The organism is Peribacillus asahii (genome assembly GCF_003570725.1).
Classification (GTDB): domain Bacteria; phylum Bacillota; class Bacilli; order Bacillales; family DSM-1321; genus Peribacillus; species Peribacillus asahii.
The window spans coordinates 1-50,886 of sequence record NZ_QWVS01000041.1 but is presented as its reverse complement, the minus strand read 5'-3'; the positions used below and the strand labels follow the sequence as shown (position 1 = coordinate 50,886).

48 protein-coding genes and 1 pseudogene are annotated in these 50,886 nt (G+C 36.6%); 12 read left to right on the top strand and 37 right to left on the bottom strand.

Annotation, left to right across the window (positions count from 1 at the left end):
- Positions 1 to 102 precede the first annotated feature (102 nt).
- The 3 genes from D1953_RS17295 (at position 103) to D1953_RS17285 (ending at position 1,461) form a co-directional block, all read left to right on the top strand.
- A complete protein-coding gene (locus tag D1953_RS17295; RefSeq protein WP_119118416.1) occupies positions 103 to 261 on the top strand; it encodes an Arm DNA-binding domain-containing protein in 159 nt (52 codons plus the stop codon).
- A 41-nt stretch (positions 262 to 302) separates the two neighbouring features.
- Positions 303 to 1,073: a uracil-DNA glycosylase family protein gene (locus D1953_RS17290; protein WP_119118415.1), complete on the top strand. Its 771-nt coding sequence runs from the start codon at positions 303 to 305 to the stop codon at positions 1,071 to 1,073.
- Between the two features lie 70 nt (positions 1,074 to 1,143).
- Positions 1,144 to 1,461, top strand: a complete 318-nt coding sequence (locus tag D1953_RS17285; RefSeq protein WP_119118414.1) for a hypothetical protein — start codon at positions 1,144 to 1,146, stop codon at positions 1,459 to 1,461.
- A gap of 425 nt (positions 1,462 to 1,886) precedes the next feature.
- On the opposite strand, the gene D1953_RS17280 is transcribed toward D1953_RS17285, so the two are convergent.
- The 3 genes from D1953_RS17280 to D1953_RS17265 form a co-directional block, all read right to left on the bottom strand.
- Positions 1,887 to 2,963 (bottom strand): copper amine oxidase, encoded by a 1,077-nt coding sequence (locus D1953_RS17280; RefSeq protein WP_119118413.1) that lies wholly within the window; start codon positions 2,961 to 2,963, stop codon positions 1,887 to 1,889.
- A 188-nt stretch (positions 2,964 to 3,151) separates the two neighbouring features.
- The gene (locus D1953_RS17275; protein ID WP_119118412.1) at positions 3,152 to 4,048 is read right to left on the bottom strand and encodes a metallophosphoesterase; all 897 of its coding nucleotides are present in this window, start codon (positions 4,046 to 4,048) and stop codon (positions 3,152 to 3,154) included.
- 216 nt (positions 4,049 to 4,264) lie between these two features.
- The gene (locus tag D1953_RS17265) at positions 4,265 to 4,549 is read right to left on the bottom strand and encodes a hypothetical protein (RefSeq protein WP_119118410.1); all 285 of its coding nucleotides are present in this window, start codon (positions 4,547 to 4,549) and stop codon (positions 4,265 to 4,267) included.
- A gap of 242 nt (positions 4,550 to 4,791) precedes the next feature.
- Here D1953_RS17265 and D1953_RS17260 point away from each other — a divergent pair, with 242 nt between their 5' ends.
- On the top strand, positions 4,792 to 5,295 hold the full coding sequence (locus tag D1953_RS17260) for a DinB family protein (RefSeq protein WP_119118409.1): 504 nt from the start codon (positions 4,792 to 4,794) through the stop codon (positions 5,293 to 5,295).
- A 95-nt stretch (positions 5,296 to 5,390) separates the two neighbouring features.
- On the opposite strand, the gene abc-f is transcribed toward D1953_RS17260, so the two are convergent.
- From abc-f to D1953_RS17245, 3 genes are all read right to left on the bottom strand, one after another.
- Entirely contained in the window at positions 5,391 to 7,022 is a 1,632-nt protein-coding gene (gene abc-f, locus D1953_RS17255) for a ribosomal protection-like ABC-F family protein (RefSeq protein WP_119118408.1), read from the bottom strand.
- 342 nt (positions 7,023 to 7,364) lie between these two features.
- Positions 7,365 to 7,883, bottom strand: a complete 519-nt coding sequence (locus D1953_RS17250) for a hypothetical protein (protein WP_119118407.1) — start codon at positions 7,881 to 7,883, stop codon at positions 7,365 to 7,367.
- Positions 7,884 to 8,195: 312 nt separating this feature from the next.
- Complete coding sequence (locus D1953_RS17245) at positions 8,196 to 11,189, bottom strand: PAS domain S-box protein (protein WP_119118406.1); 2,994 nt, start codon at positions 11,187 to 11,189, stop codon at positions 8,196 to 8,198.
- A 678-nt stretch (positions 11,190 to 11,867) separates the two neighbouring features.
- On the opposite strand from D1953_RS17245, the gene D1953_RS17240 reads away from it, so the two are divergent.
- Positions 11,868 to 12,581, top strand: a complete 714-nt coding sequence (locus tag D1953_RS17240) for a DUF3298 and DUF4163 domain-containing protein (protein WP_119118405.1) — start codon at positions 11,868 to 11,870, stop codon at positions 12,579 to 12,581.
- A gap of 64 nt (positions 12,582 to 12,645) precedes the next feature.
- Here the strand turns inward: D1953_RS17240 and D1953_RS17235 are convergent, their stop codons facing one another.
- From D1953_RS17235 to D1953_RS22105, 16 genes and pseudogenes are all read right to left on the bottom strand, one after another.
- Positions 12,646 to 13,380: an alpha/beta hydrolase gene (locus tag D1953_RS17235; RefSeq protein WP_119118404.1), complete on the bottom strand. Its 735-nt coding sequence runs from the start codon at positions 13,378 to 13,380 to the stop codon at positions 12,646 to 12,648.
- 512 nt (positions 13,381 to 13,892) lie between these two features.
- Positions 13,893 to 14,066, bottom strand: coding sequence for a hypothetical protein (locus D1953_RS21430; RefSeq protein WP_182480663.1), 174 nt, complete (start codon positions 14,064 to 14,066; stop codon positions 13,893 to 13,895).
- 144 nt (positions 14,067 to 14,210) lie between these two features.
- Entirely contained in the window at positions 14,211 to 14,897 is a 687-nt protein-coding gene (locus tag D1953_RS17230; RefSeq protein ID WP_119118403.1) for a class I SAM-dependent methyltransferase, read from the bottom strand.
- Positions 14,894 to 15,085: pseudogene (locus D1953_RS21785) on the bottom strand (IS1595 family transposase); the annotation flags it as partial. The gene D1953_RS17230 and the pseudogene D1953_RS21785, both read right to left, overlap by 4 nt.
- Before the next feature lie 213 nt (positions 15,086 to 15,298).
- Entirely contained in the window at positions 15,299 to 16,129 is an 831-nt protein-coding gene (gene nadE / locus D1953_RS17225; protein ID WP_119118402.1) for an ammonia-dependent NAD(+) synthetase, read from the bottom strand.
- Positions 16,130 to 16,149: 20 nt separating this feature from the next.
- A complete protein-coding gene (locus tag D1953_RS17220) occupies positions 16,150 to 17,607 on the bottom strand; it encodes a nicotinate phosphoribosyltransferase (RefSeq protein ID WP_119118401.1) in 1,458 nt (485 codons plus the stop codon).
- A gap of 945 nt (positions 17,608 to 18,552) precedes the next feature.
- Complete coding sequence (locus D1953_RS17215) at positions 18,553 to 20,088, bottom strand: acyl-CoA carboxylase subunit beta (protein WP_119118400.1); 1,536 nt, start codon at positions 20,086 to 20,088, stop codon at positions 18,553 to 18,555.
- A gap of 156 nt (positions 20,089 to 20,244) precedes the next feature.
- Positions 20,245 to 21,024: an enoyl-CoA hydratase gene (locus D1953_RS17210; RefSeq protein WP_119118399.1), complete on the bottom strand. Its 780-nt coding sequence runs from the start codon at positions 21,022 to 21,024 to the stop codon at positions 20,245 to 20,247.
- 11 nt (positions 21,025 to 21,035) lie between these two features.
- Positions 21,036 to 21,938 carry a hydroxymethylglutaryl-CoA lyase gene (locus D1953_RS17205; RefSeq protein WP_119118398.1) on the bottom strand — a complete coding sequence of 301 codons (903 nt, stop codon included), beginning with the start codon at positions 21,936 to 21,938 and terminating at the stop codon, positions 21,036 to 21,038.
- Positions 21,939 to 22,071: 133 nt separating this feature from the next.
- Positions 22,072 to 22,284, bottom strand: a complete 213-nt coding sequence (locus tag D1953_RS17200) for an acetyl-CoA carboxylase biotin carboxyl carrier protein subunit (RefSeq protein ID WP_119118397.1) — start codon at positions 22,282 to 22,284, stop codon at positions 22,072 to 22,074.
- A 14-nt stretch (positions 22,285 to 22,298) separates the two neighbouring features.
- Positions 22,299 to 23,648, bottom strand: a complete 1,350-nt coding sequence (locus D1953_RS17195; RefSeq protein WP_119118396.1) for an acetyl-CoA carboxylase biotin carboxylase subunit — start codon at positions 23,646 to 23,648, stop codon at positions 22,299 to 22,301.
- A gap of 12 nt (positions 23,649 to 23,660) precedes the next feature.
- The gene (locus D1953_RS17190) at positions 23,661 to 25,298 is read right to left on the bottom strand and encodes an AMP-binding protein (protein WP_119118417.1); all 1,638 of its coding nucleotides are present in this window, start codon (positions 25,296 to 25,298) and stop codon (positions 23,661 to 23,663) included.
- 56 nt (positions 25,299 to 25,354) lie between these two features.
- On the bottom strand, positions 25,355 to 26,494 hold the full coding sequence (locus D1953_RS17185; RefSeq protein WP_119118395.1) for an acyl-CoA dehydrogenase: 1,140 nt from the start codon (positions 26,492 to 26,494) through the stop codon (positions 25,355 to 25,357).
- Between the two features lie 68 nt (positions 26,495 to 26,562).
- Positions 26,563 to 27,234, bottom strand: coding sequence for a TetR/AcrR family transcriptional regulator (locus D1953_RS17180; protein WP_119118394.1), 672 nt, complete (start codon positions 27,232 to 27,234; stop codon positions 26,563 to 26,565).
- A gap of 206 nt (positions 27,235 to 27,440) precedes the next feature.
- Complete coding sequence (locus tag D1953_RS17175; protein WP_119118393.1) at positions 27,441 to 28,205, bottom strand: hypothetical protein; 765 nt, start codon at positions 28,203 to 28,205, stop codon at positions 27,441 to 27,443.
- Positions 28,206 to 28,218: 13 nt separating this feature from the next.
- A complete protein-coding gene (locus D1953_RS22105; RefSeq protein WP_119118392.1) occupies positions 28,219 to 28,479 on the bottom strand; it encodes a hypothetical protein in 261 nt (86 codons plus the stop codon).
- Between the two features lie 589 nt (positions 28,480 to 29,068).
- On the opposite strand from D1953_RS22105, the gene D1953_RS21425 reads away from it, so the two are divergent.
- The gene (locus tag D1953_RS21425; RefSeq protein ID WP_164853105.1) at positions 29,069 to 29,212 is read left to right on the top strand and encodes a YuzK family famiily protein; all 144 of its coding nucleotides are present in this window, start codon (positions 29,069 to 29,071) and stop codon (positions 29,210 to 29,212) included.
- 136 nt (positions 29,213 to 29,348) lie between these two features.
- Here the strand turns inward: D1953_RS21425 and parC are convergent, their stop codons facing one another.
- From parC to D1953_RS17155, 3 genes are all read right to left on the bottom strand, one after another.
- A complete protein-coding gene (gene parC / locus D1953_RS17165) occupies positions 29,349 to 31,793 on the bottom strand; it encodes a DNA topoisomerase IV subunit A (protein WP_119118391.1) in 2,445 nt (814 codons plus the stop codon).
- Between the two features lie 2 nt (positions 31,794 to 31,795).
- A complete protein-coding gene (gene parE / locus D1953_RS17160) occupies positions 31,796 to 33,769 on the bottom strand; it encodes a DNA topoisomerase IV subunit B (protein ID WP_119118390.1) in 1,974 nt (657 codons plus the stop codon).
- Positions 33,770 to 34,078: 309 nt separating this feature from the next.
- Positions 34,079 to 34,492 carry a CoA-binding protein gene (locus tag D1953_RS17155; RefSeq protein ID WP_119118389.1) on the bottom strand — a complete coding sequence of 138 codons (414 nt, stop codon included), beginning with the start codon at positions 34,490 to 34,492 and terminating at the stop codon, positions 34,079 to 34,081.
- Positions 34,493 to 34,994: 502 nt separating this feature from the next.
- On the opposite strand from D1953_RS17155, the gene plsY reads away from it, so the two are divergent.
- Positions 34,995 to 35,585, top strand: a complete 591-nt coding sequence (gene plsY / locus D1953_RS17150; RefSeq protein ID WP_119118388.1) for a glycerol-3-phosphate 1-O-acyltransferase PlsY — start codon at positions 34,995 to 34,997, stop codon at positions 35,583 to 35,585.
- A gap of 132 nt (positions 35,586 to 35,717) precedes the next feature.
- On the opposite strand, the gene D1953_RS17145 is transcribed toward plsY, so the two are convergent.
- On the bottom strand, positions 35,718 to 37,016 hold the full coding sequence (locus D1953_RS17145) for a globin-coupled sensor protein (RefSeq protein WP_119118387.1): 1,299 nt from the start codon (positions 37,014 to 37,016) through the stop codon (positions 35,718 to 35,720).
- 589 nt (positions 37,017 to 37,605) lie between these two features.
- On the opposite strand from D1953_RS17145, the gene D1953_RS17140 reads away from it, so the two are divergent.
- Both D1953_RS17140 and D1953_RS17135 read left to right on the top strand, forming a co-directional pair.
- The gene (locus D1953_RS17140) at positions 37,606 to 37,749 is read left to right on the top strand and encodes a YycC family protein (protein WP_119118386.1); all 144 of its coding nucleotides are present in this window, start codon (positions 37,606 to 37,608) and stop codon (positions 37,747 to 37,749) included.
- 193 nt (positions 37,750 to 37,942) lie between these two features.
- The gene (locus D1953_RS17135) at positions 37,943 to 38,233 is read left to right on the top strand and encodes a HesB/YadR/YfhF family protein (RefSeq protein WP_119118385.1); all 291 of its coding nucleotides are present in this window, start codon (positions 37,943 to 37,945) and stop codon (positions 38,231 to 38,233) included.
- Between the two features lie 25 nt (positions 38,234 to 38,258).
- Here the strand turns inward: D1953_RS17135 and D1953_RS17130 are convergent, their stop codons facing one another.
- The 7 genes from D1953_RS17130 to acnA all read right to left on the bottom strand — a co-directional run bounded on the left by D1953_RS17130 (position 38,259) and on the right by acnA (position 43,444).
- Positions 38,259 to 38,552, bottom strand: a complete 294-nt coding sequence (locus tag D1953_RS17130) for a hypothetical protein (protein WP_119118384.1) — start codon at positions 38,550 to 38,552, stop codon at positions 38,259 to 38,261.
- 35 nt (positions 38,553 to 38,587) lie between these two features.
- Complete coding sequence (locus D1953_RS17125) at positions 38,588 to 39,010, bottom strand: acyl-CoA thioesterase (protein ID WP_119118383.1); 423 nt, start codon at positions 39,008 to 39,010, stop codon at positions 38,588 to 38,590.
- A 168-nt stretch (positions 39,011 to 39,178) separates the two neighbouring features.
- Positions 39,179 to 39,424, bottom strand: coding sequence for a small acid-soluble spore protein Tlp (gene tlp / locus D1953_RS17120; protein WP_119118382.1), 246 nt, complete (start codon positions 39,422 to 39,424; stop codon positions 39,179 to 39,181).
- 76 nt (positions 39,425 to 39,500) lie between these two features.
- Positions 39,501 to 39,644, bottom strand: coding sequence for an acid-soluble spore protein N (locus D1953_RS17115; protein ID WP_119118381.1), 144 nt, complete (start codon positions 39,642 to 39,644; stop codon positions 39,501 to 39,503).
- Positions 39,645 to 39,702: 58 nt separating this feature from the next.
- The gene (locus tag D1953_RS17110; RefSeq protein ID WP_119118380.1) at positions 39,703 to 39,831 is read right to left on the bottom strand and encodes an FbpB family small basic protein; all 129 of its coding nucleotides are present in this window, start codon (positions 39,829 to 39,831) and stop codon (positions 39,703 to 39,705) included.
- Between the two features lie 190 nt (positions 39,832 to 40,021).
- Positions 40,022 to 40,558: a peroxiredoxin family protein gene (locus D1953_RS17105; protein WP_119118379.1), complete on the bottom strand. Its 537-nt coding sequence runs from the start codon at positions 40,556 to 40,558 to the stop codon at positions 40,022 to 40,024.
- 174 nt (positions 40,559 to 40,732) lie between these two features.
- Positions 40,733 to 43,444 carry an aconitate hydratase AcnA gene (gene acnA, locus D1953_RS17100; protein WP_119118378.1) on the bottom strand — a complete coding sequence of 904 codons (2,712 nt, stop codon included), beginning with the start codon at positions 43,442 to 43,444 and terminating at the stop codon, positions 40,733 to 40,735.
- A 400-nt stretch (positions 43,445 to 43,844) separates the two neighbouring features.
- Between acnA and sspO the strand changes: the two genes are divergently transcribed.
- Complete coding sequence (sspO, locus tag D1953_RS17095) at positions 43,845 to 43,988, top strand: small acid-soluble spore protein O (RefSeq protein ID WP_119118377.1); 144 nt, start codon at positions 43,845 to 43,847, stop codon at positions 43,986 to 43,988.
- 54 nt (positions 43,989 to 44,042) lie between these two features.
- On the opposite strand, the gene D1953_RS17090 is transcribed toward sspO, so the two are convergent.
- Positions 44,043 to 44,303 (bottom strand): hypothetical protein, encoded by a 261-nt coding sequence (locus tag D1953_RS17090; RefSeq protein WP_119118376.1) that lies wholly within the window; start codon positions 44,301 to 44,303, stop codon positions 44,043 to 44,045.
- A 195-nt stretch (positions 44,304 to 44,498) separates the two neighbouring features.
- Here D1953_RS17090 and D1953_RS17085 point away from each other — a divergent pair, with 195 nt between their 5' ends.
- Entirely contained in the window at positions 44,499 to 44,645 is a 147-nt protein-coding gene (locus D1953_RS17085; protein WP_119118375.1) for a small acid-soluble spore protein P, read from the top strand.
- A gap of 207 nt (positions 44,646 to 44,852) precedes the next feature.
- On the top strand, positions 44,853 to 45,254 hold the full coding sequence (locus D1953_RS17080; protein ID WP_182480662.1) for an Hsp20/alpha crystallin family protein: 402 nt from the start codon (positions 44,853 to 44,855) through the stop codon (positions 45,252 to 45,254).
- Between the two features lie 3 nt (positions 45,255 to 45,257).
- Here D1953_RS17080 and D1953_RS17075 read toward each other — a convergent pair whose 3' ends face one another.
- The 3 genes from D1953_RS17075 to D1953_RS17065 form a co-directional block, all read right to left on the bottom strand.
- The gene (locus tag D1953_RS17075; protein ID WP_119118373.1) at positions 45,258 to 48,392 is read right to left on the bottom strand and encodes an AAA family ATPase; all 3,135 of its coding nucleotides are present in this window, start codon (positions 48,390 to 48,392) and stop codon (positions 45,258 to 45,260) included.
- Positions 48,389 to 49,534 carry an exonuclease SbcCD subunit D gene (locus tag D1953_RS17070; protein ID WP_119118372.1) on the bottom strand — a complete coding sequence of 382 codons (1,146 nt, stop codon included), beginning with the start codon at positions 49,532 to 49,534 and terminating at the stop codon, positions 48,389 to 48,391. Before D1953_RS17070 ends, D1953_RS17075 begins: the two co-directional genes overlap by 4 nt.
- A 126-nt stretch (positions 49,535 to 49,660) precedes the next feature.
- Positions 49,661 to 50,092, bottom strand: coding sequence for a DUF2621 domain-containing protein (locus D1953_RS17065; RefSeq protein WP_119118371.1), 432 nt, complete (start codon positions 50,090 to 50,092; stop codon positions 49,661 to 49,663).
- Between the last annotated feature and the right edge of the window lie 794 nt (positions 50,093 to 50,886).

Sequence of the window (50,886 nt, the reverse complement as noted above, 5' to 3'; positions counted from 1 at the left end):
GAATCCCACTGCTTCAGCTGTGGGAGCAGTCAAATCAATTACACCAGAAACGATGATAATGCCCACTAACATAAAAACCGTAATGAAGAGATCCAATAACAAATAAAAGAAAAGAAAACAAAAACAAAAAGTGGCTTCAAAACAAAGAAAGAAGCTACGGCTGCAATGAATGAGATTATTTATGAGTTGAATAAAGGAACATATGTAAAACCACAAAACATTATCTTTATTACAATCACAAACGAATTAAGACGAAATTAAAGGTATGAGTTCACCTTCGTAAAAGAATGGGAGGAAAATGAATGGGAATTGTTACTGAAGCAAAATTTCATTTATTTAAAGAAAAAATACTTTCTCTAGCACTGCCATTATCCGATAATGACCTTTTAAACTCAACTTTCCTATTGCAAAAGAATGAGAAGAAAAAACTAGAGGTTTATTACACCCCTTTTGATTACATAAACGAGAATGCCAAAGTGGTTATAGTCGGCATTACACCTGGACTTCACCAGATGAAAAAAGCTTATACAGCAGTTATTGAGAATAGACATTTGAGCGATGAGGAACTCCTTCATCAGGTAAAAAAAAGTGCTAGCTTTGAGGGAACGATGAGAAAAAATCTCACAGCCATGTTAGATGAACTTGAATTACCGAGACATCTCGGCATTTCATCTTCAAGCGAACTTTTTGGTACAGCCAGTCACCTTGTTTACAATACTTCCATCCTCCCACATGCTGTATTTTTCAATCATCAAAATTTTAACGGTTCACGGCCCAATATTTTAAAAACCGAAATGCTATTAGATTATGTAAAAAATTATTTTATTAAGGACATCTCGATAATGGAAAATCCATTTATCATTCCTTTGGGAGTAAATGTAAGCAAAGTTCTCGACTATTTTTACAAAAATAAACCTATTTTAAAGGGATTCCCTCATCCTTCAGGGAGTAATGGTCATCGGCACAGACAATTTCGGGAAAATAAAGAGGATATGAAAAGACAAATGGAAAATTATTTTACACATAAATCATTAGGAAATGCGGATGGGTCCTCAAATAGGTATAAAGACTAAAGGAAAGGAAAATAGAAGGATTTACTTTCCTCTTTTATCTCTTAAAATACATAGAGGGAGGTAGAGTAACATGTACAAAAAAGCAATCATCCTCGTGATGCTCTCATCGATATTATTAGTATTAGTATTGGTTAGAGTCCATACAACTGCTCCTGTTAACAATACAAATACTAAAAGCAATGATTTTTCCGAATATACTACGGTAGAATACAAGATTACCAATATTAATGGTAATCAATACTATGGAAAAGGTAGTGACGGGACCGAAATTCGTTTTTCTGATAAAAATATCCTTTCAGGTGATAACATACAAGTTCATGATAAGGTAATATGCTATTTTGAAAAGAATAATCTAGGTAAAGGATTAGTAAAAGTGGAGAAGAAATAATATCAAGGATATCCCTTATACCCACTTAAAACGAAGGTCATTTAGCCATTTATACTTTTCTCTATAGCGTTCTGGTGTTGTTAGAAACATAGAATCCCAATATCCTTTTCATCTATGAATAATGATGCTATCCTAAATAATTTATGTATGAATTCAATCTAGCTTTGGACAGACTTCACCTCTTGTTGAAGTTGTCCTTTTTTCAGCATATTATCCACTTACATACCCTAAATAACCTGCATTCCAAGCTTCTCTATCCTTGTCAATTAGAATGATCATCATTGCTTTATTAAGTTTAGAATCAAGTCATTCATAATACTTAATGATGGAATAAAAAGAAAAGCACATGCTCCTTTTATTCCATCGTTGAACTCCCCTACTAGGATTTTGGTATATTGAATCACTCAAGATTGATTATCTAAGAATCAATGGCAATTGGATCCATTTTTTGAATTGCATGCTGTTTTTGGCTTTGGACGAGGTAAATCGAGCGCTGGATTACGGTCGAAGAATCCAACCGGTTTTAATTGAAAATTAATGTACGCTGTCGGCATAACCGGCCAATCTTCTGGTCTTGTGATATGATGATGTCCCATTGTATACCACACAACTACGTCTTCATTTTCAATATTCCGATTGGCTGCTGTGTACTTTGGTAAGCCCTCGCCGCCTTTATGCTGGTTCGGATAGTTCCCTGTTGCATACATCTCATTTGGATCATATGGCGTAACGTGTAATTGATTCTTCAGAAAACCAGCACGTTTCATTACACTCGAATTATCACCTGCAAATGGAAGACAGTTTTCACCTGGCATAATTTTATAGCCAACCGGTGTGCCAACCGCATTCAAGGAATTCGGATTAATGATTTTCCATGTACGTTGAGTAGCCATATCTAGATTACGCTTGGCCTCTTCTTCTGTTTTAAATGTTTTTGAATCAATATAAAACGCATTACTATACGGATTATTCGGTCCCTCTTCTTCTGGAAGCGTGTTAATTTCCACTACAGAATTCTTCGAACCATCCAGCATCGTATCCAAGCGGAAATTAAAGAAATGTGGTGATAAACCGCATTCAACTTCATTTTCTTTTATACCAAAATAGCCAGCTGACCAAGGATCGACCATGACTAAATTGGAATCTGTAATGCCGCGTTTCAATAAAGCTTCCTGAAATTCAGGGCTATTTTTGACAACTTGCTCGCACTCCTCGAATTCATCTAACATAACCCCTGATTGAACATTTAGGATATACTCCCAAGATGTTACTTTTCCTTTTGTAATAGAAACAGTCGCCTCATAAGTTTTTTCTGTTTTATTATCTAAAAGAATCATAAATGCTTCACGCGTAATGTTATCTCCAGCTTCATAATTAAGTACAATATCCTTTACTGGCTCTTTTAGTGTGACTGTGACAAATCGTACGTATTGACTTAGTTTTTTCTCCGTCCGTATGATTTCAACAGCCTTTTTGATTTCTTGACCTGTTAGTGCTTCCATCTCCTTTGGTCTAAGACCCCAGTAAAGATGGTTATATAAGAGTTATCCCTTATTAAAAAAGATTTAATTTTAACACGTTTCTCGACTGAATCAACCGCCACCACTCGAATGGGGTCCTACCTTTTTATTTTTGGATTTTTAATACACGATCCTGTTCACGGCCAAAGCCATCGATTTCTAAGCGATCTTTATAAACTTCTACAATTGAGATAAACTTCTACAATTGAGTATGAAGTAGTATCCGCTGTCTCCACCATACCTTTAAGGTTCACATAATGAATTCCGTTCTTCACTCCATAGTTTCCAGCATGATTATGTCCATTAAAATAGGCGACTACATTTCCAGCTGCTTCGAGTTCTTTTATGACTGCATCATCATTCCAAACATTGTGATTATTTTCAGGATAGACAGGCATATGCGCGATGACCACCACTTTTTCGTTTGTTTGTGCCGCTTTATCAAGTACACCGCGCAGCCATGTTAATTGCTCATTGCTAACGCCACCATTCCAAGTTTGGGCGTTAACTGCACCGCTCTCTTTTAACGAATTGTACATTTCTTCGGCTTGTTTATATTTCTCTGAGCCTTCAGGATTTGCATAAAGACTGAGGTCATTTGTATCCAGCACAACAAAACGCCAGCTCTTATATTTGAAATCATAATACTGGTTTGGCATATTCAGTATGTCGACTACTTTTTCCGTTGTTACAGGAAAATCGTGATTACCAAGCACATGATACTTAGGTCCTTCAATCATGTTGTAGATAGGAAGAATAGAAGAGAAGCTAAAGATGTTTTTGTCGATAAGATCACCAGTTTGAACAGTGAAACCAAGATTATACTGATTCAAGGTTTGAGAGGCAGCCTTGAGCTTGTCCACTGAATTAAGGTAGAAGCGTGTGCCAGATGCGTCACAGTCGCAATATTGTATATCAGGGACAAGTCCGAATTCGAATTTTGGCTTTTCCTCACTTTTCGCAAAAACTGATGTAGCTGGACTCGTGGCAACAAGTGTGATTCCAAGTATAACAGCAACACTTATACCTTTTAGTTTGTTTGTCAGTCCTTTTTGATTAGAAAACATGAATAATTCCCCTTTCTCTTGTCAAGGACAAGAATAACATGATAAGTTCCTTTTCATCATAGCTCATGAGGATGTATGAATTATCCATATTTACGTTATTTTTATAATGTTTTAATATATTAATAATTTTGATAACTAAAATTAAAAATGAAGTTTTTATTTCAGTTACGTACATAAAAAATAACATCCTATTTGGATGCTAAGTTTAATCCTGTTCTATTTAATTCTAACTCTATAATTACTCTTTTTGACTTTAAATACAAATTTATATGAAATAATCCCTGCGTCTTCTTTAGTATTATCCACTACATATCCTAAATAACCTGCATTCCAAGCTTCTTTATCCTTGTCAACTAGAACAATCATCATTTCTTTATTAAGTTTAGAATCAAGTCGTTCATAATGCTTAATGAATGTGTCAATCTTTGTTTGATCTTTAAATTCAGTTTCTCTTAATACTTGACCTGAGTATGCGTTTATATTTTGCATGATATATTTCATCTAACAACCTCCTATATACCATATTTTAACATAAATTATAAGATGTGGTGGATAGGGGGCTAATTGTCACTAAAATTACATATAGGGGACATAATTTTAATCAAAAGAATTTGATTTGAGTAAACACACCAAAATGGATGAAAACAAGCTGTTATAAGGTAATTTGAAAACAGCGAACGAACGTTTTATAATATACCTTATAAAATAACAGATCAATTGAATTAATTATGGAGGAAATTAATATGTATGTAACAATTTCAGATTTTATTAAAGAATGGAATAGAGAGGCAATGCTAACTCAAAAGGTTTTGGATGGTTTGACAGATGACTCTTTAAAACAACAGGTTTATCCAGAAGGACGAACTTTAGGGCGAATTGCTTGGCATTTCACAACAAACATTCCAGATTATTTAACTCATTTCGGATTGGAAATGAAAAAAGTTGATAATGCACAGAACGTTCCATCCTCAGCAAAAGAAATTGCGGAAACCTTTAAAAAGGTAAGTGCTGAAGCATCTCAGACTATTAAACAACAGTGGACAGATAACTCCTTGAGCCAAATACAAAAGGCGTTTGGCAGAGAAGAAACAAATGCTCAAATTTTAATGGGACTAATCAAACACATCGTTCATCATCGAGGGCAATTAACTATTCTTATCCGTCAAGCTGGGTTAAAACCTTCCGGGGTTTATGGACCTCCAAAGGAAGATTGGGTAAATTTAGGCGTAGAAAATCCTCCACTTTAATAAAAAGTTACAAGAAATCTAAAAAAACGCTTGTTCCCAAGCGTTTTTTGTGCAAAATATAATGTTGTTTGAGATGAGCTTTAAGATATAGATCATTACAAAAGTTTATTTATTTGTTTCGTAAGCTCTTTAAATTTCTTATCGAGGTCTGCGTACGCTTTATCCTTTGGAGTCATAAAGCTAAGCTTTCCTAAAACTTCTTGTCTTTCTGTTTCAAGCTTTAAACGCAATTCATCGAGGTTGTCTCTTTTTGGAGACACTTCATTCAATTGCTTTTGTATGCTGTTATTCCAAATAACGAGTTTGCTGCTTGTCGTTTTTTCAAGAAAATATCGATCATGCGAAACGACAATTAGTGTTCCGTTATACTGCGCTAACGTATCTTCAAGTTGTTCACGTGAAGGTAAGTCAAGATGATTCGTCGGCTCATCTAAAATAAGCACATCTTTTTCTTCTAATATATACATCATCAACTTACACTTTACACGCTCACCCATACTCATATTCCTAATCGGCTCTGTCCAATGAGATGTCATAAATCCTAAATGCTTCATTAAAGTTTGGACTTTCCCTCTTGCCTCGAATGTTTCTTGAAAAAAAAGCTGCTCAGGTGTTTGTTCAAGCGGTAAGTCAAACACTTCTTGCGTTAAATAGCCAATTTTTGCAGATGGTGAAATCCATACATCGCCCGCAAAAGCTTCCTGTCCAGTAATTACTTTCAATAATGTCGTCTTTCCGCTCCCATTTGGACCTATTACTGCAACCTTCTCACCATGTTGAATCGTAAAATTGACATTTTTAAATAATGTTCGTTCGTCAAAAGACTTTGTTAACTTCTTAACTTCTAAAAATCGTTTCCCTACCTTATTGTTTGCTTTCATTGAAAAACGTACTGTATATTCTGACTCAACAGGTTCAGCTTTTACTTTTTCAAGCTCTTTTTCAAGACGCCTTTGTTTGGATTTGACTTGTGCATCCATACGCTTTGCTTTTACGCGATAGTATTCTTTAACGCCTTCCCTTTTCGTCGATTGTGCATGAGCTTTTTTCGACCAAGAAGTCAGTTCATTCATTTGTCCTTCAATCCGTTCAACCATCTTTTGCTGTTTTTCATATTCACGCTGCTGGGTAAGTCTTTTCTGTTTACGAACCTCCATATAACTAGAATAATTCCCCTTATGTTCAATCAGCTTTTTCCCTTCAATCGACCATATTTTTGTTGCAACGGCATCTAAAAAATAACGATCGTGTGAAACAAAAATAATCGTACCTTTATAATTCTTCATTTGTCTATTAAGCAATTCTACTCCTTGCTCATCGAGGTGGTTCGTCGGTTCATCTAATAGTAAAACAGCTGCATCTTTTGAAAAACCTCTTGCAAGTCGCGCTTTTAGTTTTTCTCCACCACTTAATTGTGAAAAAGCATGGGTGGGTACATGCCACTTCTCTAGTAATCTAACTTCAAAAGGAGTCTTGTCTTCAGAAGGATACGACTCGGTTTCTTGTTCAACCATAACCATTTTTAAGTCTTGTTGCAGCCATTGTATATGACCTTGTTCTGGCACTAAGTCATCGTTAATTAATTGCAATAATGTAGATTTACCTGCACCATTCTTGCCGATAACACCGATAATATCTCCTTGCTGAACACTAGCATTTAGATTTTCAAAAACGTTAAGGCCCATAACCGTATAGCTAATATTGGATAATTTCAATAGTTCTTTCATATAACCTATCCCTCTCTTTAAAGGGAAAATAAAAAATCCTCCCCATTCATTTGGAAGGATTAGCCGTACCTCTGCATAATCAAATAAGCTATTTCATTAATAGCTCTACAATTTATAGAAAATGGGCAGACTAATCCTATTTGTTATGATTTGAAATATATGATTTCAAATTTTAAAAATAAGATTAGTTAATCATCGTCCACCCATCATCCCTTCGACTATTATTAAAATTAGTATAGCACAAACTCATCTTTAAAAACAAAAGTAAGTCCAATTGTATAGAATCTTTAAATCCTAACAAATCAATATGAAATCTATAATTTTTCTCTAGACTGACATTAATTATTTCTTCTCTTTTACTTCGTATTTCGCCTCTGTATATCCTGTAACAGAACCATTATTGGGATCATCGTTATCAAATTGAATGACTGATACTGTGTGTATTCCCGGCTTTAACATACTTTCCTGCAAATTCACTGATGTTTGTGTTAGTTCTCCAAACTGTTCTGTATTAGAAAACATCTTATCCACATACACAAACGATTGTTTGCTTCCATCAAAGTTTTCAGCATCCATGCCAATTTGAATAAGGATATCCTCTTCAGAAACAAATAAAACTGGAGTATTTCCATTTTCAGATGTACCAGCAGCAGTACTTAATATAATTTTTCCATTCCCTTTAGCGGTTGTGTCATTTGGAAATGGATATTTACTCTTAGTAGTTTCTTCATCCTTCTTTGTTTCCTCTGTCGTTTGATTTTCAGTAGTGTTATTATTTTCTTCATTATTACTACAACTAAAGACAGCCATAAGAAAAAATGATAAAGAAATAGTCATTAAAACTTTAGAAAAATACTTCAATCATTTCCCTCCTCTAAACTTCCCTTTTTATACACGTTAGCGATTTAAAACTAGAGTTCCCGAGTAATGGATGAAATATGTTGTCAAGTTGAGACATTAGGAAAGACATAAAAAACAAGACTTTAAGAAATACCTGCATCGAAAATGGATGAAAAAAGAATCAGCCATTGACTGATTCTTTCAATCACCACTATTTGTTTTTTACATTTACTGAGTTGGAACGTTATCTCCTCACTGAACCTTATTACAGTGCTGCGACATTACTTTATCATCTATCTAAATCGACACACAGCATTGTGAATAGGAATCTATTCAAGTAACCAAAGAAGGCTTCATCGGCAAAATAACATCTACCGTAGTTCCTTGATTAACGATACTGTCTATACCCATTGTCCCTCCATGTTCTTGGACAATTTTTTGGCTAACCATTAGCCCCAGTCCTGTCCCTTTTTCTTTTGTACTGAAAAAAGGTTCGCCAATATTTTTAATCCGTTCTTTAGATATCCCCTGGCCCTGATCAATAAATCTAAACAAAATAGAGTTAGCACTGTGCCAAAGCACCTGAATTTTAATGACTCCTCCATTTGGCATAGCTTCTACTGCATTTTGAAGAACGTTCATATACACCTGTTTCATTTGGTTTCCGTCACAATAGATAAGCGGTAAATTTCCACTATACTCTTGTACAATTTGAACATTTTTCAATAAAGCTTGTGTCTCAAATAAAAGTATCACTTGTTGTAAAAGAAGCCTTCCATCTATTTCTTTCATTTGCGGTGCTTGAGGCTTGGCAAGTGATAAAAAGCCCTGAACGATATCTTCTAATCTATCAATCTCAGACAAGATAACATCCGTATACAAGGGATTATTTGTTTCCTTTTGTAATAACTGAATAAATCCCTTTATCGAAGTCAATGGATTCCTTATTTCATGTGCTACTCCTGCAGCCAGTTGTCCTGCAACGGAAAGTTTTTCTGATTTACGTATTAATTGATCCGCCTTTTTTCGTTCAGAAATATCACGAGCTACTATGACAAGATGTTCAACTTCATTATTTTCATCCAGGACAGGAGTTCCCCAAGCCTCTACATATACCCACTCTCCACTAACATGTTTACATCGGAATTCAATGTAACAAGGTGTCTTCGATGAAATTGAGTTTTCATACTGAGTTTGCATATAAGGAATATCATCAGGGTGAGCTAAATCAAAAACTTCATTCCCTTCATATACATCAGGTGAGAATCCCAATACAGTCTCATGAGAGGGTGATGCGTAGCGAACAATACACTTTGTATCCAGCACGCCAATTAAATCTTGCATATTTTCTGCAATGAGACGATATTTTTCTTCGCTTTGACGGAGAGCTTCCTCCACTTCTTTTCTTGTTGTAATGTCCCGGAACATTCCTTGAATAGCCGGCTCTCCATCATAGATAATTCCAGTTGCTGTACCTTCTACGTGAAAGATTGTTCTATCAGGGCGAATCATTCTATATTCTAAAAGTTCGACATCACTCTCGTTTCTTTCTGCTAAACATTGTATTCGTTCAAAACCCATCTTTCGATCATCTGGATGAAAAAAATCTAAAATAGGTTTTCCAAGTAATTCTTCAGGATGGGTAAAACCTAAAACTTTCACTCCTGCTTTGTTCATATATTTAATAATCCCCTGACTGTGTACAACAATCGGTTCTGGAGATAAATTTACTAACCTTCTATACCGTTCTTTACTTTCCTCAAGGGCTTGTACCGCCTTTTTTCTATCCGTGATGTCACTATACATAGTTAGAATGGCAGAACTTCCACCATAAGGGATAGACACACTGCCAATTTCGACGTCAATTACTTCTCCATCCCGAGCTATCAGCTTCATTTCTGTTATCGGTAGTTCTTCTCCCACTTCAGTTTGAGCTAGCCTCTTTTTAGAAAGTTCATAAGAATCTGGATGAAGACAGCTGGAGATTTCTTTCCCTACTACATCCTCTTCCTTTATCATTTTCAAAGCACATGGATTCGCATAAAGAAATTTCCCATCCCGATGAATGACAATCCCTTTAGGAGAATATTCAACTACTTTTCGATATCGTTCTTCACTTTCTTTTCTTTCGGTAATATCAATACAGGAACCAATAACTTCAACTACTTGTCCACCTCTCCGGACAGGACGTAAAGAGGCCAAATACCAAACGCCATTGACTTCCCCTTCATAGGTAACATTCTCCTCGCCTTCCCAGGCCCTTTGATAACAATGAACTTTTCTTTCTGCTATATCATAAGGCAGAAAATCTCGTAGTTCTTTTCCTAAGATTTGTTCAGGTGTCAAATTTATTCGATACAGCAATTCTCCATCACATAAGGTGTGGATAAATTTTCTATTTTGTTCAATAAATTTAAAAATCATCCCCTGTTGCTGTCTTACGGTATCCCGTAATTCTTGACGAGCTTGTTCTAACTCTTCTTCCAACCATTTTTGTCTACTGAATTCTTGTGAAAGCCCTTCTCGATGGACAATCTGCTCTATTTGATAAAACTGCTGTATTAATTGATCAGGAGCTAAAGGTTCACTAAATAGATAGCCTTGCCCCATATTACAAAGATTTTGTTGAAGAAAAATTAAATGTTCTTTCATTTCAATCTCTTCAGCAATCACTTCCAGCTTTAATTGGTGAGCCATTGCGATAATAGCTTTTACAATTGTGGCATCCTTCTGATTTACTCCACAATTACAAATAAAAGATTGGTCTATTTTGATACTATCAATAGGAAATTCTTTTAAATAATGTAGAGGACTATAGCCTGTTCCAAAATCATCCAAACTAAGCCGGATACCGAGACGCTTTAATTCCTTTACAACAGGAAGAACATCATGAACATTCATCATTATGCTTTCCGTAATTTCAAGTTCCAAATATTCCGGAGCAAGTCCCGTTTCTTCTAAAATAAACCGTACTCTCTCAACTAAATTCGGTTGATAAAGCTGACGAACGGACAAGTTAACAGCCATCACCATAGGGGGTATACCCGCTTTCTGCCACTCTTTGTTTTGCTCACAAGCTGTGCGTAATACCCATTCACCTATTGGTATAATCAATCCTGTTTCTTCAGCAAGAGGAATAAAGTCTAACGGTAAAATTCCCCCTTTTTCTGGATGCTCCCAGCGAATCAAGGCTTCTACTCCATTAATTTTCCCTGAATCCAAATGGATTCTTGGTTGATAACAGAGGATAAATTCTTTCTTTTTAAGTGCAGTCCTAAGATCAGTTTCTAACATACATGTTTGATTGGTATTTTTTGATTTCAACATTGTAACACCTCAAATTACCGAACTCCTATCCTTATAATGATTTAACTTAGACGTACGGCATCGCTTCTCTGTTTTTTATTAAATTACCTTTTCCGATAAATTGTTTTCGCTTACATTGTCATTTATGAATGAAACTATAACATTTCTTCCAATACGAAATATTTAAATAATTACCAGTCAATATAATTATATAATTTTTTCAGTGCTGTATCATAGTCTTCACATAAAAATAAAGCAATTTTCTTTTGCTTGATTTGTCAACCTTACATAAAATCCCGTTTTGTATAATTTTCTCGAGAAGACAAATATGATAACATTATAATCTAAATCACACGAGGAGTGAGCACAAATAAAACAGGTACAATTAATTAGAGACTTACCAGGAACAAACTTTACAAAAGGAACAACATTTTTTATAATCGCAGAATCAGAATTTTTAGGTATCAAAAATTTTGTTCTCCAAGCTGAAGGATTACAAGGAAAAATGACCATTACCGAAGAAGAACTGAAAAATAAATTCGTTTCTTACAAACCATTTATCTAGCTTCTAAAAGAACATAATCCTTTTAGAAGCATATTTTATTTACAGACAAACTATTAATAACTTATCATGCATTGTGACACAGGTATATTTTCCTTTATAATACAAATTAGTAAATAATTTAACTGGAGGTTCTTATGAAAAACATCAAATGGAGTAAGCTTATTATTTGTTGGCTGATGATGTTTGCGTTGTTCGTTTCTTTTTCCTTGCCATCTAATGACGCGTATGCTGCGTCCTCTACAAAAGTTAAGGTGATAACGAAAACATATAAGAGTAAAAAGTTTTTAAAATACCCTCAAGTCTCTGGATTAAAGAGCACCTCCGCTCAAAAGAAAATTAACAGTGTTCTTTTGAAACACATTCAAGGGTCCTATAAAAGCTATAATCAACTAAAGAAAGATATGGAAGAATTTCAAGGAGACCCGCTATGCAAAGAGTACCCGTATGCTTGTCAATATGATTACACAACAAGCTATAAAGTGAAATATAATAAAAATGGAAAAGTCAGTATTCTTATCTTTGATTGGATGTACGCAGGTGGCGCACATGGTGGCGGTATAGTCACAATCTATAATTTCAATTTAAAAACAGGAAAGCACTATACATTGAGTGATACTCTTACATCCAAGACAAAGTATACAAAAGTTACAAAACATGTAAAAAGTTACATGTCAAAACACCCTGACATCTTTTTTGAGAGCTATCTATTAGGTGATTTTAAAGTCGATAAAAACACTCAATTTTATTATACAGATAAAGGGATTGCTTTAGTTTTCCAAGAATATGAAGTAGCCCCTTACGCAGTAGGCAATCCAGTTATTCACGTACCAAGTACAGTTTATAAATAAGGCATATAAAAAAGGTGCAAATCCGAGGTTTGCACCTTTTTTACATCTATACAATTAGGACATGTCACAGCAACTCAAGAAATTCATAAATATCCTCATATAGTTGTTCACGTTCTGGGCCTAGCGTTATAATATGGCCAGATTTTTCGTACCACTTCAGCTCTTTTTCATATGAATTAACCCCGTTATATATATTGTTTACACTCTCTAAATTAATAGTATGATCCAGACGTCCTTGAGCTACAAATAAAGGAGCAAACACTTGATCTAAGTTTTCCTGCACATCCAAAATAAAATCTCTAATTGTCAAAATATTATTCATAGGAACCTTTTGAAACTCCGCCATTTCAGCCTCAATAGTTTCATCACTTTTCCCTTCAAACTTTTTATAATTATAAGCGTAATCAATCACACGTTTTTGCATCGCTTCATCTTTTTTCTGATACATAGGAGAGCACATCGTAACAACTCCACTTACTGAGAAATTATAGGCTAACTTTAATGAAAACACACCACCTAAAGATAAACCAACTGCAGCTATTTGCTCATATCCTTGACTTTTTAAAAACTGATACCCTTCTACTACACTTTGCCACCAATCTTCAACATTTGTCTCAATGAGCTCTTCGGGAGTAAGACCGTGTCCTTTATAAAGTGGAGCATAGCATGTATACCCGCGATCATTTAAATATTTTCCTAGCCTCTTCACATCCACCGTGTTTCCGGTAAAACCATGCAGTAAAAGAACAGCCTTTTCTCCGCCCTTATACATGAATGGTTTAGGTGTAACAACTTTCATATATAAACGTCCTTTCTTTCTTGCCCATTTTACATATTCGATAAAAGCAGATAACTGCTAAATTACTTATTTTTTATCTTTTTCCAATATGTTATTTCGATATACTTTCGGATGACCCAATGTAAAATACTACATCCTATCATTACCTGTCAATATCTTTTTCCTTTAGTCTCGACAATTTAAACCATATTAAAAACAAGAAACGTAAAAACTAAAAATATTTGTTTTTTAAAAGCATAAGCAACGATACATTAAAAATGTTTTTCGGAAAAATCAGGAAAATAATTAAACTTGAACGCACATATCAGTTTCATACATTTGATGAGTTAATCGAAAAAACAAAAAAAAAAATTTCAGACCTCTCTATCTCTAAAATCAACATATTGAATAAACACTTCAGCCGTACATTAAGTTCAAAAATGGGGCATACACCTATAAACACGATTTCTAAGCTCTCTTTTAAATTTTTAAATAAAAATAGCCTCTAGGCATGACCTAGAAGCTGTTTTTATTCACTTCTTACTTCCTAAAAAAGCACGTATCATTGTTCCTACAAACATAATACCTGCCCCACCTAGTAAAAGAACTAAAAATGTGTTTTTTTCAATAACGTCTAGCGGGTAAAGCAAACTACTAAAAATCAGTAACGCACCAAGCCCTGATATAATCCAACCAAGTTTATTCAAGTTGTCTTCATCCTTTATCAAAAGTATTCATATCTATATATCTTACACCAAGTTTACAGAGTTTCAATGATTTCGCCCTTTTTTCTGTTTTAAAAGAAAGGCTTAATTCACCTTTTAATAATCATGCATAAATACTTAGAGGTCTTACACATAAGCCGTCTCAACTAACAATTCACTATTTCCAATTTTTAAGAAATTATAATTATAGTTTTTTTGACATCTTACCATTATAAATTTAAATGGAGGTTTATTTTCCATATTCTTATGTGGCTCAACGATTTCCGAAAATTCTATTAGTCCATATTTTCCAAATTCTTGTTTTATCGAGTCAGAATCATAAAAAAACATTTTTACCCCTTCCATTATCTCGAAATAGTTTTTCCCCAATTGTTTTCCCTTTCCAAACATAGGAGCTTCTTTGGAAATAGTAGTAAAAATCATATATCCGTTTGGCTTTAACTGATCATAGCAATCTTTAATAAACTTATCTCTCTCACGATTATTCAATAAGTGAAGAAGTGCATAACAAAATATACCATCATAAAGTTTGTTATCAAAAGGCATATCGGTTACCGAACCATGAAAAATACTAATATTAAGACCACTTTGCCTTGCTAATTCAATTGCCGTTTTTGAAATCTCAATACCTGTTACGTGTATTCCGTTGTCAATAAAAACCTTTGCATTTCTACCGTATCCAATACCAGGAATCAATATATCCTTCACTTTCTTTTCAAGGAAAAAGTCCTTTGTCAAGATTGCGGAGTCTGAAGGCTCAAACCCCCACATCGTTTGATTTTCTATAAAACTTGATTCCCAAAATTCTGTCATACCTTCATCTCCTTTACAAATATTAACTCTCTTTCTTTAAAATCTGCTGTTTTTGTATAAGCATAGGCTACATTACATTGAACCATAAAGTTCTTTACCTTTATTGCTTCTTTATCATTTTCAAACAGTTCAAGTCATTTGAATTCAGTACATATAGTTACAGTTATAACACCATTAAACTTATTCATTATACCTCTTTTTTAACCTGCTTACCTCCTTTACGAGATTTTCTTAGCATTTTAGAAGGGTTTTGTACCTTTAAAAATTTCAACATTAATTTAAAACATAGCTAAAAGAAAAAGAACATGATGCTTAGAACCGCAGGAGTAAGAAGTCAAATAGCCCGCTAATTCAAAAAACTGACCTGCTTATATAAGCCAGGTCAGTTTGATAATTTCTTCTTATCTCCACCACGTATCATATACATGAATCGGTTCATTTCGTTTATGTTCTGTCTTTGTGTACCAGTTTTCAATAATTTCCGCTGCTTCTGTGCGAATGTCTTTACCTTCTAAATAGTCATCGATTTCCTCATAGGAAACACCTAATGCCGCTTCATCTGGTACTAACGGTTTGTCATCCTCAAGATCCGCTGTTGGTACTTTTAAATATAAACGTTCAGGAGCTTGTAAATATTTTAAAATTTCTCTACCTTGTCGTTTATTTAAACGGTAAAGTGGAACTAAATCAGCTGCTCCGTCACCAAACTTCGTAAAAAATCCAGTTACTGCTTCTGCGGCATGATCAGTCCCCAATACAACTCCTTTATAAATACCTGCTAAATCGAATTGTACTTTCATTCGCTCACGTGCTTTTGTATTGCCTTTTAAAAAGTTCGATAATTTCTGGCCAGAAGCTGTTTCAACCGCTTGTACGGAAGCGTCAACAGCTGCTTTAATATTTACTGTCACATTCACACTTGGCTTAATAAATTGCAAAGCCGCTTGACGATCATCTTCATCTGCCTGTACACCATAGGGCAAACTCACGGCAATAAATTGATATTCATTTGTATTCTTTTCTTCATTTAATTCATTCACTGCTGTTTGAGCGATATAACCACATAAAGTGGAATCTTGCCCTCCAGAAATACCAAGTACAAAACTTTTGATAAATGAATATTTCTTTGCATAATCTTTCAGCAAATCCACACTTCTTCTAAATTCTACTTTAGGATCAATCGTAGGCTGTACTAACAGTTTTTTAATAATTTCTGACTGTAAAGGACGCATCTACTTACCCTCTTTCTACATTATTTAGATAACATTTTAGCTTGTACTTCTGCTATATTTCTCATTTTATTATCCCAACATTTCTGACTTAAATCGACTGGATACTCTTCCGGATTTAAAGCTCGTAAGTATTCTGGCCAAAGCACTTGTAAATTTTGCTTACAAAAAGCTTTAATGTCATCAATGGCTGGCAATTCATAAACTAATATACCATTCTCATAAATATCCTCATGTAAATCGACCGCATCAAAATCAGTCACAAATTTACTAAGGAATGTATGTACTGGATGAAACATCTTTAATTTCTCTTCTTCTTGCGGCTTTTCATCCTCCATCGTCAAGTAATCACCCTCAGCATGGTGGTTAATTTTATTAATAATTCGATAGATGCGCTTCAGCCCTGGTGTAGAGACCTTTTCTGGATTAGATGAAATTTTCATCGTATCCACCAATTCACCATGCTCTTCTTCCATCGCCACCATTTTATAAACTGCTCCTAGCGCTGGTTGATCATAAGCTGTAATAAGCTTCGTTCCGATTCCCCAAACGTCAATACATGCACCTTGCTGCTTTAAATTGATAATAGTATATTCATCCAAATCATTAGAAGCGACAATCTTTGCTTCAGGAAAACCAGCTTCATCTAACATTTTACGTGCTTCTTTTGATAAATAAGCAAGGTCGCCGCTATCTAAGCGAATGCCAATAAAGTTAATTTGATCTCCTAATTCCTTAGCAACTCGAATCGCATTTGGAATACCCGAACGAAGGGTATCGTATGTATCAACTAAGAATACACAATCCCTATGTGTTTTCGCGTATTTATGAAAGGCTGTATATTCATCTTTATACGCTTGAATCATCGAATGAGCATGTGTCCCTGAAACAGGGATTCCAAATAGCTTACCTGCACGAACATTGCTTGTTGAATCAAATCCAGCAATATATGCCGCTCGTGCTCCCCAAATAGCCGCATCCATTTCTTGAGCGCGACGTGAACCAAATTCAAGCGCTGGCTCATCTCCGAGCACTTGCTTAATACGTGATGCTTTCGTTGCAATAAGTGTGTGATAATTCACAATATTAAGCAGAGCAGTCTCGATAAGCTGAGCCTCTCCAAGCGGTGCTTCCACTCGTAACATCGGCTCATTCGCAAAAACAAGTTCGCCTTCTTTCATACAACGTAAGTTTCCTGAAAAACGCAGCTCACTTAAGTACGTAAGAAATGCTTCATCGTACTCCAATGTTCGTAAATAATCGATATCACTTTCTGTAAAGCTGAAATGTTCTAAAAAATGAACGATTTTCTCCAGTCCCGCAAAAATAGCATATCCACTCTTAAAAGGTAATCTTCGAAAATAAACTTCAAATACGGCCTTTCGATTATGAATGTTATCTTCCCAGTAAGATTGAACCATATTAATCTGATAAAGATCGGTGTGTAATGTATAGCTGTCATCGGTATATTTCGTTGCCATTTGATAGTTCCTCCCAAAAGAAATGCAAGCCGCTTCTCTTTTTTCATGTTGCTATGTTTATAAAGTGAAACTTCCATCAGTAAGGAGGTATTTAGCCTCCACTGATGGTTATTGAACCAATTGGACCTTTACCGGCAATTGTCTCCACTTTTCTTCTTTGTTCTCTCAAAATCTCGAAGTGGGAACTACTGCCCATTAAGTAAGTATGAAATAAAATCGTTGCTCCAAACGTGCCTTTAAAATGTTCTAATGTCTTAGGCGAGAAGACTCTCACCTCAAGGAATGTGAAGGGCGATGCCCAATGAGTAGGTGGGAGATGAATCACCTTCCTGCCCAACCAAACACTTGTTTCTTTGGTATTCCTGTACGAACGATTCTTCGAAAACCGAAGATAGGAGATTCTAGCAAGGTAAATGTCTGCTAGGTAAAATCTTCAATCTTCAACGCTCTAATCGCCTTCACGTATATCCAAGTTGCTAATCCTCAGCTAAAGTAGGGTGCGTGGCGAGTCAACGTACAAAAATAGTAAAAGCTTTCACCTTAGGGACTACTGGTAGAGCCTGCTAAAAAATTGGTGGATACACTGGTGTTTGCAGGAATCCCCCTACTTCAAATTTTCATTAGAAAATTAAGTGATGGGTAGTTCAAAAGTTTCATATACCTTCTGTAAAATATGAATTGTGAACTTTCTTCAAATAATGGTTATAAACATAAATGATTTCGAGCTTATTTTTATTAGTAACACTTTATTAGAAACGATTGAGCAATCATAGTTACCATCCTTGATTGCATTCAAAAATAAAATATAAGTATAAATATGTAATTACACACTATCTTACTATATTTGCTTCTTATAATACAAGAAACCAAAAAAGTTTAATTGAATTCTTATCCTTTTCTATATAAAAACCTACCAGAACTGGTAGGCTTTTATAGATTCATAATTTAAACTGGATATACTCCATGCTTTCGATCAGTAAATGTTAACTGTTTGCTATTATAAGCTGCAAATCGACTTGTTAATTCTGCACGTAAATCATTTGGTGCAACAATTGCATCGACAATCATTTCAGATGCTAAGCGGTAGATATCGATATCTTGATTATATTCTTCTCGTTTTTGCGCGATAAAAGCACCACGCTCATTTGGTTCTAAAGCGTTTATTTTATTTGCGTATACTGCATTCACTGCAGCTTCAGCTCCCATTACTGCAATAAAAGCAGATGGTAACGCAAGACAGCAATCTGGTTCAAAAGCAGGGCCGGCCATCGCATATAATCCAGCACCATATGCTTTTCGTACGACGACGGAAATTTTCGGTACAGTCGCTTCACTCATCGCTGAAATCATTTTCGCTCCATGACGAATAATACCTGCTTGTTCGACCTTTGTTCCAATCATAAATCCTGGAATATCCGCTAAGAATAGAAGCGGAATATGGAAAGCATCACATAGCGTAATAAATTTAGCTGCTTTATCCGCTGAATCATGGAATAACACGCCACCCTTTACACGAGGCTGATTGGCGATAATCCCGACCGGTTGCCCATTAATGCGAGCTAACGTCGTAATTAGTTCAGGAGCAAACAATTTCTTAATTTCGCAGACTGAATCTTCATCCACAACTCGATTGATCAGATCGTACATATTAAATGGAGCATTTTGATTAGCTGGAATAATGTCTGCTAATGTTTTTTCAAAAGAGGCTGGATCTTTAGCTTCTACCGGCGTTGGTTTTTGTTGATAATTCGTTGGGAAATAGCTTAAATAACGGCGAGCAAACGCAATCGCTTCTTCTTCTGATTTAGCAAGTACGTCACCACATCCAGAAACTGAGCAATGCATTTTCGCTCCGCCCATTTCTTCTTCCGTTACCTTTTCACCAATAACCATTTCAGCCATTCGCGGAGAACCTAAATACATAGATGCATTGCCATCGACCATGACAACAATGTCACAAAAAGCAGGGATATACGCACCACCAGCAGCGGAAGGACCGAACAATAAGCAAATTTGCGGTACTTTTCCAGATAGCTTCACTTGGTTATAAAAGATTCTTCCAGCACCACGGCGACCTGGGAACATTTCAATTTGATCCGTAATACGTGCTCCAGCAGAATCAACTAAATATAAAAGAGGAACTTGTAATTTTTCTGCTGTTTCCTGAATACGAATGATTTTTTCAACCGTTTTAGCTCCCCATGATCCTGCCTTTACAGTAGAATCATTAGCCATTACACAAACTGTTTGACCGTTAATTTTACCGATGCCTGTTACAACACCATCAGCTGGCAGCCCTTCACTTGTACAATTAGCAAAAAAGGCATCCTCTATTTCAATTCCTTCATCAAATAATAACTGCAAGCGTTCACGAACAAATAGTTTACCTTTTTCTGCATTTTTTTCATGATATTTAGTAGAACCACCTTTTTTAATTGTTTCCACAATATCATTCAGTGTAGTTTTCGTTGATTGTGACATGCTAATCCCTCCGCTTTTTTAAAAGATAGGAAAATATAAAACTTTCAGTACGTTTGGGTGTCTAGATTCAGGCGTTATCGACTCAAGGTCATAAACTAACCTCTTCGAAAGACAAATTATGTATCTGTCAATGATTACAGACGCCTTATGCTTTGCTTACTTCCCTGTAAAGACTGGTTTACGCTTTTCTTTAAATGCGGCCAGACCCTCTAGTCGGTCGTTAGAACGAATTGTCGTATTGTATTGAATTTTTTCAATAGCTAATCCTGCTTCTAATGAGACATCTAGTCCTTCATTAATAGCCGCTTTAGCTGCTCGTAAAGAAAGCGGAGCATTTTCAGCAATTTCCTGAGCAAGTTTTTTCGCTTCTTCTATTAGCTTTCCTTGTGCCACCACTCGGCTAACAAGCCCAATCGAATTGGCCGTATGTGCATCAATTCTTCGGGCTGTATAGATTAATTCTTTTGCAACAGCAACCCCAATAACACGAGGCAATCTCTGTGTACCACCTGCGCCAGGGATAATGCCAAGTGCCGTTTCCGTTAAGCCCATTTTCGCTGTTTCTGAAGCTAAGCGCAGATCACAAGCTAAAGCGAGCTCCAGCCCTCCTCCAAATGCAGCACCGTTAATAGCGGCAATCACAGGAACCGGAAAGTTTGCTAGTTTTGTAATTGTGCTTCCAATCAGTTTGACTGTCTCTTTCACCTCGGCTTCTTCCATACCGGCACGTTCCTTCAAATCAGCACCAGCGCAAAATGCCTTCTCTCCTGCTCCCGTTACAATGACAGCTCGTAACTGAGAGTCATTTTGTAGTTCAGCGATTGCTTCATTTAACTCAAGAAGTAATGCTTTTGATAAAGCATTAGCTGCTTCAGAACGATTTAACGTAATAATCGCAACACCTTTTGTTTCACGATTCATTTCTATCAGCTTCATAGCTCCACTCCTCACTTACTAGCATTAAACACGGCCATCTGATGACTTGGCAGCGGTGTTTGCAAACTATTTTGAATAATCAAACTCGCCTGCATAAGTTTCTCAGCATCAATTCCCGTCTCAATTCCCATCTTATCTAGCATATGAACAAGATCATCTGTCGCAACATTTCCACTTGCACCCGGAGCGTATGGACAGCCTCCTAACCCACCTAATGAAGCATCGAAAGTAACAATCCCGTACTCTAGCGATTTCACAATATTCGCAAGCGCCATTCCTCTCGTATCATGGAAATGAAGTGCGACCTTGCTTTTGTCATATCGCTTAAGAGCTACTTCAAGAAACTGCTCCACCTGCATAGGAGAAGCTACACCAATCGTATCACCGAGAGAAAGTTCGTGAATACCGTAATCAAATAACTGGTCACAAACACGTAACGCTTGCTCGAATGGCACATCTCCTTCATATGGACAGCCAAAAACGGTTGATACATATCCTCTTACCGTCTTTCCGTTTCGAATCGCTTCCTCAATAACTTCACGCAAAACAGGATACGTATCCGCTATCGATTTATTAATATTATTCTGATTATGCGATTCACTGGCCGACATAAAAACAGAAACCTCATCAATATTAGCTTCTAATGCAGATTCTAATCCTCTCTTATTCGGAACAAGTGCTGCATACGTTACATCCGGATTTCTCTCAATGCCCTTCACTACCTCCATTGCATCACCGAGCTGTGGAATCCATTTAGGATTAACGAAAGAGGTCGCTTCAATGTAAGAAAGCCCTGTGTTAGATAAAGCATTAATCCAGTCTATTTTAACGTCTGTTGGAACAATCCGCTTTTCATTTTGAAGGCCGTCTCGTGGGCCTACTTCCTTAATAATAATTTTCTCCGGCCATTTCAATTACATCGCCTCCATTTTTATAGCAAATGAGCAGATAGTAAGCCGTAAGCCCCCACTTCACCGTTAAGTAAAGCGGGAGACTTCAACCAACACTCAGTATCTCTTCCCTAAAAGAAAATCTACTTGATAAACTTTATTCAATGATCGCTAACACGTCACCTTCATTTACAAAATCCCCTTCATTCACCTTTAATTCCTTCACAGAACCTGATTGCTCTGCCGCAATAGGAATTTCCATTTTCATTGATTCTAAAATCACGATATCTTGTCCGTCTGTTACCGTTTCTCCTTCTCCTACAACTACCTTCCATACGTTTCCTGCCATGCTCGCTTTTAATTCTGCCATTTCAAATTCCTCCCTTAAATTGTAACTTTTTTAATATATTTATCAATAAAGTCTGTTGTTGTATCTCCATTTTTAAATGCTTCGTGAGCAGCTATTTCTTCAAGCAACGGAATATTTGATTTAATCCCTTGCACTTTATAGTGAGCCAATGCCTCTTTTAACCTCTCAATCGCTTCGTTTCTCGTTTCTCCCTTAATGACTAATTTTGCAATCATTGGATCATAAAAATGAGAAACTACTGATTGATTATGAACAGCTAGCTCATGACGAATCCCTTCTCCATTTGGCAACTGTAAATCTGTAATTTTTCCTGGAGCTGGATAAAAAGTTTTTGGATCTTCAGCATACACTCGTACTTCAATGGCATGTCCTTCTAGCTTCACATCGTTTTGCGTAAAGGAAAGCTTCTCGCCACAAGCAATACGAATTTGCTGTTCCACTAAATCTAAGCCTGTAATCTCTTCGGTAACAGGGTGTTCTACTTGCAAGCGTGTATTCATTTCTAAGAAGTAGAAGTTTTGCTCATGATCTACTAAAAACTCAAGTGTACCAGCATTATAATAGCCAATTGCCTGCACAGCTTTTACGGCTGCCTCACCCATTTTCCTTCTCGTTTCTTCACTTAAGAATGAAGACGGTGCTTCCTCGACGACCTTTTGATGACGACGTTGCACAGAGCATTCTCGTTCCCATAAATACACCGCATTGCCAAATGTATCTGCTAATATTTGAATCTCGATATGTCGCGGCTGCAAAATGCGTTTTTCGATGAACATATCGCCGTTCCCAAAAAACATTTGTGCTCGCTTTTGATTTCCTTCAAATGCTTTAATTAGCTCCGCTTCATTATCAACCGATTGCATCCCAATGCCACCGCCGCCGGCAGAAGCTTTCAACATAATTGGATAGCCTATTTGCTTCGCCACTTGAACAGCTTCATCCACATCAATAAGCGGGCGGGATAATCCTGGAACAAGTGGTAAACCTGCTTGCTCCATCGTTTTTCGGGCTTCAACTTTGCTACCCATTTGCTGCATCACATCAGGACTTGGTCCAATAAAAATCAGACCAGCGCTTTGACATGAACGAGCAAAATCTGCATTTTCACTTAAGAAGCCGTAGCCAGGATGAATAGCATCTACCTTTGCAAGACTTGCAATCTCTAAAATCTTTTGGACGTTAAGATAACTTTGCTGTACTTGTGGGGCACCTAATAAATAGGCTTCATCCGCTTCAGAAACAAACGGTGCATCCGCATCTGCTTCAGAATAAATAGCTACCGTTTGAATGTTTAGCTTTTTACAAGTACGAATAATTCTTCGCGCAATTTCCCCTCGATTAGCAATCAATATTTTCTGGATCATCGCATTCCCTCCTTATTTCGTGGATTCTGAGATTACATCAAGAGACTGTTCTTTCAATTTGAATTTTTGAATTTTTCCTGATGCCGTCATCGGGTACTGCTTCGTAAACTGAACATAGCGAGGAATTTTAAAGTGTGAAATTTGCCCCTTGCAATATTCTTTTACTTCTTCCTCTGTCAAAGTTTCGCCTTCTTTAAGAATAATCCATGCCATGACCGCTTCTCCGTATTTTTTATCCGGAACGCCAACCACTTGTACATCCAAAATCGCTGGATGCTGATAAAGAAATTCTTCAACTTCTCGCGGATATACATTTTCTCCTCCGCGAATAATCATATCTTTCAAGCGTCCTGTAATTTTACAATAGCCATTCTCATCCATAACAGCGAGATCTCCCGTATGAAGCCAACCTTCATGGTCAATCGCTTCTTGCGTCGCTTCTGGATTTTTGTAGTAGCCTTTCATCACATGGTAGCCGCGTGTACATAGTTCACCTTGTTCACCCGATGGCACTTCTTCACCTGTTATTGGATCGACAATTTTCACTTCAACATTAGGCAGTGCTCTTCCCACTGATGAAACACGTAACTCGATTGGATCGTCTGTTCGAGTCATGGTAATTCCAGGTGACGATTCAGTTTGTCCATATGTAATCGTAATTTCCGACATTCCAAGCTTTTCTACGACATTCTTCATCACTTCAATTGGACAATTCGATCCTGCCATAATTCCTGTTCGAAGCGTGCTTACATCATAGCTATCGAAATCATCTAAATTCAGTTCAGCAATAAACATCGTTGGTACACCATGAAGAGCTGTACATTTTTCTGCAGCTACTGTTCTCAATACATCACTTGGATTAAATTCCTCAAGCGGAACCATTGTCGCTCCGACAGAAACACAAGCCATTGTCCCAAGTACACAGCCGAAGCAATGGAAGAACGGTACAGGAATACACAAACGATCCTCATTTGTCAGCTTCATACAAGCTGCAATATTTACCCCATTATTAACAAGGTTAGAATGAGTCAACATTACGCCTTTAGGAAAGCCAGTTGTTCCTGATGTATATTGCATGTTAATCACATCAGATGGACTTTGATTACTCATACGTTCATCTAACATTTCCTCAGTTACATCAGCTTTTCCTTTCAACACATCATCCCAAGAATACGTGCCCGGATATCGATTTTCACCAAGAACAATGACATTTTTTAATTTTGGCAATCTTTTTGATTGTAGCTGCCCTGGTTTAGATTCTCGTAATTCAGGAACAACTTCATATAACGTCTCGATGAAGGAATGACCACGATACTCTTCCATTAAAATAATCGTTGTCGCATCCGACTGTTGTAGCAAATATTCTAACTCACTTCTGCGATAATTCGTATTCACTGTTACAAGTACTCCGCCCATTTTCGCTGTTGAAAATTGGGAGATAAGCCATTCCGGTTTATTTGTAGCCCAAATAGCCATATGATCTCCTTGTTCAATTCCAAGCGACATAAACCCGCGAGCCACTTCTCGACATAATTTCTCAAACTCTCGATACGTATAGCGAAGGCCTAAATCATGGTATACAACCGCCTCTTTATCACCTGAAACACGAGCTGTTTGCTCTAGCAACTGACCAATCGTGACATGCAACAATTCAGTCATTAAAGTCCTCCTCATCAAGTTATATTTAAATTATCTTATTGGAAAGATTAACAACCTAACTGTTTAGCAATAACCATTCGTTGTACTTCAGAGGTTCCTTCCCCAATCTCTAAAAGCTTCGCGTCACGGAAGAAGCGCTCAACTTGATACTCCTTCATATAACCATAACCTCCATGGATTTGTACCGCTTGATCACATACTTTCATGCATATTTCCGAAGCATACAATTTAGCCATGGCTGCTTCCTTCTTAAATGCTCTTCCTTGATCTTTCAACCATGCTGCTTTATAAACCATGTTACGAGCTAATTCAATATTCATAGCCATGTCAGCCAGCTTGAATTGAATGGCTTGAAATGAAGATAAGCTGTTGCCGAATTGTTTTCTTTCTTTTGCATACTGAAGCGATTTTTCATAAGCTCCTTGTGCAATTCCAACGGCCATCGCCCCGATTCCAATTCTTCCTCCATCAAGAGTAGCTAAAAACTGCTTAAACCCATTGCCTTCTTCACCAAGGAGATTCTCTCTAGGAACGCTTACATTTTCAAAAACTAACTCAGTTGTATTTGAAGAATGAAGTCCCATCTTTTCATAATTACTAATTACAGTAAATCCCGGCGCATCAGTAGGTACAATAAACGCACTAATTCCATTAATTCCTTTTGATCGATCTGTTACTGCAGTAAGTGCAAGGTTTTTGGCGTAGCTTGCATTCGTAATAAAACATTTAGAACCAGAAAGCACCCACTGACCATCCTTAAGAATTGCTGTTGATTGAGTTCCACCTGCATCAGAACCAGCATTAGGTTCAGTCAAACCAAAAGCACCTAAGTACTCCCCTGTACAAAGTGGTGTTAAATATTTCTCCTTTTGCTCATGAGTGCCAAATAAATGGATAGGAGCTCCCCCTAGTGAAATATGTGCAGAATAAGTAATACCTGTAGAGCCACATACTCGACTTAACTCTTCTACAGCAATGGCAAAGCTGATTGTATCTCCACCACCACCACCATATTCTTCAGGAAAAGGAAGACCCATCATCCCTAGCTTCGCTAATTGATTGAATATTTCCTTTGGAAATTCACCAGTACGATCCCTTTGATCTGCACCTGGAGCAACCTCACCTTCCGCAAAATCACGAATTAACTTACGTATCATGGCTTGTTCTTGTGTTAAATCAAAATCCATAGTCAAAAACCTCCCGTAATTTATGTAAGACCGACTAGTTGGTCTTGTTATCCCGCATAAAAGCACATTCAATTAGAATACGAATCTAGCGGATCATTTAAAAAATAAGATTGAAAAGCTGCATCTTGTTTTGCCTGATCGGTTAATAACGAATGAAGAATCAAATCGACATAAATATTAGCAATTTCATCAATTGTTTTTTCTCCGTCCCGTTTATACCACTTGTAAGACCAGTTCACCATACCTAAAATCGACATACTGGTGATTTGAACAGGCAGTTCTGGGCGAAATTCTCCTTTATCAATTCCTTCTTGAATGATAGAAAATATCGCTTCTTTATATTGTTTTCTTTTTTCCTTAATTGCTTGATCATAGGGTGGTTTTAAATAAATGCTTTCTTGATAAAAAACAGAAATATGTGGCTTATAAAGATCAAATGCTTTCACAAAGGATTGGATAATTCTTTGCATTTTGTCTGTGGGGCGTATACTTGATGACATCGCTTCCTGCGCTTTCGTCAATACATAGGAAGCAAAATAATCATGAATTACAAAAAGAAGTTCCTCTTTTGATTGAAAATGATGATAGAAACCGCCTTTGCTCGAACCGCTTTTCTTCACAATCTCTTGAACTGAGACACCATGAAAACCATGTCGTTCAAAGAGTCTTAACGACGTTTCGATAATTCGGTCCTTTAATTCCGTAAAGCAACCACTCCTTTTGAATTTTCTAGCATTCAATTATTTATAAGAATAACTGAACTTAAATATGATTCTAACATATTATGTAAAAATATTACAATATTTTTCTATTCAAAAATTTGGAATTTTATTTATTTTATATAAGATTGTTGATTTTTGGCTTATTTTAGCTAAGAAATCACTTAACCAACAATAAGATTAATTCAGTGCAAACAGAAAAAACTCATCAAATAGACGAGCTTTTATCAATTCTTTATTTTCTTTAACGGTTTAACATTTGCTTTAATGAGTTTCCAGGCCCCATCTTGAAATGACCACACTGAAGAAATCGTCGCAATAGCTTCTTCTCCCTCAATTCCTTTTACTAACTGTTTTCCCGTCAAGCCCTTTCCGCGTCCAAATTGAGAGCGTACTGTTAATTCGAAATAAGGATGAATAATTAACTCCGTAGCTTCATTTAATTTTCCATTTTGATAAATCCCTAACTCTTCATACACCTGTCTATGACTGCTAATATCCACCCGAACTGGCTTTTGCCCCTCGATAGTAATGTCTGCCATATAATAGTCTTGAAATTGAGCTGTAACAGGAACAGACGGCGGTACCTCTATATTTGCTACTTGTCCTTTGTCAAAAGAATAAATTTGATGAAATAATTCAGATTTATTCTGTTTTTGAAAAGAAACAAAGACGTCCTGCACACCATCTTTATTAAAATCAGCAAGAGCGAGCTTCGGTTTATATCCTGCTTCAAGGGGAATAGCCATCCTTTTGCGGTTGCTTTCCACTACAAGTTCCATTTTCGTTAAAAGATGACGATTTTTTTCGCTTGGTGTACCTCTTACCTCAATGGTATCAATTTTTTTATCACCGGTAACATCTCGCTTCATTGCCTCATAAAACTCATTTGACTTAAACTCTTTATCATGGGCTTCAACAGCTTGATAGCTTAAACAAACAGAAATGACCAATACAGCATATTTTAATACATGTAAAAAATGACCTTTCATTCTCAACCGCTCCTTACGATTGTGAGATGTGTTTCTTTTTTATTGTTTTCATTGATCCTTCATTTAGATAGACCAAAAATAATAGAAACCCGGCACTAAAATCGCAAAGCCGACATACATACCGCTCGAAAAGAAGTAATGGATTTTTCAATATTTTAAAAGCTGCAATGACAAAAGCACCTGTCGCATATGCTGTTAATGCCGTATGTCCCGCTGTTACTAAAAAGATTGGATAAAAAGCCGCCCATAGGGCATTTTCAAAACAAAAAAACAACTGGTGTGCCTTCAAAAGCATAAACATTCGAAATTAATACAAATGAGGTAAAAGCCCCAACCCAATGGTCGCGAAAATAATCTGAACAGCCATATTCGTTCTGAACATTGCCCAGCAATTTATACATGATCCATTCTCTTTGTCTCGCCCTTTCCATTTTAATTCCTTCATAGTATTTCCCGAGAAAAGGAAAATATTTAATGAGCTGCCAAGAGAATTTACACCAATAATTGGATAATATATATTACTAACTATTTTTAATTAATGTATTCTAGCAAGGTTAATTTTTAAATATATAAACGCCATTTCGCATCTAGGATTTTAAAATTTGTATTCTAGCGAGTTCATTCTTAAAATACTAGATGTACGGAAAGGAAAGGAAAACAAAGGAAATAGTAGGGATTTGGCGTCTGTGAGCAATGAGTGTTATACAGGCGTATAGAAGCGCTAATCTCCTCTAATAGCGAACGAGAACCACTTTGTGGCTGTTCCTAATCAATGATACGATTAAGAAGGAAATTATTTCGGAAAGGATTGATTCTTTATCAAAACTCTCGCTTTACTGTACACGGCAGAAATGGAAAAGGCTATGTTTCAAGCTCATGGAATTGGTTATGCTGAATATAGCCGAAAGCTTGATGAGCGCTTGAAAGTTGAGGAAGCACGCGAACAGGATTATGCACAAAGCAGACGTATATTAAAGAAAATCCAATCGAATCTGTTTATAAAATAATATCAAACTTGACTCCAATGACCTATACTCATACCAATAACGCCCTCCTAGAATTCCTTTACACGTAGAGATTACTATATTACTGTTCTATAAACGAGAAAAATCCGTTCACTTATGATGAACGGATTTTTTTCGTTTAATGTATGCTTTTATCTACTTCCTCGATTAAGTTTTTCCATATTTCTTTCGCTTGTCCACTTTCACTTTCGTCTAAAATAAATGAACCATTTGTATAACGATCGGAATATTTTAATGAAGCTACTTGGACCGTTTCAAGCTTCCCTTTCTCAGAAAGAATCGAAAGACAATCTGATTTTGTCACCATTTCAAAGCCGATAACCCGATGTGGATGGGCCTTTAACTCTCTTAATACAACAACGCCTCGCTTTGCTCGCGATGTTTTTTCAAACTCAGACAGCTTCATCTGCTTCACTGATCCACGTTGTGTGACGATAGCAATCGCTTCTTCCGTATCCTTTCCTAACACTTTCATTCCGACAACAAAATCCTCTTCCTTCAAGTTAATCCCTTTTACTCCTGCAGCTCGCGGACCAACAATGTTCACTTCTTCTTCATCGTACCATAGCGCTAATCCATGATGAGTCATGAAGAATACATCCAAACTTCCATCCGTTAGATGAACATCGACAATCTCGTCTTCTCCTTTTACATTCATCGCTACTAACGGCTTAGAATAACGCTGCGCTTTAAAGGAAGCGAGCTCTGTTCTCTTCACCATACCGTTTCGAGTGGCAAGTAATAAAAAGCGTGGCTCTTCAAAATCTTTAACTGGTATCGCTTTGATTACATGTTCATCACGATCAATCGGGATAATATTCGCTACATGCTGTCCTGTTTCCTTCCACCTTATATCAGGTAGTTGATGAACTGGGCAATACAGGTAATTCCCTTTATTCGTAAACAACAGAACAACGTCTGTCGTATTCATTTCCAGCTTTTGCAGTAAACGATCTGAATCTTTCATTCCAAAGTCTTGTCCACCTGATGCCGCATATGACCGTAGAGAAGTTCGTTTTACATACCCTTCTTTTGTGAGAGTCACAACGACATCTTCACTAGCTATTAACACTTCAAGATTAATTTTAATTTCTTCAATCTCTTCTTCAATTTTCGATAAGCGTGTATCGTTATAATCTTTTTTAATTGCTTTCAGTTCTTTTTTTATCACTTGCATAAGCGCTTTGCCGCTCTCAAGAATTTTTGTAAGCTCAGCAATTTTTGTGTTAAGCTCAGCCGCCTCTTTTTCAAGTGCTGTAATATCAGTATTCGTTAATCGGTATAGTTGCAGAGAAACAATAGCTTCCGCTTGCGCTTCAGTAAAAGCAAATTTCGCAATGAGATTATCTTTTGCATCACGTTTATCTTTAGACGCACGAATGGTTGCGATTACTTCATCTAAAATAGATAAAGCTTTCATAAGTCCTTCAACAATATGAGCTCGATCATATGCTTTTTGCAATTCATAGCGCGAACGATTAATAATTACTTCCCGTCGATGCTCAATATAAGCATCAAGCAGCTTAGGCAGACTCATTAAAGTTGGTCTTTTTTTATAAATCGCTACCATATTAAAATTGTAAGCAATTTGTAAATCTGAGTTTTTATATAAATAATTAAGCACACCGTGTGCATCGGCTTCTTTTTTTAACTCGATTACGATACGAAGTCCTGTACGGTCGGTTTCATCACGAACTTCTGCAATTCCTTCCACTTTTCGATCTAAACGAAATTCATCGATTTTCTTCACAAGATTGGCTTTATTCACATCATAAGGTATTTCGGTTATAACAATTTGCTCTTTGCCTCCTCGAATGCTTTCAATTTCAGCTTTACAGCGAATTATAATTTTTCCTTTACCAGTTTCATATGCTTTTTTAATGCCATCAATCCCTTGAATAATACCGCCAGTGGGAAAATCCGGTCCTTTTATCACCGTCATTAATTCAGAAACCGTTGCTTCTGGATGATCAATTCTCATAATCGTTGCATCAATAACCTCACCTAGTTGATGCGGCGGAATATCCGTTGCATATCCAGCGGATATTCCCGTCGAACCATTCACAAGCAAATTCGGAAACATCGCCGGCAGAACGACAGGCTCTTCTGATGTATCATCGAAATTTGGAACAAAATCAACGGTCCGTTTTTCAATATCACGGAGCAGCTCAGAAGCTATCGCAGATAATCTTGCTTCCGTATAACGCATCGCAGCTGGCGGATCCCCGTCAATACTTCCGTTATTTCCATGCATTTGTACCATTACATTACGCAGCTTCCAGTCTTGACTCATTCTTACCATCGCTTCATAAACCGAGCTATCACCATGCGGATGATAATTCCCGATTACATTTCCGACTGTTTTAGCTGCTTTACGATACGCTTTATCATGTACATTTCCTTCTACATGCATTGCATATAAAATTCGGCGCTGTACTGGCTTTAAACCATCGCGTGCATCTGGAAGCGCTCGATCTTGAATAATATATTTACTGTACCGTCCAAAACGGTCCCCAATTACTTCTTCTAACGGTAAATCACGAAATCTTTCTTCTGATGCCATCTTTATTCAGCCCCCTCTGCAATCGACATATTTTCGTTATCTAATATATTCGATTCTTCTTCGAGACCAAAAGCAACATTCGACTCGATCCATTTTCGGCGCGGTTCTACTTTATCACCCATTAACGTCGTCACGCGTCTTTCCGCTCGTGCACCATCATCAATTTTTACTCGGATTAACGTTCTCGTTTCTGGATTCATCGTCGTATCCCATAGTTGGTCGGCATTCATTTCACCGAGACCTTTGTAGCGCTGGATCGTATAACCTTTCCCTACTTTTTGGATAGCGGCTTGCAATTCTTCGTCGCTCCACGCATATTCAAGGATTTCTTTTTTCCCACTCCCTTTGCTCACCTTATAAAGGGGCGGCAAGGCAATAAATACTTTTCCCGCTTCGATAAGCGGCTTCATATACCGGTAGAAAAAAGTTAATAGCAACACTTGAATATGCGCTCCATCTGTATCGGCATCTGTCATAATAACTACTTTATCGTAATTCGTATCGCTCACATTAAATTCTGGCCCAACTCCTGCGCCAATCGCATGAATAATCGTATTAATTTCTTCATTTTTAAATACATCCGCAAGTTTCGCCTTTTCAGTATTAATCACTTTTCCTCTAAGCGGTAATACAGCCTGAAAACGACGATCCCGACCTTGCTTCGCTGAACCCCCAGCTGAATCCCCCTCGACAAGATATAATTCATTTTTATCTGGGTTTTTCGATTGAGCTGGTGTTAATTTACCAGATAAAATTGCATCTGATTTTTTTCGTTTCTTTCCACTTCGAGCATCTTCCCGTGCCTTTCGCGCTGCTTCACGAGCCTGAAACGCTTTAATTGCTTTTTTAATGAGCAAGGTGCTTGTAGTCGGATCCTCTTCAAAAAAGTACGCTAAATGTTCAGACACAATCGCATCTACAGCTGAACGAGCCTCACTTGTACCAAGCTTACTCTTCGTTTGTCCTTCAAATTGCAGCAGCTCCTCGGGAATCCGAACGGAAATAATCGCTGATAAACCTTCTCGAATATCTGTACCCTCTAGATTTTTATCTTTTTCTTTTAACAGGCCTGTCTTACGTGCATAGTCGTTAAAAGCACGAGTCATCGCGGTTTTGGCACCAATTTCATGTGTACCGCCATCTTTTGTCCGAACGTTATTTACAAAGCTTAAAATATTTTCAGAATACCCGTCATTAAACTGAAAAGCAAAATCTAATTCGATACCATTTTGCTTACCATCAAAGCTGACAACCGTATGCAGCGAATCTTTTTCTTCATTTAGATACGTTACAAACGCTTCGATGCCATTTTCGTAATGAAATAGCTCTTGCTGGTCATGTCGTTCATCAATAAGCTCAATCTTCATTCCTTTTAATAGAAAAGCAGATTCTCGAAGTCGTTCACTTAATGTTTGATAGTTAAAAGTTGTAACTGAAAAAATCGAAGCATCCGGTTTGAAATGTATTTTTGTCCCTGTTTGATTCGTTTTCCCAATCTTCTCTAACGTCGTCTCTGGTTTCCCGCCATTTACGAAACGCTGCTCATAAACATAGCCATCTCGCTTAATTGTAACGACAAGCCATTCTGACAAAGCATTAACAACTGAAGCACCTACACCATGCAGGCCACCGCTCGTTTTATACCCACCTTGACCAAATTTTCCACCAGCATGGAGAATCGTTAAAATAACTTCTGGGGTAGGCTTGCCAAGCTTGTGCATTCCTGTAGGCATACCGCGTCCTTTATCTGTCACACTGATACTGTTATCTTTATGTATTTTGACTATTATGTGATCTCCGAAACCTGCTAACGCTTCATCTACGGAGTTATCCACAATCTCGTATACTAAATGATGAAGTCCTCTTACATCTGTACTGCCGATATACATACCAGGACGTTTTCTAACCGCCTCTAATCCTTCCAGTACCTGAATTGCATCATCGTTATACTCAATTGTTTTGCTGTTCTTTGCCACAGAAATTCCCCTTTCTAAACAAAACCAATTTCCGGGCCAAATCATACTACCATGAAATGACTCTAAGCTTTAACAATCTAGTCTAGTTAAAGCTCCTGTGAATAAATTAAGTATAATACATTCCACAAAAAGGAACAAGTGTTCTGTTTTTACCGTCCCTTGATTTAACACCTTAACTATTCATTTTGATGCATACCAACTATTAATTGTAGATGGTATTTGTTTATTTAGCAAATACGTTTTAAATAAGCAATATATTTGACTAACCATCAATGAGAATTCTCACTGATGGCAGCTTCACTTTATCTATTATTTTGTCATGGCATGTTCAACTTTAATACAACGATCCATAATAACGGTATAGCCTTTCTCTGTTAAGTAATCATATGCCTCTTGATTTGCTACTCCTAATTGAGCCCAGAAAACATCAGCATCTATTTCAACAAATTCTTTGGCGATTTCCGGTAAAAATTCAGAACGCCGGAACACATTGACAATATCAACATGCCCCTCTATATCTTTTAATGAACCCACAGCTTTCACCCCAAGTACCTCTTTTACCGTTGGATTAACCGGAATAATTTCATAGCCGCAGTTTTGCATCGCTTCTGTCACCATATACGAAGTTCGATTTGGATTATCAGACAAACCAATAACAGCAATTCGTTTTGCTTTTTTTAATATTTTTCCGATTTCTTCTCTGCTTGGATTTATAATTGTCATGTTTATCATTCCTTTTCAAAAGATAATATACTTTTAAATCTTACCAACCATTTTACAAAGAATCTTCCTTGATTTCCATTAGAAGGGGATACTTTCTATACTTCACTTCGGTACAATAGTCTAATACTTTAGATACAATAAAATATATTCAGATTTTTTTCGTTTATCAGCTTTTCCGTTTCGTTTTAGAAATATGATGTTCTAATCATAAATATAGAGAGAATTTTTTATTAGGAAATTTATCACTTAGCCGTCCTTTTTAACAAGAAAGTGGTACAATAAAGTAGCCATTCATTTATTTAACTTGCCATTTATTAAATTTTGTTATATGATGCTGTTGTTTTTGGCTTCTTTGGTTCGGACCGCTTAAAGGAAACGCGTTTTTCTTTTGTTCATGGAGTGGGGCTAAAACGAACAAAACTTAATTCTAGCAACAATATTGTTTAACATAGCCATTTATTAAAGAAAAAAACAAGAATTTTTTATTAGAAAGGGCCATTCGATGTTAATTATTATACTTTCTTTATTACTTGCCTACTTAATTGGATCCATTCCATCTGGATTAATTATTGGTAAAACCTTTTATAAAGTAGATATTCGTGAACATGGTAGTAAAAACCTTGGAGCAACGAATGCATTTCGAACGCTTGGAATTAAACCTGGTATTGCTGTTACATTGATGGATATTTTAAAAGGTACGGCAGCGACCCTTATTCCTGGATTACTTGGAGCCGATATTCACCCGCTATTAGCCGGTGTGTTAGCAGCCATTGGACATATGTTTCCGATATTCGCTAGTTTTAAAGGCGGTAAAGCAGTCGCTACATCTGCAGGTGTCGTACTCGGATATGAGCCATTCTTATTTTTATTTTTAATCGTAGTCTTTTTCATTGCTTTATACATATCAAAATATGTTTCGTTATCATCCATGATTGCAGCTGTGGCTTCCTTAACGTATTGCTTTATCTTCCACTTGGACGATTGGCCACTAATTGTGGTCATCGCAGTCCTTACAATTTTTATTTTTTATCGCCACCGAGCCAATATTAAACGAATTATGAATAAAACTGAACCAAAAATTAAATGGTTATAATGAGCAAGTGTTTAGCTAAATGGGTATTGGCACGTTTCCCTAAAATTAACGGCTATGCCGAAATAATATGTGCACTTACCGTGAATTATTATTTGATACAGAATAAAAAAAGCCCTTTTAACAGGGCTTTTTTTATAACTCTGCGGCTGTCTGATTCAATGTTTCCGCCTGAGATGCCACCTTTTCTGTTACACTTTTAATTTCATCGATAACCATAACAAACGAATGCATATTTTGCTTAATTTTATTCATTCCAACAACATCTTTCTCCACCGATTCAAGAATCTTATCGAAAGATTCGACCGTTACAGTAGATTCTCTTTCTCCTAATTCCATCACTTCTTTTACTTCTACAACAGATTGAAGCACACTTTCCATATAACCATTTGACGTCTGAACAATAGCATCTATTTGCGCAATAGATTCCTTCGTTTGATCCGCTAATTTTCTTACCTCATTTGCTACGACGGCAAACCCTTTTCCATGTTCACCCGCACGAGCTGCTTCAATGGCTGAATTCAATGATAGTAAATTCGTTTGATTCGCAATAGATTGGACAATTTGAACAAATTCCGTAATTTGTTGCAACGATGAATTCAGCGAGTGAATATTTTGATCTACATGATTCATAAATACAACCAGTTCATATAGTTTCGTTTTTAGTTGAAGCATGCACCTCTGTCCTTCTTCGGCACTCATTCTAGAATAAGTTGACTGTTCCGTTTGAATCCTAACAATATCCTCTAACTCTTGACCGTTAAATCCTAACGTCTTAATTGAAGTATGTGTTTCTTCACTTAATATGAGTAATTCCTCACTTATCCCTAAAATATGACGTTGTACGTCTTTTTTGACTTTTTCATATTCTATTTCACGTGCTTTCAAATTTTCCACTTCATAAGCCTGAATAACTAATTGCCTTTCAAAGCTTAGTATTTTCGTAATAGCAAAGATTACAGCTCGTTGCTCTTCTTCATTATGTACGTATGTATAGATTAATGATAATATTGAATTTTGTAAGCTTTGGAACGCGGACAAATACCAACGCGATGCCAAACCAATCCGATAGTGGCTTTTAGCTACTTGCAGACGGGCTTCGACGAAAGAATCATCAATAACACCTTCAAATAATGTAACAATATGTGTATATAATGTAGAACGCAGGCGTTCTATTGTGCTATGCTTCATAATAATTGACTTTAACCCTGGAACTTCCAATAAAGCTTGATAAAAACCATCCAAAAGTTCATCAATTTGGTCATAAATGACTTCTCCAAATGCAAAAATGATACGGAGATCATTCTCTGTTAAATCAATCATTTTTATCTGTTTTTTTATTTCTGGATCGCTTACCTTTATCTCCCCTGCTGCCGGATTTACTGTCAAAACTTTGTTCATTCGACTTTTCTTAAATGTGGATAGTACCTTCATCTACTTCCCTCCCGTGAAAGAATCACTGTTACATGCCTAGCGAAAAATATAAAACATTCAAAAACGGCTGTACCTGTCGCCTATATATGTTAGTCTGTCTGCATCGTTCACTACATGCCCAAAAAATGAATTCAAAGACCTTTTCTTTTTCTAAAAAAACAAGGATTATGTATAAATTCATATGCTTCACCTACTTCTCAAGCATGCTTTTTGTCCACATTCATGCTACAATACAAGGAGTTTTATAGCTAAGCTGTTAACTTAAACTTATCCTTATTACTAAAACTACTAGCGCAGATTCAGTAATAATTGTTATAAGAATGGCTTGCTTCCATCTTTTTCTTTTATCTTAAGCTTTACTGATTCTATTTAGATTTAGTTGGAATGATTAAAGCGAACTTTTATTTTTTTCTTAATATAGCTTTCAATAAATCTTACATAAATAGGTGTTAATACCTAGCACAAGATGGAGAAAAAGCGAGGAACGATATGAGGAAAGGAGTAATACCCTACTGGGTAAAGTTTCACTTGTTTTCGTAATACATGTATTCTTCATCTATAAAATCTTGAAAAATAAGGAGCTTCTACTATGAAACCATTACAAATTTCACCTGAAACAGCCATCAAACTAGCAAAAGCATTGAATGTTCCACTAGAACAAGTAATGCATATGCCCATGCCTATTCTTCTAAAAAAACTAGCAGAATTAGACACAAACAAAAATAGGTATTAAAACCTATTTACAGTACTATAATACCACAAATAAACGTGTTACATTTTATAAATATGTCTTATATTTGTGAACTTTTTAGACACTTTTAGAAAATGATTTATTTATAATATATAGAAATAATATTCTGTTTTTTCAAAACTTATGTAACTTTTGCTCTATACAAAATGAGGGTTCGACAGAAGGAGGAGACATATTGAATATTAAAATTTCTACTGAAGCAGTAAATTGGTATAAAGAGGAACTAGCTTTATCTTCAGGTGCATATATTCGTTTTTTTGTAAGGTATGGCGGCCACAGCAGTATTCAAGCTGGCTTTTCGTTAGGTATTTCTCAGGAAAGTCCGGTTCACCCGATTGTATTAACAGAGCAAGATGGAGTAACCTTCTTTATCGAAGAAAATGACCTTTGGTTTTTCGATGGTCATGATCTAATTATTCGCTTTAATGAAAAACTAGGTGAACCAGAATTTTCGTATGCAACATAACAACAGCGGCTAAGTGCCGCTGTTGTTATGTTATCAGCTTTTCGTGAATTCCTTCTGCTGCTAAAATTTGTTTTTGTTTTTCCCCAAGTAAATCGAAATGAGAGTAGCCATCTTTTCTAAGATCAATCCATTCTCTCTTTAAACCATACTGTTGTCCCCATTTGGCTAAACGATCTAAATCTTTGCAGCCGACTTTGGTCACCGTTTTACAGTCTGGAAATCGATCATCCAACCAATAATGTGTTAAAAAAGCAATTTCTCCTGCGTCAATTCGACATTTCCATTCTTCTAAATCTTTACGCTTAATCCCAAAGGCCAAGGCTTTTTCACCCCAATTTTATGTAAATTAACGTGTTAAACTGGCTTCTTATTCTTCTCATAGGCCTCATGCCAATCAGGAAAAAGCCGTTTAATAGAAATAGGACGAAAACTTTCTTTTTTCACACATACATGTGAGGACTGACCCGTTACAGCTAAATCTTGATTTCCATTGAAAATCTCATACCCATAAACGACCCGAATTCCATCATAGCTTTCAATCCATGTCTTAATGATTGCGACTTGTCCATAACGGACTGGCGTTTTATAAGAAACTTGAATATCAATCACAGGTGATAGGATGCCATCAGCCTCCATTTGAGCATACTCAAAGCCTAATTCACGTATTAGCTGTGTGCGCCCCAGTTCCATCCATACTAAATAATTAGCATGATAGACTACGCCCATTTGATCGGTTTCTGCGTAACGCACTTCTATTTGATGTTCAGCAATATGCATAAGTCCCTCTCTCCTTTTACTAACGTATCTCATCATCATCTTATCATAATTTCGATTGGAAAACTGAATATTGAGATTGCCTTCACATTAAAATAATTACTATCCCCATTGCTAGTAGTGAAAAAAGACTATCCAAATAAAAAACTTTGGATAGCCTTTTTTCATTAGTTATTGAAACTGATTACTGCTCTTATATCCGTTTTTTCGAGCTGCTTGCTCATCTTCAATTTCAGCTTCCATTGAGTGTATACTTTCCATTCTTCGCTCATTTTTAGCCTGAATTGCTTCTATGTCAGCTGATGATGAACATTCGATTGCTTCATTTGCGGCCTGTATATTCTCTCGTGTATTTTCAATAGCTGTTTGCAGCTTTTCTACATTATCAGCACGATTATCTGGATTTGGTTTAGTCATCATTTTTCCCCCTAATAACTAGTGTAGTTTACATAACATAATTATGAAATACTTATTATAGGTTTAGATGTAACAGCTATTCTCCTTTTGTTTGAATCACTTGAGGAGTTGGACTTGTTTGATCTTGCATTTGCTTTCCTTTGTTTCCGCCAAATGATCTTGATTTTGTTCCAATATGGCTAGGATTAAAGTGTTTAGAATCTTTTTTTGGGTTACCCATCACTATCGCCTCCTACTATTAATTTGCATCAAATAGCAGGAAATATAGCTGCCAGTTTTTACTCCGCTTTTTGCATATGTCGTTTCTCAATTCTCTCTTCAATGATTTCAAGCATTTTATAATCTTCCAGCAGCTCTCTTTTATTATCCTGTATTAACTGTTCAAATGTTTTTTTGTGCCTTTTCATTTTATCACCTACTTCCACTTTTTATAGCAAATCTAAATTTCCAGTTCAGAAACAAAAAGAATCAGTTAAGCTTCAAGAGACGGATAACTAGGTGCACAGGTCCCTTGATTTAACTAATTGTAAAAGTTTATATTTTTCATTATTTCCAAATTTACAAAAAAATATAAAAAAGGAGCCTTCTTTTAGCTCCTTATTCCATACTATTCATATATCGTTCCATATCTTTTAACTGCATCTCACCAAAAAACTTATGTTGAATAATACCATCACGATCAATAAAAAAAGTCGTAGGAATACTCATGATTTTATACTGTTCACTGATAAGGCTTCCTGACTTTGGCTGATCTAGGACAATCGGAAAGGTTAATTCATAATTTAACGCAAATCCTTCTACATCATTTTCTGGATCCATATTCACAGCCAACACAACTATATCCTCCCCTGCTTCTTCAGAAAATTGCTGTATAGCTGGCATTTCTTTTTTACATGGTGGACACCAGGTCGCCCAAAAATTTAACATCACTTTTTTTCCCTTATAATCCGATAAAGAAACTTCTTTCCCTTCTAGTGTTTTTAACGTAAAATCTGGCGCCTCTCCACCAATTGTTAATCCGCCTAATTGATCCAGCTCTTCTGTTTTCTTTTCTTTTTGCTGATCCATTGCTTGTACAATAGAGAAAGTGATCAAGGAAAGTAAAAAAATTGAAGCGATAACTTTTTTAATCATAAAACAGCCTCCCTATGTTGGCATTCTCGTTTACCTTATTAATCGCACTCGTTAATTAGTACAATTTTACATTTCCTCTTTAAATAGTATCAATAATGACGGCACATGGAAAGTATTTCTCCAACAAAAAAACGGCAAACCTAAAATGTAGGTTTGCCGTTTTCCCAACTATAATTACGCTTGTAATTTTCCGCGTAATACCATTGGAAGGATACCACCGTGACGGTAGTAGTCAATTTCAACTTCAGAGTCGAAACGTACTAGTACTTCGAATTCTTTTACAGAACCGTCTTTAGCAGTAGCTGTAACTTTTACTAAATCACGTGGTTTAACTGTTTCATCAACTTGAACAGCGATTGCTTCTTCACCAGTTAAGCCAAGTGTTTCAGCGTTTTCTCCAGCTTTGAATTGAAGTGGAAGAACACCCATTAACACAAGGTTAGAACGGTGAATACGCTCAAAGCTTTCTGCGATAACTGTTTTAATGCCAAGAAGGTTTGTACCTTTAGCAGCCCAGTCACGAGAAGATCCCATACCGTAGTCTTTACCAGCTAAGATAGCAAGGCCAGTTCCATCAGCTTTGTATTTCATACAAGCATCATAGATAGCCATTACATCGCCTGTTGGCCAGTAAGTAGTGAATCCACCTTCTGTACCTGGAGCGATTTGGTTACGGATACGGATGTTAGCGAATGTTCCGCGCATCATTACTTCGTGGTTACCACGACGAGATCCGTAAGAGTTGAAATCGCGAATTGCAACACCATTTTCACGTAGGTAGATACCAGCTGGTGTATCTTTACCGATTGAACCTGCAGGAGAAATGTGGTCAGTTGTTACTGAGTCACCGAATTTACCAACTACGCGAAGACCGCTAAGTGGTTCAACTGTTCCTGGTTCAGCTGACATTCCTTCGAAGAATGGTGGGTTTTGAATGTACGTTGATTTTGTATCGAAAGTATAGATTTCATCGTTGCTAGTTTCGATTTGGTTCCAACGCTCGTTATCAGTGAATACTGTTTCGTATTCTTTACGGAATAATTCAGGAGTAACTGTTGATTTAACAACCTCGTTAACTTCCTCGATTGATGGCCAGATGTCGTTTAAGTATACATCATTACCGTCTTTGTCTTTACCTAAAGAATCTTTTTGTAGATCGATATCTACAGTACCAGCAAGTGCGTAAGCTACAACTAGAGTTGGAGACGCTAGGTAGTTACCTTTTACTAGTGGGTGAATACGTCCTTCAAAGTTACGGTTACCAGAAAGTACAGATGTAATTAATAAATCTGCGTCTGCAACAGCTTCTTCGATTTCTGGAGCTAATGGACCTGAGTTACCGATACATGTTGTACATCCGTAACCAACTACGTTGAATCCTAATTGATCAAGGTATGGTTGTAGACCTGCATCACGAAGGTAACCTGTAACAACTTTAGAACCTGGTGCTAAAGATGTTTTTACATAATCAGGAACAGTTAATCCTTTTTCAACTGCTTTTTTCGCAATAAGACCTGCTCCAAGCATTACGTATGGGTTAGATGTATTTGTACAGCTAGTGATCGCAGCAATTGCGATAGCACCAGTTTTCATGTTTGTTTCTGTACCATCAGCAAATTTAACAGTGATTTCTTTATCCAATTCTTTCTCGCTTAAACCAAAACCTTGGTTACCCATTGGTGCATTGATTGCATCATGGAAAGATTGTTTCATTTGAGAAAGCGGAATCAAATCTTGTGGACGTTTTGGACCAGAAAGGTTTGGTTCAATGTCAGCAAGGTTGATTTCAACCACTTTAGTGTATGTTGGATCTTCTTTATCAGCTGTGTAGAATAAATCGTTGTTTTTGCAATATGCTTCAACAATTTTAATTTGTGTTTCATCACGGCCAGTTAGACGTAAATAATCTAGTGCTTCATCATCGATTGGGAAGAATCCACAAGTTGCACCGTATTCAGGAGCCATGTTTGCAATTGTTGCACGGTCAGCAAGTGGTAGTAAACCTACGCCAGGACCGAAGAATTCAACGAATTTACCTACAACGCCTTCTGCACGAAGAACTTGAGTTACTTTTAATGCAAGGTCAGTTGCAGTTGTTCCTTGTGGAAGACGACCAGTTAATTTAACACCGATTACTTCTGGAACTGGGAAGTATGAAGGTTGTCCAAGCATACCTGCTTCAGCTTCGATACCACCTACACCCCATCCAAGAACACCGATACCGTTGATCATTGTTGTATGAGAGTCAGTACCAAATACTGAATCTGGGAATGTTTCAAATGTGCCATCTGCATTTTCGTTTGCATGAACAACATTAGCAAGGTACTCAAGGTTAACTTGGTGAACGATACCAGTTGCTGGTGGAACCGCACGGTAGTTATTGAATGATTTTTGAGCCCAGCTTAAGAATTGGTAACGCTCAGTGTTACGTTCGAATTCAAGATCCATGTTTGCTGCAAGAGAGTCCGCTGTACCAGCTTTATCAACTTGTACAGAGTGGTCAATTACAAGATCAACTGGAATTTCTGGGTTGATTTTTTGTGGGTCTCCACCTACAGCAGCCATTGCTCCACGAAGAGATGCAAGGTCAACTACTGCTGGTACACCAGTGAAATCTTGTAGGATTACACGTGATGGTTTGAAAGGAACGTCGATTTCTTTTTGTTCGCTAGTTCCCCATTTTGCAAGGTTTTCAACATGCTCTTTAGTGATTACTCGGCCATCTACTTGGCGAAGAACTGCTTCAAGAAGTACCTTGATTGAATAAGGTAATTTTGAAACTTGTCCTGCACCTGCTTGCTCAACAGCAGCAAGGCTGTAGTAGTTGTACTGTTTTCCTTCTACTTCAAAGGACTTACGTGCTTGATAAACATCATTTTTTGTCATCAGAATATTACCCCCTATTAAAACTCGCAGAAATTCTGCACAAAGAAGCAAAACGTGGTTTTTATTAAAACCATGTCTACACTACATATAAGTAAAAAAGCTAGTTTTGTCGAAAACTCTGTTTTTTCTTCCATCCTAACTTTTCCTTCGTTTCAATTTTAATATAAAAAATAGTATAAGTAAATAACAAGAAAGTTATTGTTTTTGATAAGTTTTTCTTATAAAAAAATGTATTTACTCTTAGATTTTCGGAAAGAATAGCTCTGTGTTGAGAATCGTTTTCAATAACTTCCTTTACTTGCACCCGATAATATTATATTAGGAAATCACCACATACTTTAAACACTTTTTTTACATAAAAAATACTTAATATGGAAATCTATTGTTGGAGGTGATTTTTATGTCGAAACAAAAAGCTGGTCATCCTGGGATGAACGGAACAGATGCTCAAAAAGGAGCTGCTTTTAATGCAGAACTTCCTGTCAACGAGCCCCTTACAGAAGCTCAAAAGCAAAATAATAAGAAACGGAAGAAGAATCAATAATCTATTTTAGATAAGGATCTTTCTTATGCTGTTTAGGCATAAGAAAGATCTTTATTATTGTTCTTCATTAACCGTTTGGATAATGCCTTGTAAATCTTTTTCAAATTGTTCTAATTGCACACGTTGATGTTCAGAAGCTGTTGTCAAAGCAGTTTGAATTTGTTGATAGGCCTCATTCACCTCTTGCTTAACATGTTTTAGCTCACTTCCATAACCTGGACTATTAGGCTCCATGCCTTGAAACGTATCTATCGCTTGTTTATACTGATTTTGTGCTTCTTGAAAAGCACGTCGTTTATCATATTTATCTTGCACTTCACTTTCAACTCCTTACTTTAGTCTGCTTCCATAGCTTGTTACGCTTTTGGACAGAATATGTACAGAATAATTTTGTAAACACTGCTTATCTTAAAAAAAGGCACTGTTAAGCCATGGTTTCATACGAATGAACTAAATCGCATTGAAATCATACTGTTCATTTACTTAGTCTAAAAACAGGAGGGATTACTAGTGACAAGAAAAGATGAACAAGATAATAATAATAAACAATCTACACAAAGAAATAATTCTGGACAACCCGCACCACTAAGCGGCTCCCATAAAGTAAAAAATCGAAACCATAGCCGTCAAAAACATAATAGCCATCATGATATGTAGTACAATGAAAAAGTGCGGTGACTACAACAGCCACCGCACTTTCATTCATTTTTCAAAAGATTCTGCTAAATAACGTTTGTTCATTTATGACTGAAAATATTCCTTCACTTAACTTTCCAAAAATAAGTTTTTATCCCGTAACCTTTCTACAAACTCATGACATACAATAATATTAAAGGGTTTAAAAGGTGTTACGGGGGAATGAATATGCAAGAACCAGACAGCAAGAAACAACAGACAGAGGCCCAATTATTTGACGAATGGGTGAAGAAATTTTTTCTCGATCCTCATACTCAAATTTTAGATGACGAAACATTTTTTATTGATATTTATGAAAGTGATGACGAATATTTTATTGAAGCAGCTTTAGAAAACTACAAAACAGAAGATCTTAGTGTGAGACTTCAACATGATGCACTTACCATTTCCGTGCGCGATAAGTCTAGCTCAGCCAAACAAGGACACCCCAACATAATAGAACGGGTGATTCATTTCCCCTTTTCACTTTATCATCATCAAATACGTGCTGAGTATGCTTATTCACTATTAACTATTCGCATTCATAAATTTCATACTTGCCCTATACAAACAATTATTAAAATTGAATAGCTTCTAACTTGAGAAGCAAAATGCCGTTCGACTGCCTTTTTGAGTAGCCACTACTTCAAGCTGTGCATCAATTCTCTCCTTTAATTCTGGCACATGCGAAATAATTCCGACTAAGCGGCCGCTGCTTTGAATATCCATCAGTGCCTCAATGGCCTGATCTAAAGATTCCGGATCTAATGTCCCAAATCCTTCATCAATAAACATCGTTTCTAATGAGATTCCGCCTGCATGATTTTGAACAACGTCTGCAAGCCCTAATGCAAGAGCAAGTGCTGCTTTAAAACTTTCGCCACCTGACAATGTTTTCACATGACGTTCTTGACTTGTATATTGATCATATACGGATAGTTCTAACCCACTTTGAATATTTCTACGTGCCGGATCTAATTTACGTAGCAATTGGTAACGTCCGCTCGTCATTTTCAATAAACGTGTATTGGCCTCTTTTAAAATATCATCTAAAAAAGCTGCGAGTACATAGCGCTCAAACGTGATTCTAAATGGATTTTGTCCTCTTGCCATTTCATATAAATGCCCGATGATACTATACCTTTCTTCCATTTCTTGCTGTTGCTCTTTCATTTCCATTAATGTTGCTTGAATCTGTTCGTTCTTTTGCTGCGCTATGGTTACTTCGTTTTGTTGATGACGAAGCAATTCAAGTTCCTCATTAAGTCGTTTAAAAGTGGCCTGAAGACTAATTAAATCAGGGCGAGTAACTCCCATAAGTTTCAATTCAACATCATGATACAAACTCGTAATCGTTTGCCATTGCTGTTCGTACTGTTGAATTTCTTTTTCCATCGACTCTATTTCACTTTCAGTTCGTTTCGCAGCCCCATACTCTTTATAGGTGGCAAATCCTTGCTTTGTCATATCTGCACTGAATTTTGTTCGTTCCTCATCTAATTCTCGCTGTAAGGAGGTCACCTTTTTCTCTACTATTTCTTTTTCTGTACGAATAGCAGACTCCTGTTCCTTTGCTTTTTGTAAAGCTATTTGCGCATGCTCAAATGCTTCTTGCAGTTTCTTTTGTGTGGCTATCGCTTCATTCAAGGTAAGTAAATAAGCCTGTTTTGTACGAATTTGTTCTGGAAGCGATTCTGTTAATCCTGTAAGCTTCGTTTTCTGTTCGATATAAATCGTTTTAGCCTGATCCTCTACTTCTTTCCATTGTATAAGACCTGCTTTTAGCTCCTGTACCTCTTCTTTTACTTGTAAGAGTTTTGCTTCTAAATGTTTTAGCGCTTGCTTCTTTTGAAGCAATTGAGTTAACTCTAAACGAAGTCTGGCAGCTTGTTCGTGATAATCATGTTGATAAGAGGACAATTTATTACGCTCAAACGTTGGAACGATTTCGATTAGTTCTTCTTCTTGTTCCTGAACCCGCTTTTGCAACGAATTAAATTGGGACTCTGCTTGAAAAAATTCACTCTCTTTTTTGCGTTTTTGCTCTTCCCTTTCTGTTACACGTTGCTTTTGCTGCTTCATATCTGCTTCTGACGGCATTTCTTCAAGCAAATGGGCCGGGCTCGGATGATCCTCTGCACCACAAACTGGACAAGCATGCCCTGCTTGCAATGTTCTTGCTAATAAACCAGCCTGACTTGTTCTCCATTTTTCTTCAAGCTCTGCAAAACGCTGCTGCTCTTGAACTTGCAGCTCCATTTTATTCCTTAATTGCTGCAGTTGTTCATTTTTTTGTTGTTCTGCATTTTTCAGTGCATTTAGGCTGTCCGAAAGCTTAGTTAACTTTGTTAACAACGCTTCATTCTTTTCCGCTTCCCGCTCTTTCTCAGCATAAAGCAATGTAGCTTGTTCAACATCAGCTTTTGTTTGTAAAATTTGTTCAACCAACCGTTCTTTTTCCACTAAAGTTTGCTCTGCTGCTTCTCGTTTTACAATACTTTGCTTCCACTTCTCTTCACTTTGTTGAACATCTGTCTGAAGTTGAATAAATGAAAAAACAGACTCTTTTAGTTGCTGCAGCTGATGAACGGCACACATCGCTTCTTCTCGTTCCCCTGCTTTTGAAAGCTCTGATTCATATATTTGTGCTAATTGTTGATGTTGAACAGCTAGCTGATCTGCTTGCACAGCTAACTTCTTTAGTTCCTCTTCATTATTTTGTTTTTCTCTACCGACACGCAAATAATACTGTTCCTGCTTTTCAAGCAACGAAGCCTTCTGAGCTCTTTTCAAATTTTCTTTCCATTCTTCTATTTGAGTTCGCTTAGCTTCTAACTCTTCTTTCTCATGATGTCGCTTTTCCTTTTCAGCAAATAGTTGCAGTACTTGTTCAGCCTTCGTAATCTCTTGGTGTAATAAATCACGAGATTCTTGTTTCTCTTTTAATTGACGGTTATATGCATCTCGCTGTTGGATAGAGGCTGCAATCTCGTCTGCTAATAAAGGAAGAATGAGCTGTTCATTCGGTTCAGCCGCCGCTATCGCTGTTTGCAATTCTTCATTATCGGAAACGATGATACTTTTTAACAAATCCATACGCGCTTGCAAATTTTTTTCACATTCTCTTTTTAAAAATGAGGCGTCTTCTTTCAGTTTCTCTTCAATTCGTTTATATTGTTCTGTATGAAATAACTTCTGAAGAATTTGTTCTTTCTCTTTACTCTCAGACGTTAATAGCTTTCGAAATTCCCCTTGTGGGATCATTAAGATTTGACGAAATTGATTAGCATCAATTCCGATAATGTGTTTAATGTTTTCATCTACTTCACGCACATTCGCTCCAAGTAATTTCTTATCACCATCTACAGATAATTCATAGAGCTCTGCTTTCGCCCCAATAGTCGTTGTTCCCTCTCCTGATTTCTTCTTTCGTTCTTGTTGCGGCGAGCGCTGGATAAAATAAGTTTTTCCACGTAGTCTAAATTCCAGTGACACACTTGTTATCATATGCTCTTCTGCAAATTGACTTCTTAAATCTGAGCCATTTCGATCTTCACCACTCGCCTTTCCGTAAATCGCAAAACTAATCCCATCAAAAATGGTCGTTTTTCCAGCACCAGTTTTTCCAGAAATAACAAACATCGTGCGATTAGCAAGTTCAGTAAAATCAATCGTTTCACAATTGGCATACGGACCAAATGCCTGCATCGTTAATTTCAGCGGTTTCATTTTTCTCCCTCCTCTTGCTTCACCGAATCAATCACAGCAATCATGACATCTCGTTTCTTTTGATCGAATTCACGATCGGTCATTTCATTATAAAATGTTTCAAATAAATCTAGTTCCGATTTCCGTTCATCTTTAATAGAAGAAAAAGATTGCTTTCTTCGCAAATCCATAACATCCCATTTTCGCTCCAGATGAAGCACATTAGGATACACTTGACGCAGTCTATTAATCGGATCGATCAAGGATCCTTCATCTAATAGCGTAATTTTTAAGTAATCTTCTATTTGTTGATGTTGATAGAAGCTAGGGTCTAATAATTCTTCCATATACCCTGCGAGTTCACGTACATCCCGCTTCGGTGTTAACGAACGATATCGTAAATCAAAATCACCATTCTCCTTCATTTCAATAATGGACAACGACTTCTTCTGAGTCGCTTCTGAAAAAGAATATTTTAATAGTGAGCCTGAATAGTAAACCTTCGGATGACGGATTGCATCAGGACTATGTAAATGTCCTAACGCTGTATAATCAAAGGCATCAAAAACATCAACGTGCACACACCCCGTCCCGCCAACTGATAGTACACGCTCTGAATCAGTTTCCTTACCTCCTAATACGAAAGCATGACCGACTAACACATTCGCTTCATTTGGATTCAACGTTTCAGAAATTCGATCTGTAATTGCTTTCATCGCCTCTTGATGCGATTGAATATGAGGATCTCCTATAATTTGACGCACAACACCAGGCTCAGCATAAGGGACACTATAAAAATTCACACCATTAATCCGAGCAGGCTCAAAACTATTGACGATTCTCCCCTCTAAATAAAGCTGGCTTTGACGATACCAAGTCGAACCAAAAGATAGTCGTTCCGCCGAGTCATGATTACCTGAGATAGCCACAATCGGTGTTTTCATTTCTACATTGATTTTATATAATGTTTGATCTAAAAGCTCCACTGCTTCGGTTGGTGGAACAGAGCGGTCATACAAATCACCGGCAATGACAACAGCATCCGGCTTTTCCTCTTCTACTACTTCTATAAACTGCTGCAGCGCAAATCGTTGGTCTTCTGTCATATGAACACCATGTACAACCTTTCCTAAATGCCAATCAGCGGTATGAATAAACTTCATCCCTCTCACGTCCTTTCTTTTTCTATTATTATAGCAAAATATCTACATTAATTTTAAAAGCGCACACACGTTCTTTTTTATTGTGTAATAAAAGACAAGCTCCTAAAGAACCTGTCCATTTTATTGTTATGATTCAAACAAATGCTCATATGGGCTCATATTTATTTCCCGTTCAAGAAGTTTTTTCTTTAAAAACTTATGATCACGCTTCGGTGTTGCGATAATATATCCACGAATGATTAAATCCTCAGTAATTTCGTTCGCTTTCTCCTTCAATGCCAATTCGCCAATTTTACCGGCAATTTTATGACGAGCAACATCTCGAAATAATTCTGGTACAGGGTCAACTAAATCGTCTAATAAAACTTTTTGATCGTGCGACCACAATTCCTTTGTTTGTTTCACGTAATATTCTTCCCAATCCATATCGGATTTTCCATCCTGCTTTGGTAACCGTTTTAAAAACTTTCGAAACATAAAGAAACCACCAATTCCCATTAGCAGCACTAACGTAAGAACCCAAAACAGAATAAACCATAGGAACCAACCTTCAAGCATGAATCTTCACCTCATATGTACAAGATTCTCTTAATTTATATTATAGATAATGTTCCTTTTTTTTACAACTTTATTTCAAAGATGTCAAATTTCTGTTTTAAAAACAAAAAACACAATTCAACTTCTTAGTCGATTGTGTTTTTCATTTATTTTAACACTAATTTAGCACTATACTCTTTATCAGAAAATTCTGATAATGCTCTGTACATAAATTACTTTCATTTCCTATTATTGCATGAGCTTCCTCATAAAAATAATACATATTACATTGCGTACAATAAGCGGCATCGTTTCGACATACACAGCATATTCCCTGCTCTATAATGGAATCAATATGTTGAAGGTCTTGATAATTCTCATAGCTCTTTTGACATGATTTACAACAGTACACTTGCATCATAGTTGTTCCCTCATTCTCTATAACATAATAATATATTTAAGTTACTCATATTATAAAACAAAAGAACTATAAACCTTAATCATAAATCTTACATTTTTGTTAACAAAACCTTAACTAACTATTAATGAATTATTAATATTACTTCATATATAAATAATTGCTACATACAACCTGAAAACGAAATGGCTCCTTTCCGATTCATAAGCAACAAAAAAGCGAGCTACTATTGTGTAGTCTCACCGCTCTACAAAACTTATCTAATTTTCCTTATAAATTACTCATAAGTAGATTTCCGATAAACGTTTTGCTCCTTTGGTCAAGCCGTAGGATTTAATTTCTTTGTACCATTATTTCTAATGGGTACAATCGGTTTCTTGTGACTTGTTGTAAACAA

Coding starts and splice junctions, on each gene's coding strand:
- D1953_RS17080 (WP_182480662.1), top strand. CDS start 44,853: ATGCAAGAACCAGACAGCAAGAAACAACAGACAGAGGCCCAATTATTT.
- D1953_RS17195 (WP_119118396.1), bottom strand. CDS start 23,648: ATGATCCAGAAAATATTGATTGCTAATCGAGGGGAAATTGCGCGAAGA.
- D1953_RS17200 (WP_119118397.1), bottom strand. CDS start 22,284: ATGGCAGAATTAAAAGCGAGCATGGCAGGAAACGTATGGAAGGTAGTT.
- D1953_RS17245 (WP_119118406.1), bottom strand. CDS start 11,189: ATGTTGAAATCAAAAAATACCAATCAAACATGTATGTTAGAAACTGAT.
- D1953_RS21425 (WP_164853105.1), top strand. CDS start 29,069: ATGTTTCAAGCTCATGGAATTGGTTATGCTGAATATAGCCGAAAGCTT.
- D1953_RS17280 (WP_119118413.1), bottom strand. CDS start 2,963: ATGGAAGCACTAACAGGTCAAGAAATCAAAAAGGCTGTTGAAATCATA.
- D1953_RS17145 (WP_119118387.1), bottom strand. CDS start 37,016: ATGAAGGTACTATCCACATTTAAGAAAAGTCGAATGAACAAAGTTTTG.
- acnA (WP_119118378.1), bottom strand. CDS start 43,444: ATGACAAAAAATGATGTTTATCAAGCACGTAAGTCCTTTGAAGTAGAA.
- D1953_RS17210 (WP_119118399.1), bottom strand. CDS start 21,024: ATGAAGCTGATAGAAATGAATCGTGAAACAAAAGGTGTTGCGATTATT.
- D1953_RS17285 (WP_119118414.1), top strand. CDS start 1,144: ATGTACAAAAAAGCAATCATCCTCGTGATGCTCTCATCGATATTATTA.
- plsY (WP_119118388.1), top strand. CDS start 34,995: ATGTTAATTATTATACTTTCTTTATTACTTGCCTACTTAATTGGATCC.
- D1953_RS17215 (WP_119118400.1), bottom strand. CDS start 20,088: ATGTCACAATCAACGAAAACTACACTGAATGATATTGTGGAAACAATT.
- D1953_RS17155 (WP_119118389.1), bottom strand. CDS start 34,492: ATGACAATTATAAATCCAAGCAGAGAAGAAATCGGAAAAATATTAAAA.
- D1953_RS17125 (WP_119118383.1), bottom strand. CDS start 39,010: ATGCATATTGCTGAACATCAAATAGAAGTGCGTTACGCAGAAACCGAT.
- D1953_RS17230 (WP_119118403.1), bottom strand. CDS start 14,897: ATGACAGAATTTTGGGAATCAAGTTTTATAGAAAATCAAACGATGTGG.
- D1953_RS17260 (WP_119118409.1), top strand. CDS start 4,792: ATGTATGTAACAATTTCAGATTTTATTAAAGAATGGAATAGAGAGGCA.
- D1953_RS17220 (WP_119118401.1), bottom strand. CDS start 17,607: ATGGCAACGAAATATACCGATGACAGCTATACATTACACACCGATCTT.
- abc-f (WP_119118408.1), bottom strand. CDS start 7,022: ATGAAAGAACTATTGAAATTATCCAATATTAGCTATACGGTTATGGGC.
- D1953_RS17105 (WP_119118379.1), bottom strand. CDS start 40,558: ATGATTAAAAAAGTTATCGCTTCAATTTTTTTACTTTCCTTGATCACT.
- sspO (WP_119118377.1), top strand. CDS start 43,845: ATGTCGAAACAAAAAGCTGGTCATCCTGGGATGAACGGAACAGATGCT.
- D1953_RS17265 (WP_119118410.1), bottom strand. CDS start 4,549: ATGAAATATATCATGCAAAATATAAACGCATACTCAGGTCAAGTATTA.
- parC (WP_119118391.1), bottom strand. CDS start 31,793: ATGGCATCAGAAGAAAGATTTCGTGATTTACCGTTAGAAGAAGTAATT.
- D1953_RS17290 (WP_119118415.1), top strand. CDS start 303: ATGGGAATTGTTACTGAAGCAAAATTTCATTTATTTAAAGAAAAAATA.
- D1953_RS17140 (WP_119118386.1), top strand. CDS start 37,606: ATGAAACCATTACAAATTTCACCTGAAACAGCCATCAAACTAGCAAAA.
- D1953_RS17175 (WP_119118393.1), bottom strand. CDS start 28,205: ATGAAAGGTCATTTTTTACATGTATTAAAATATGCTGTATTGGTCATT.
- D1953_RS17065 (WP_119118371.1), bottom strand. CDS start 50,092: ATGCTTGAAGGTTGGTTCCTATGGTTTATTCTGTTTTGGGTTCTTACG.
- tlp (WP_119118382.1), bottom strand. CDS start 39,424: ATGACTAAACCAAATCCAGATAATCGTGCTGATAATGTAGAAAAGCTG.
- D1953_RS17275 (WP_119118412.1), bottom strand. CDS start 4,048: ATGTTTTCTAATCAAAAAGGACTGACAAACAAACTAAAAGGTATAAGT.
- D1953_RS17070 (WP_119118372.1), bottom strand. CDS start 49,534: ATGAAGTTTATTCATACCGCTGATTGGCATTTAGGAAAGGTTGTACAT.
- D1953_RS17075 (WP_119118373.1), bottom strand. CDS start 48,392: ATGAAACCGCTGAAATTAACGATGCAGGCATTTGGTCCGTATGCCAAT.
- D1953_RS17235 (WP_119118404.1), bottom strand. CDS start 13,380: ATGAAAGTTGTTACACCTAAACCATTCATGTATAAGGGCGGAGAAAAG.
- D1953_RS17240 (WP_119118405.1), top strand. CDS start 11,868: ATGAAAAACATCAAATGGAGTAAGCTTATTATTTGTTGGCTGATGATG.
- nadE (WP_119118402.1), bottom strand. CDS start 16,129: ATGCGTCCTTTACAGTCAGAAATTATTAAAAAACTGTTAGTACAGCCT.
- D1953_RS17185 (WP_119118395.1), bottom strand. CDS start 26,494: ATGGATTTTGATTTAACACAAGAACAAGCCATGATACGTAAGTTAATT.
- D1953_RS17115 (WP_119118381.1), bottom strand. CDS start 39,644: ATGGGTAACCCAAAAAAAGATTCTAAACACTTTAATCCTAGCCATATT.
- D1953_RS17110 (WP_119118380.1), bottom strand. CDS start 39,831: ATGAAAAGGCACAAAAAAACATTTGAACAGTTAATACAGGATAATAAA.